The organism is Streptomyces diacarni, from assembly GCF_003323715.1.
GTDB lineage: Bacteria > Actinomycetota > Actinomycetes > Streptomycetales > Streptomycetaceae > Streptomyces > Streptomyces diacarni.
The window spans coordinates 1-45,067 of record NZ_QOIN01000060.1; the positions used below are offsets into that span (position 1 = coordinate 1).

Here is a 45,067-nt window from a genome sequence, read left to right on the forward strand (position 1 = left end):
CTGCTCCGCAGACACGACGCGCCGCCGCTGCGCGGCGGAAGACCGGCGCCCTCCGGGCGCCGACCGCCCCCATCCGGGGGCGGGGCCCCAGCCTCCGGCCGGAGCCAACCGGGTCCACTGCCCTGGGGTTTCCCTCTCTTTCCGGTCTGCGGCCCGCCTCGTGGCCGGGGTGAACGCGTGTCCCCTCCGGGGCCACACGAGGCGGGCTACGACGAGAGGGGGTGCGGTGCCCGGTCGACTCTCCCAGTATGCACTAGGGGGTAGGTTTTGGTCTACGGGCCCACTCCCCCGCACCCTCCGGCAGCATTCCCTGACGGCAACTCAAGTATGCACGATGGGGTGCGCATTGGAAGTTTCTTGCTCTCTCTCGCACAGCCGGATATGCGCCGGCCGTGCTTTTCGAGTAACGGCGGGAAGGGCAGCGCATCACCGAAACTCCGCGCCGCCACAAACCCGCCTACACACACGACACGTCATCGCCCCGGCAAACGACACCACCTGTCACGCCCGTACGACAGGCCCGGAAACAAACAACCAGCCTGCAAGGACAACCTATGACGCATCCCCACGACAACGACGTTCATCACTCGACCTCCCTGCGGCGCCTGCACTTCACGCCGTCCCGGAAGTCGTAATACGCCATTACTGCCCTACGGGCGTCGCTCAGGAGGGCGGGGATCCTCTTCAGAGTCACGGAGACGATGAAGACGACGACGCTGACGACAGTCAGGCTGGTCGTTACCCATTCCGGGATTTTCACCTGGCCTACTCCCAATCCTGTGGTGAAGCCAAGCAAAAAAGGCGCGCTCGGCCCGACCCACAATCATCTGTGGTCCGAAACCGAGATGCGCCCTCGACGGCCCGCATGAAACCGTAATCGGTTCTCAACGCGGGAGTACGAATCTCGAAGGTCAAATGGTGGCCATAGGTCGATACCCTCTGTACCCACCTCTGGGCCCGTCGTGCCGCATCGGTGGGGGATTGGTCTCCATCATCAGAGTAACGGGGCATCACCTTCTCGGCAAACTATCGGCATACGCCAGGTTTGGGAGCGATCGAGTCAACGGGAGAGGCCCACCCAGCGTCCCGAAGCGAAGTAACCAGCGCCGCCGCACAAGTCAGGCAGCCCCAACGCGGTGCAGAGCGCCTGCGGGTGCCCAGCCGGTGGCGCCTGAGCCTGACACCGACTGGTACTCGATCACGGCGCGTCGGTATCAAGCGTTGAGGGACTCGAACGGTCCGAGTTCTTCGAGGCATCGTGGCGGAGTCGCGCGGGGAGTTAGGAAAGGATTCCCGCTTCGTGTGCTTCGCGGGTCTGGTCCGGGGTGAGTTTCTGTTTCTTGTGGTGGGAGCGGGTGTTGCTGCGGAAAACCCCGAGTCGAACCGCGTGTTCGTGCCCGGCGGTGTCGGTGACCGTCTCCAGATGGTCCCGCGGAACTCGCAGGTGCCCCTCCCGAGACTTGAACTGGCGGGCGGCTGCCAGGTTGATCTCCCACCGCGACGCCCCGTCGGGCACCGACGGAGCGGCTGGGAGCGGTCCGGCCGGTGCGGGGGTGATTCCCAGCGTGATGAGGCGCTGCTGTTGGCCTTCGGTGAGGGCGTGCCAGGCGGCGGGCTGTTGGGCGAGCCAGGTGCCGATGTCGTCGCCGCCGAGGCTGACGCCGGGCTGGAGTTCGGCGAGGGTGGCGCCTTGGGCGAGGAGCCAGCGGGTTTTCGCGTAGTGGCGTTGCCAGGTCAGTGGCCAGGTGGGGTTCCAGTCGGGGTCGATGGCCTCCAGTCGCTCGCGCCGGCTCCTCGCGCGCTCGGTCTTCTTGCCCAGGCCGCCGGGCTTGCGGGTCTGGTGCAGCCGCTCCCCGACCGGCACGCCCGCGATCACGGCGTCGCGGGGTGCGGCGAGGGTGTGGTGGTCGGCGTGGTAGAGGGCGCACAGGTCGAGGAACTCGGTGAATGTCTGGTCGCGGGGGTCGAAGACGAAGCCGGTCTCGGCGAGGAGCTCGGTGCGCCAGTCGGCCAGGTCGCCGGCCCGCCAGGCGCGGCGCTGCTCGGCCGCCCACGGTCCGACCGGGTAGTCGACCGCGTGGTCGCCGAGGTCGATGGTGGCGGTGTAGGGGATGTTCGCGTGCCCGTGGGCGGTCGTGAAGGCGCGGACGGCTTCCAGGCCCGTGAGCCAGGCTGTCGACTCCGGGCGCAGGACGCGGGTCCGGACTAGGCGGGCGATCTCGTTGGCTTCGCGGGGGCGGCGGGAGAAGTGCAGCAGGGCCAGCTCGGCCCCCTCACCGCCGTTGGGTTCCTCCTGGGCGTGGTTCTCGTCGGCTGGCTCGCTCTCGGTGGATGTATCGGCCTCTCGTGGGTCTCCGGCCGGGTCGGCGGCCAGGACATCCTCTGGTGTGCCGCTGCGCCCGGCCGGACGCAGCGCCAGCTGCTCGACGACGCGCGGATCGAAGGAGCGCAGCGCCCGCAGGACGGTCACCAACGGCTCGAACGCGGCCGTTGCCGCCATGTCCCGTCCCTCGTCCTCGGGGCGGAGGAGGACGGGCACGACCAGGCGGGCCACCTTGCCCTCGTCGGGCTGTTGCCGCAGGGCGCGGCCCACGGCCTGGACAATGTCGATGGGGCTGCTGCGGATGTCGGCGAACAGGACGCCGTCCAGGCCGCAGCGGCCCGTGATGTCCGTGCCCTCCCCCAGCAGGCGGCAGGTGCACAGGATGCGGAACTCCGTCTTGCGGCCCTCCGCGTCCACGCCGTTCGCGATCTGGCCGAGGACGGCGCGCTGGTGGGCGGCCGGGTGGAGGCCGCACAGCCACTCCCCCCACACCTCGCCCGGGAACCGCCCCGTGGCGCGTAGCTCGTCGGCCGCGTCGGGCAGGCCGCGGGCGAAGGAGAGGGCCTCCTGGGTGCGGGAGTGGAAGGACAGCAGGCTCACGATGCCGGCGGTTTCCATGTGGGCGAGGGTGGCGGCGCGGATCGCGCCCAGGCGCGCACCGCGGCGCTCTTCGAGGGAGGCTTCGTCGGTGGGGGGTGCGGGGTCGCGGATCTCCAGGACGTCGATCTCGAAGCTGGCGAGGACGCCTTCCTCGATGGCCTGGCCGAGGGGGAAGGTGAAGCAGGGCTTGCCGAAGGTGGCCTGGTCGTCCATCGAGGCCACCAGTACCTCGCCATCTTGGGCGTCCGCGTCGTAAACGCGGGGTGTGGCGGTCATGTACAGGCGCCGGTCGGCGGGGATGCGCTGGTTGTCGTGGATGATCGCCCACGGCTTGGTGGCGAGGCCTGCGGTGCGGTGGGCCTCATCCACGATCGCCAGGCCGAAGCCGTTGAGTTTCTGGCCGAACGCTCCGGCCAGGGCACGTTCCAGCACCCCGGCGACCGCCCGCTCCTCGGCCGCTTCCTCTCCCTCGTCCTCGGTGGCCTCGTCGCCGGATGGGCGGCCGACGAGCGAGTCGTAGGTGGCGAACACCGTCGCCGGTCCGGTGCCGGCCCACATCGCGAGGCGGATCGGGTTGGTGGTGCAGCGCACGTCCAGCTCGTCGGCGAGGTAGGCGCGCACTTGAGGGTCGCGGTCCAGCGAGCAGACCGCCACCGCGGGGCCGCGCATGCCGTACTGGCGCCACTTGGCGACCGTCTGCGTGAGCAGATTCAGCGTGGGGACGAGGACCAGGACGCGGCCGCGGGGCTCCAGGCGCCGGGCCACCTCGTAGGCGACCAGCGTCTTGCCCGATCCCGGGGCGGCGATCACCTGCGTGCGCAGCCCGGTCGCGGGGATGCCGCCGGGCGGGGTCTCCAGAGCGAAGACAGCCGCGTCCACGGCCTCCTTCTGCCGGCGCCGCAGCTGCACCGGCTCGTTCGTGTCGGTCTTCTCCATCTGTCCTCTCCTTCCTCGGGCGGTCCGTGGCTCAGGCGGAGAAGCCGACGGAGGTGGCGTACTCGTATTGGCCCCACTGGGAGCCGAGGTCGGTGAGTTCGTCGTCCCAGGCGTCGGCGAGGGCGTCGTCGTCGGCGGCGGCCCAGGCCTCGACGATCCGGTCCCAGGAGCGGATCCGCAGCCGGCGGAAGGTGGCGGTGTCGGTGGCGATGACTCGCTTGCGGGGATCGGCGACGCCGGACTGGTCGAGGGGCTGGATTTCCACGCGGGTGCCGCCGCGGGCGTTGAGGCGTGCCAGGAGGTGGCGGGCGACGTTGCGGTGCCGGTAGGAGCGGTAGGCGGCGTCGATGCGGGCGAGGTTGGCGCGGGAGGGGGTTTGTTTGTGCTGGAGCCAGCGGCGCAGCGTGCCCCGTGCCACGGTGATGCCTGCCTCGCGCATGGTCTGGTAGCCGGCGGGTGAGTTGGTGAGGTAGTTCAGGCGGGCGGTCAGGCCGCGGCGGGTGGTGGCGGGGGAGCGGATGCCGCCTTCTATGGCCAGGCGGTCGAGGACTTGGCCGGCGAGTTGGGCGCTCTTGGTGCCGTGGGCGCCGTAGAGGCCGAAGTTGAGGGACCTGTCGGGCATCAGTGGGCCTCCCGCTCGCGGTAGCTGCCTGCGGCCGTCTTCTCCAGGCGGTAGGTGTGCTTGGGCTTGACCTCGGTGACCTCACGCCCTTCGGGGAAGAGCAGGGTCTCCTTCCCCGCCGCCCGCGCACTGCGCCAGTCGCCGGCGAGGTGGAGTTCGTCGGTGCCCATCACGCGTACGACGGTGAGGCCGGCTTGGTGGGCGGCCCAGGCTTTGCGCCACAGGTTGGCGAACGCCTGGGAGCGGATGAGGTGCATCCAATCCTGTCGGTAGAGGTCGCGGTTGTAGTTGGACTCCCCCATCGTGGAGACGAGCTTGGAGTACATGGCCTTCACGTACTCATACCCCGCCTCGCTCTCGGCGGAGTTGGTGGCCAGGGCGCGGGTGCGGACTTGTACCAGGGCGCGGCGCAGGGTTTCGAGGAGTTGCTCGGTCGATCCGGAGGTCCATGATTCGTGGATCAGGGGTCGCTCGCTCAGGCCTGCCTTGGGGCTGGCCAGGCGCAGGAGGAGGCGGAGGGTGGATTCGGTGATCCAGATGGGTCCGGGTTCTTCGCGGTCGCCGAGTGGGTTGGGCAGGTGGGGGTGGTCCCAGGCGGGTGGGGTGATCAGGTGGATGCCGGAGCGTTTGGTGTCGTGCGGGGGCCCGCCGTTGTCGGGGCCGAGGTGGTGTTCGAGCTGGCCGATGGGCAGGTGGGCCTTGAGCGCGCTGAGGTAGGCGCCGTTGATATCCAGCGCGGTGACCGTGGCCGTCTGGTCGGCGAGCGCGTCGAGAACCTCGGGCGGTGCGGTCCAGCGGGGGCGGGCTTCCCAGATGTCGTCGGCCTCCTGGCGGCCGCGTTTGTGGAGGATGTCGGGCAGGTCGGGGTAGTTGCGGAAGTCGTAGCGCCCCCCGGTCCGGCTCTCTTCCAGCAGGGCCATGACGTCGGGGATGGCGGTCTTCTTCAACGCGGCGACCGCCTCTTCGACCTGGCCGCCGGTGTCCGCGAGGACAGCGTGGACCTTGCCCTCGATGCGCTCGACCAGCTCGCCGACCTTGCCGCCGTCCTTGTGTACCGCGGTCGTGCCTGCGCTGGAGCCACCCGTAGGGCGCGCGGAACCAGCCGTCGTCACCGGACGAGGGCCCGGCACTGGGCCCGTGGCAGCGGGACGTGCGGCGCCGCGGGTCCCTGGAGAGGCTGGGGTTGTCGTGGGGGACGGTGCGGCGGGCTGCGGTGTGACAGCCGCTGTGGCACAGGCAGCGGGCTCGTCGAGCAGACGCAGGTGAGCCATGTCCAAGGGAACCTCGACAGTCGCGAGGGTGCCCAGGTCTCGCGCGGTGACGGTGATACGGGCGGTGCCGGCGTCGTGCGGGCGGGTCAGATGGAGGGTGCGGTCCGGCTCCAGCTGGGTGACCAGCTGCGGGTCGTCGGTATCCAGCAGCACCACCACTGCGGCCTGCCGCTCGGCAGCAAGACGCGCCAGGGTCTTCATCGCTGAGGGAAGGGCCCGGCCCGAGAGCGGGGCGCCATCGGTGCGGGCGTGCTGGAGCCGGTCGACCACCACCAGGCCCAGCCCCTCGATACGGGAGGCCTCCTCCGCGATGGCCTGCGCGGCCGGCTCCGGCCGGGTGAACGACAACGGCGCGGCGCGTAGTCGACTGTCCGCGTCGACCACGGCCTGACGCTGCTCGGCGGTGAGGGTGCCGGCGGCGAACTGGGCGTAGGGCACGGGGGCTTCGGCGGCGATCAGACGCCGAGCCGCCACCTGCAACGGCACCCCTGAGAGGGCGTAGAGGACCGGGGTCGGTTGCTCGGTGTTGAAGGCGGCGGCGCGTGTCGCTTGGAGGGGCAGGAGGCTGCCGCCCGCGTTCGGCGGGGCTGTCACCAGCGTGAGGCTGCCCCGCGGTAGGCCGCCGCTGGCCCGGTCCAGGGCCGTGACGCCGGTGGAGAGACCGGCTGGTGGCGCGTTGTGGAGGAGGCCGTCGAGGATGTCACCGAGGCCGGTGACACCGGAGATCGTGTCAGGTGGCGGTGACTCGGTGTGGGGGGTGGCGTGTTGGGTGACGGTTGCGGTGGGCCGGCCGCCCGTGGTGAGGACCTGCGGGGCTTCTTGTGCCGCGGCTACCAGGGCGCCGAGCTCTTGCCGTGCCCTGGTACTTGACCACACCGGCCCGGGCGGCTGCGGTCCTTCCAGGCGGCGCAGCACGGCGGCCCGCCGGGTCTTGGTGTTGATCAGGATGGTGTCCTCGCCGTGGCTGAGGCGTTCCATCACCTCGCTCCACTGCTCGCGAGCCTGCGAGAGCGTCACATCCATGCGGGCCTCCTTTGCCAGTACCCCATCCTAGTTCAGTAGGTACGTTGTAGGTGTTTGTATGAGACGGAGTGTGGGTTGAGAGGTTCCCTGATCAGGCTGCTGGGTCGTGGCTTTCGCCGTCCCGGCGGTCGCCTGGTCGGGCGTCGGAGGCGAAATCGTTGTGTCGGCCTGGGTCTCGTCGCCGAGTTCGAGGGTGACGCGTTACGGCCAGAATCAGGACGACCACCGCAACCGTCGCCTCAGGTCAGGAAGTGAGCCTGTTACCGGGCCGTCCGCCCCGATGGTGGAGAAGCCGCGCCGCACGGCAACGCGCCCTGGCCGTCCTGCCCGCCCGCCCGTCCGTCTGGCACGTCGCCGAGGACGTCCCCCTTCCTGGAGTGCGGACTCGGCCAGGGGCGGGAGTGGGCGGAGGCGGATGACGCCCCCCTTCGTCATCCAGCGCCACGCACGGCACGGCGCGGGCTCTGGTGATCAGGTGACGGAGGGCGCTGGTGGCGGCAGCGGCGAGCCGCTCGTCCCGGTGACCGTGGAGGAAGCTCTGGTCGTGCGACTGCGATGCGCAGGTGAGCGGGGAGCGGCTCGTGATCGGCGGAGAGCCGAGCGAGTTCTGCCAGCAGTGGGCTGCCCTGCCAGGAGCGGGCTGTCCGGGACGCGGTCTGCGAGGTGCACGAGAGCGCACTGGCCAAGCGCATCCACGAGAACGCGTTGGCCAAACGCATCCACGAGAACGTTGGTCAAGCGCATCAAGGACACGGCGGCCCAGTTGGGGCGACCGGAGTTGTATGTGCGGTGGCGGCTGTTCGTCACCGCGCGACGCGGTGCTGGGCCCGATGGATTCCTGGCGGCGAAGAACGCCGGGCTGGATCGCCGCAGTGGCCGGCCTGGCCGAGGGGTCGCAGGGGCCGGTGACCGTGGAGGCGGCGGCCAGCCGGCAGGTAGCCGGATGCGGCGGCGGGGCGTGCGGTGCGTGCGGTGGGGGCGCGGCGTGCGGGGCGGTGGCTCGTTGTGGTCGGCGCCCGCGCGCGCGTCGATGAGGGTCTTCAGGGCGCCAGCGGCCCCTCATCCAGCCCGGTCGCGCTGGGGTGTGTAGGGGAGCACGGGGTCGGCCCATCCGCCCAGACGCCGACAGATACCGAAGCGTGGAGCCAGCCACCAACACCGCCGGTTCTGCGCGGCCGTGGCCGCAGACCACTGCGAACCGGCAAGGTCGTCCATACCCCACCAGGTTCTGACGATCTTCTCGCCACCGTGTTTCAACAGTGGCCATCAAGGCAGGTGCAATCCGATGAAGAACATGGAGACGTCGTCCCCGCACTTGGTGGTGTAGAAGTACCGTTGCACGTCCGTGTAGCTGGCTCCCAATCCCCGTCCCAGCCCTCTGGACTCGCCGAGCCATCGCAGATCCAGCCGGCCGCCGGCAGGGATGGACGGCGCCAGTACGGGATTGAGCCACCTCTCCCCGTTCAGCCCATGGGTGAGGCTTGTCTTCTCGGTTTGTGCGACGACGACATTGGTGGCAGGCCCCGTTCCGACATTCACGAGGCTCCACGTTCCCGCGCTTGTGTGTTCTTGCCCGTTCTCCCATGTGAATTGCAGGACCGGCATCTGGGAGCGGCGAGAGGACGCGTATCCGAGAATCAACGACCCCAACGACACCAGAACCGCGAAAATCGAGATAGCAATGGTCAGCAACGCCCCTCCACCAGTGCTGCACCGTCGGCCGGTTCGCCGCGCCCAGCTTGTGAGGTCGAGCAGGGGGTTGTCCAGGGGCCGTCGACCAGCACGCAACGGGCATGCCCGGAATCCGGACCGCCCGGAGCGCGGACCGGGTGTGGTGCCGCTCGACTCCACCGTGGTCCCGGCTCCCGACCCCCGCACCGGGCCGGCCCCGGACCGCTTCACGAAGCCGGTATCGCTTGACTACTTACCGTCCTTTCTGTCCGCACGCGCCAAGCGTTCCTCGGCATAGCGCACACAGCCGGCCTCAGCTGAGGGCACCGCCTACAGGCGGCGAGCGGTGCCGGCCGGGCCCCGCACGTAGGCCGTCCCGCAGGTGCCGCGTACACCGCCGACGGACACGCTGACCTCCACGTGGCAGAACCCGCGTCCATTCGCCCGGTCCTCCCCCGCGCACACGGGCGGCGTTCGCTTCTCCCCCTTGCTTTCCCCTTCCGCTCTCGGCCCTCCCGCGCGCAGACGGGCGGCGTGACGCCATCGGCCCTACACGCGCATGCCGAACCCGGTGGCCTTCCGAGTACGAAAAGAAGCGATACCACGGTCCGCGCTCCTCACCCCGGTGTCAGGACAAGCCCTCGCCCCGACCACACCCCCCGACCCGCGCCCGCCGCCACCGGCTCCGCGGCCCCCGGCCCGCCGCCTCACGCCGAACTGCCCGGCCCGCGCCCCCCACTCAGGACGAACTGTCCGGCACACCTCCACCCGCCGCGGGTCCCGGCCGGCTGGTCGGCCCAGGCGGGTGCCACATCAGGGCCGTGGACAGCCGCAGCAGACCCGGCACCTCCCCGACGCCCTCGCCCTCGTCCGCTGGCACGTCCGTCCGACTCGCCGGCACGCGCAAGGCAGGCCTCGAGGGCCGGTTCCTGGTTCACGTCCCCCTCAGGGGTGAACGAGCCGGGGTGGCCGTGGCCCCCAGGAGGGGGATGGTGCTGCGCTTGCGCAGGACGGTGTCGACCTCGGCACACTCGCCGTCGGGCAGCAGACCGACCGGTGAGCACAGCCACCCAGGCGACGGCCTGACACCGGCAGCGGGCGAAAACCCCAGGAGACGCCACCGGGGAAGCAGACCGCGGCCGCCACCACATCCGCGCACTTGAAGCGCACTGAGATGGCACTGAGGTGAGCGGCCACACCAGGCAGCAGCCGCCTCACTGTTACCAAGCGCGGACACAAACCGGTGAACAACATCCACCTCAAAGCCATCTCACACGGTGTAGCGCACAGCAGACCCGGACGGCGCCGGTCACGACAAGGACCGGCCCCGCACATCGAGACCTTGGGGAGATTCCCGCCATGACAACCCGCCGCACCCGCCGCAGCGCCCGCTCCGCCACCCTGCTCGCGGTGGCCGCCGCCGCGGCGTTCTCTGTGACCGCCTGCCAAAGCGGTGACAACGACGCGTCCGGCCCCCACAAGGCCAGCACCAGCACCAGCACCAGCACCCAGTCCCAGGCGCAGAACGACAGCGCCTCCCTCACGTCCAAGAACGCTTCTGCGGCTCGCACCCAGACCCTGGTCGACGGGAGCAAGGCCAAGATCTCCAAGCTCGACGGCCAGCACTACCGCGCCGAGATTGTCAGTGACGGTGCTGTGGTCGCGACGCTGGACGCCGACGGACGCGATGCGGGGATGGACGGCAACGGCATGTTCGTCACCCTCACCCCGGGTGGTCAGATCTCCTCGTGGATGGACGCCGGTCAGCAGGGACCTGGCACCTTCAACCTCGAAGGCGGCTGGAAGGCCAAGATCACCAAGCAGGACGAGGACCACTACCGCGCCCAGATCATCGGGCAGGACGGCGTCATGGGCACGATCGACGCCAACGGACACGACGCAGGCCTCGACGCCAACGGCGTATCCATCGTCCTCACCACCGGCGGCCTCATCAGCTCCCACAAGTAAGACCCCGACCAAGCCCGGGCGGGCCAGAGACGGGTGCAGTGGGCGACGGTCCAGGGCCTGCCCGCCGGAGGACCGGCCAGGCGGTGGCGTCTGGCGGGCCACCGGGACCCGATGGTCGCGGTGTGCTCGGTGGAGAACGAACCGGTACCGGCGAGTTGGCGGCCGCCACCACCGACCCGATCCAGCTCGGCCTGTGGACCGGAGCCGAACCGGTCGTCGTACTCGCCACATACGCCTCTCCGACGGACCGCAAGAACCCCGCTGGCCCGTCGGGCCCGACGGGCCAGCGGAAAGTCGAGCCGCTGAAGGCTGCCCTGACGGGCGGAGACGAGCGCTACGGGCAGCAGATGGCAGGCCGCGACCTCGCCCTCGTGGATAAGGGCCCCACGGCACCGCCGGTGCTCTTGGGAACCCACGGGCGGCGAACACGAGCATGGTCGACGACCCGGAGGGGCGCCTACGGACTGGCTCGCAGAGCTGGGGCTCTCGGAGGCGATCGAGCGCGAGCTCCTCGCCGGCTGTTCGATGGTCTCGTCGAGGGTGCCGGCCGCATCGGCCCGCACGGGTGAAGGATGGCTCGGATGCGCACCCGAGCGTCCGGATGGCCGGTTGGGGGTTCAGCGGACCGTTCGGCCCGTGCACAGGCCACGTATGCGAGGCACCTCATAAGACGTCCCCAGCAGCACACACGCTGCACCAGCCGCACCACACAAAACGGTCGACCGACCCCGGAATGGTTCGCCACCGCAGTCCACTCCACCGAGGGCATGCTCCACCTGGACGTACGCCAGTCCGGCAACGGCATCCTGATCACCTCCTCACCTGCCGAGATCGACGGTGACCCGGCAACCTGGCCCTTGCGGCTGCACAACGAGGACAACGGCAAGGGGCCGAACGAGTGGAGCGCGGCCCTCGCACCCGAGGCGGCCCCAGACATCGGTGGACGCGGTGCACGGCAATGGCACAACTGATCAGCCAATCAGCCGGGAAAGCGCCACCCGAGAAGGAACTGGGACAGGCCCCACGTCAGCTCCCCGCCCTGCACAGGCCTCAGCCCCGAACGCCCGCTGTCCGCTGTCCGCTGTCCGCTACAGACCAGGCCTTCGCCACCCCTGCGCTGCAGGCCCGGGCTACCGCGTGAGACACCAGGGACAGACCAACTCCAGCAGGACGCACTACGCGCCAGGAGCCGCGGCACAGCCACCGTCGCCGACACCGCACAGCGGCATCGTTGGACAGCAACTCACCCACCTCCAGCGGCCCCTCCCCGTCACAACGCGGACACTGACACTCCGGAAGCGCCGCCCACCGCTCCATGCACTGCCCGCCGGGCCAGGAGATGGGGAACTGACAGTCATGACAGCACCCCCACCACGGCCCGCCCACCACACGACAGCCAGCACACCTCACCCACACGTTCTCACCATCGAAGCAACCGTTGAGCGCGACCACGAACAACACCCGAAACACACCCCGGCCCCCTCCAAGCCAACCTGCCGAGACCAACCTGCCGCACCCCACCGGCCACCAACAGAGGACCTCTCCTGGCCTGGACACGCCAGAGTCCGCTCCTGCCTCATCATCTCCGCTCAGAGAAGGACCCGGACTCCTCACCTCGCCGCCAGGACGATCCCCGACCACGCGCCCGGAAGCCCCCGCCCCCGCCGCCGCCGCCGACAGCGGACAACAGACAACGAGGAGACCCTGCATGCTCGAGACCGGTGGTTCCCGAGGACTGCAGCAGTCCAACTTGCATGGCAGACGGTTCAAGCTCGCTCCACGACCGGCCACCCGCAGCGCTACACCTGCCTGACATCCGCCGTCAACGGCCAGTGGCAATACCCCCGTGCCGGCCACTTGGCGAGGAGCCGTCGGCGGCCGCCGATAGTCACTCCGCGTCGATGTTCCACGCCGCTCAGCGGCTCACAGGTGAGCACAAAAGGAGACTCCGGCATGCTCGATACGGCGACGGCAACGGGTGACCCGGCGATGAAAGGACCTGGCTCCCGGTCGCACCCAAGTGCGGGTTCTTGCAACTGCCGTAGCGGCATGTGGTGCCCTCGAGACACCACCGCAAGAAAGGCTCGCTCCGCGATGTACCCTCCCGTCACACCTCCCCGCCAGGTCAAGATCGGTGATGCCGCCGCCTTCGCCGGTACCACCCCACGCGCCATCCGCCACTACCACCAGATCGGTCTGCTGCCCGAACCTGAGCGAGGCGGGGACGGTCGCCGCCGCTACGACTACGACGACATGATCCGTCTGCTGTGGATCCGCAAGATGGCGCAGGCCGGAATCAGCCTGGACGACATCCGGACCGCCTTCGACGGAGCCCAGAACATCGAGGAGACCCTGGGCCGACTGGGAGACACCCTGGCCACACAGGAAGCCGACATCAAGCAACAGCGCGCGGCAATCCAGCGCCTGCAGACCGTAGGCAGCCCGCTGGGCCTGCTCTCCTCACCGGTGACAGACCGGCTCAGCCACCTGCCCACGGGGGCACTACGCACCTCCGACCTGGACGCCCTACTGGTCACGGAACGGATCTTCGGACCGTTGGGAGCCGCCGTCCAAGCCAGCACCTTCATCGCGCTGGCCACCCACCCCGACCTGCGAGCCGAAGCAGACCAACTCGACGCGGCCGACGCCGCCCTCGACGACAGCGTCGATCCCGACGACCCACGTGTCGAAGAACTCGCCACGCAGCACCACACCCACCACAAAGCCCTGACACAGACCATCGAGGCGGACGGGCTGGACGCGGCCGAGGAAAACCTCTTCGAAAGCTACGACGCCGACCAGACCCGCGACGAAGACACCCGAACGAGCGCCTTCGAAGCAGTCACCAAAATGCCCTACACCTACTCCCCCGCCCGGATCCGCTGCCTTCAACTCACCGCACAACTCCTTACCCAAGACCACCAAAACACCCCGGACGACCGCTAACCACCAACGCCAGACACCCACCAACCGCCCAGCCCCCGTTATGTTTTCTGCGGTCCTGCAAGAGGGCCGCTGGCCTCCGGGCCCGGCATGTCTGTTGCCCCCTGTCGAACGGATGACCTGGGGGGTGGTGTCACCGGGCCCGGGAGGCGCCGTTGGAGACGCTGATGAGAGGTCCGACTACCGCCTGGCCTGGCGCAATGCCCGGCCGCTTGCGGGCGGCAGGTCTGCATAACGTGGATGCGCGCATACGACGCCAACGCCCTGGCCAGCACCACACGAACCCCGCTCGGGAGGATGGATTGGACGACATCGACGACGTGGGCGTCTTCCTCGGCCTGGACGTCGGCAAGAGCACCCACCACGGGCACGGGCTCACCCCGGCCGGCAAGAAGGTCTTCGACAAGCAGCTGCCCAACAGCGAGCCGAAGCTGCGGGCCCTCTTCGATAAGCTGGCCACGAAGTTCGGCACCGTGCTGGTTATCGTGGACCAGCCCGCCTCCATCGGAGCTCTGCCCCTGACCGTCGCCCGGGAGGCCGGCTGCAAGGTCGCCTACCTGCCCGGCCTGTCCATGCGGCGGATCGCCGACCTCTACCCAGGCGAGGCCAAGACCGACGCCAAGGACGCCGCAGTGATCGCGGACGCCGCCCGGACCATGCCGCACACCCTGCGCTCGCTTCAGCTGACCGACGAGATCACCGCTGAGCTGACCGTCCTGGTCGGCTTCGACCAGGACCTGGCAGCCGAGGCCACCCGCACCTCCAACCGCATCCGGGGCCTGCTCACCCAGTTCCACCCCAGCCTGGAACGCGTCCTTGGCCCACGCCTGGACCACCCCGCCGTGACCTGGATGCTGGAACGCTACGGGTCCCCAGCCAGCTTGCGGAAGGCTGGTCGCCGCAGGCTCGTCGAAGTGATCCGGCCCAAGGCCCCACGCCTGGCCGCCCGACTGATCGACGAGGTCTTCGACGCGCTCGACGAACAGACCGTCGTCGTCCCGGGCACGGAGGCGGCGGCGCTGATCGTCCCCAGCCTGGCCCAGTCCCTGACCGCCGTGCTTGACCAGCGGCGCCTGCTGGAGAAACGACTCGACGAGCTGCTGGAGGCACACCCTCTTTCCGCCGTCCTGACGTCGATGCCCGGCATCGGCGTCAGGACCGCGGCCCGCCTCCTCATCGACGTCGGGGACGGCACCAAGTTCCCCTCCGCTGCCCACCTCACCGCCTATGCGGGCCTCGCCCCGACGACCCGCAGTTCAGGCTCTTCGATCCGCGGCGAACAGCCCTCTCACAGAGGAAACAAACAGCTCAAGCGCGCCTTCTTCCTCTCCGCGTTCGCAGCCCTCCACGACCCCGACTCCCGCGCCTACTACGACATGAAGATCAAGGAGGGCAAGCACCACACTCAGGCCCTGCTCGGCCTCGCCCGACGCCGAGCCGACGTGCTGTTCGCGATGCTCCGCGACGGCACCCTCTACGAACCCAGAACCCCACGCCTCGCTTGACGAAAGACATAGAGGCACCCCCCGTTATGTTTTCTGCGGTCCTGCAAGAGGATCGCTGGCCTCCGGGCCCGGCATGACTTTTGCCCCCTGTCGTTCGTATGACCTGGAGGGTGGTGTCACCGGGCCCGAGGGGTGCCGTCGGAGACGCTGATAAGAGGACCGGCCATCGCCTGACCTGGTGCAACACCGGGTCACCTGCGAGGCAGGCATGCCATCGACGAGATGCGAGGGCACCATGACCGACACCAGCGAAGTGGGCGTCTTCCTCAGCCTGGACGTGGGCAAGACTGCCCATCACGGCCACGGGCTAACACCGGGCGGCAAGAAGATCTTCGACAAGCAGCTGCCCAACAGCGAACCGAAACTGCGGGCCGTCTTCGACAAGCTCACCGCCAAGTTCGGCACCGTCCTGATCGTCGTGGACCAGCCCGCCTCCATCGGCGCCCTTCCCCTCACGGTCGCTCGGGACGCCGGGATGCCAGGTCGCCTACCTGCCCGGACTGGCGATGCGGCGGATCGCCGACCTGTACCCCCGGCGAAGCCAAAACCGACGCCAAGGACGCCGCCGCCATCGCCGACGCCGCCCGCACCATGCCCCACACCCTGCGCACGCTGGACGCGGGCGAGGGGACCACAGCCGAGCTGACCTGCCTGGTCGGCTTCGACCAGGACCTGGCAGCGTCCGCCATGCTCGGCGCCCGCTGTTGTCGGCGAAGTACGTCAGGTGAACGATGCCCTGAGCGAGTACGACCCCGGACATCTCGCTGACCTCGACCGGAGAATCCGGGTCCACTGAACCGGCACTCGTCACGGTGAGAATCGACGTCGCATCCCAACGCCTGCCAGACGCTCCGAACTCGGCGAACTCCGGGTCCAGAAGCTCCGAGACCAGGACCGGGGAAGTGCGCACGTCAGGGTCGAGAAGCCGCATCTCCGCCGCGATGGCTGCCTGAACGGCCCGTTCACTCTCGTCTGCCATGCATGGATCCTACGGACGGACCCCGCCCCGCCCCGCCCAAACGAAAATGACCAACTCCGCGAGCAGCCGCTCACCATGCCCGCTTTGCACTAGAACAGCCAGTGCGTCATCGTCACCGCCCCACGCCGCTTCCAGCACAGCAACCGCGCGCATGACCTGGTCCGCGGTCAGCTGTGTTGGCATGGGCTACACCGTAGCCACCCCAGCACGACCCCGGGCGGGACTCCAAGCAGACGCCCTCTGGACGAGTCAAGATCCTCGGGCGGGCAGCCGCGGCGTTCGTCCTCCCCGTCACATCCGGACCTGAAGATGCGGTGCTGATCTGCTTCGCCGACGTCACTGTCCTCGACGGTCTCTGCGACCACTGCAACCAGGCCGTATCTCCGCGCCAGCCGGGCCATTTCCTCGGCAGATCAGTGCCCCAGTCCAGGCCACCCTGCTGCTGGTCACCGAGATCCCCAGGAAACCTGGCGAGCAGTAGGTTCTCAGCGGCCCAGCCTATGCCGGACGTAATCCGGGTAGGCCGCACCAACCTCGACGCGGTTCTCGTCAAGACCGTTGACTATCCGCAGACAGCCGTTGGGGAAGGTGAACTCCACCGCCACGGTTCCAGCCGCCAGGTCACGATCAACTGGCCGCCATTCGAGGAGCGTGACCTCGCACAATGCCTGACCGACGAACGGTTCGAGGCGTTCATCGCGATGAGACCACTTGGGCGTGAGCTCGACGCATTCCCAGCCCGTGATGGTTGCTGCGGTGTCGATCGTGTCCCAGCCGATCGAGAGTTCGTCGAACTTCCAGTGGCAGACCTCCACCTGGACACCGTCGAGGTCCAGTACCACCGGACAGTCGGCGTACCAGTCCCCGTCCTCGGCGAACCGCACCAGCGCGAACCGCGTCAACCGCCTGCCGATGAGCGCCGCCAGGCGTGATCCGTGCACCTGCCGAATCGCGTCGACCCCGCTCAGGAAGGACGGCTCGAAACCAGAGATCCCCATGCTCACAGCACCCGAGTCTCCCGGCCCTCGACCCAACTGATCAACTGCTGCCGGGGATCAGAAACACGCACCGAGGAAGGCGGCGACCCCGATGCGCCCTCTCGTCCAGATCTCCGGGCATGGGGGAGATCACCGGAGAGCGGTGAGGACGATGAGGACGTACCAGACCACGCTCACAGCGATGACTCCGGCCGCGATCTTCTTGCCTCGGTCCCACCTGCGACGTGGTGGCAACGGGGGCGGGTAGGCCGGTCCGTACGGTCCCGGTGGGCGGGGCAGGAAGTATCCGGCCGGCGGGTAGGGGCCTCCGGCAGGCGGAGCGGGGCGCTGCGGGCTCACCGGCCGGGCCGCCATGGTGGGCGCGGCGGCCAGCGGCGGAGCCGGGGACGGGGGCTGCTGCCCGGCCGACTGGGACGGCGGTACCCGGGCCATCTGCGGGAGGGCTCCAGAGCTGCCGACAGAGCCGGGAGCCGGGGCGGCGTGGGGCGGGATCCGGGGGTGTCAGCATATGTGGGCGGTGGGGGCATGTGGTGGGGCGGGTACTGCTGCGCGGTGGGTGATGTCCGCGGCCACGGCGGGCGACAGCCAGTCCCCGGGGCGCCACAGTTGGGTGTCGCCGGACGCCGTCTGGCACATTCGGAGAATCTCGTCGAGGCCGGGTCGGTCGGTGGGCTCCTTGGCCAGACAGCGGGTGGCCAGTTTCCCCAGTTCGTCCGGGACCGTCTCCAGTGCCGGCTCGGCGTGGACGATGCGGTAGAGCACACCGTGGGAGGTGTCCTCGCCGAAGGCCGGGGCACCCGCTTCCCGCTGGGCACCTGGGTCGCGGAGCAGCGGCGGGCGTTCGGGGCCGGGCAGATGGCCGGCCGGCGCGCGGCGCGGCTGGATAAGCTGGGCATGGTCTGGTCAGCGGCCGATGTGCGGTTCCAGGAGAATCTGGCGGCGGCCCGCGCGTACTACGAGCGGCGCTGGACGCTGTGCGCGCCCCGGTCGGCGGCGGCGCTGGACAAGCTGGCCCCACGGGCGCGAGACCTCGATGCAGGAACCGCACTGGGGCCGCAACAGCGAGGGCCGACCGATCGCTTGGGTGGGTAGCGCACCCGACGACTGGTGCGGTGCCGCCGGCGGCCTTGGCGCCGGATTCCTCCCAGCCGCGGGAGTCGTGCCGGTTGCCCGGCAGCGGCCGGCCGATCACTACGACGAGGCGGGTGTCCGCGTCGATGACGATCTGGTGGGCGGTGGAGTAGCGATAGTTCTTCGACTGCTCGGTCACGCTGTGGTCGCGGGTGGGGACCAGGGTGCCGTCCACGATGAGCACGGCGTCTTTGGCGAACCGCTTGCGGGGCTGGAGCGCGAGCATCGGGCCGAGGTCGTCGATGATGCGGTCCGCCGCCGACTTCGAGACCCCGAACAGCGGAGCGAGCTGTCGCATCGTCAGGTTCGTGCGCCAGTACGCCGCGCCAGCCGTGCCCGGTCTTTCAGAGGCAGGCTCCACGGCCGGCCCTTGCGGACCGCATCCGCACCCTCACGCCGCAGAACCGTCACCAGCTTCACGAAACTGCGCGGGCTCAGCCCGGTGAACGAGGCTATCCAGGACGGCTCCAACGCCGTGATCACACCAGCCAAACCAAAATCATCCCACCTGTGACCAGCAGTTACGGGACGGCCCTTAGCTGCCAGGCACGGTGGCCGCGCACGCGAGAAAGAGGAAAGAGGGCCGACTCCGTCCGGGAGTGGCGGGCGGCCCTCTTTCCTCGCCGAAGAGACAGGGCTCTACTGCTGGTAGTAACCGGGTCGCGAGGCGTCGTGGCGGTACGGGCCGGGCTGCTGGAGTCCACCCTGCTGCCGGGGCCCCTGGTGGTAGGGCTGCTGGTAACCGCCCTGCTGCGGAGCCCGCTGCGCGGCCGACTGCCCGTGCTGCTGCTCGGCGGCGAACCGCGCGTGCTGGGGCTGCTCCTCGGCGGGGTGGCCGCTGGGCTCGGCCTGGTCCGGGAGGGAGGTCGATCCGCCCGGGTCGCCGGAGATCTTGCCGGGCCACCAGTTCCACGTGCCCAGAGCTGTCATCAGGGCCGGCAGCACGTAGGTCCGGATGATCACGGCGTCCAGCAGGATGGCAGCCGCGAGACCGACGCCCAATTGCTTGAACTCGACCATGCTCAGAGTGCCGAAGATCGCGAAGACTCCGACCATGACGATCGCGGCGCTGGTGACCACGCCCGCGTAGCGGGTGATGCCCTCACGGACGGCGGTCTTGGTCGTGACACCCCCGCGGGCTGCTTCGCGGATCCGGCTGACCACGAAGACGTGGTAGTCCATCGACAGTCCGAACAGGAGCACGAACAAGAATAGCGGTAGCCAGGAGACGACGGCGCCCGAGCTGTGGAAGTCGAGCAAACTCTCGGCCCAGGTGTTCTGGAAGACGGCGACCAGCACACCGAAGGCGGCCGCGGCGGAGAGCAGGTTGAGCAGGATCGCGGAGAGCGCCACGGCGATCGACCGGAAGATCATCACCATGGTGACGAAGGTCAGCAGCAGGACGAAGCCCACCACCCAGGGCATGCGCTCCTCGAGGTGACCCGTGAAGTCGACGCCCTGTGCCACCTTGCCTCCGACCGCACTCTCGGCGTCGGGTACGCCCGCCATCGCCTGCGGCACCCACTCGCGCAGCACACTCAGGGACTCGCGGGCCCCGTCGCTCTTCGGCTGGTAGGGGGTGCCGACGTCGACGGTGTGGACCCTGCGGTCCTCGGACACCTCGATGGTGGGGGTTGCGTCGTGGGTGAAGAGTTCGTCCTTCGCGGTGCGCTCCAGGAGGCCGTTCAGCGCTGTCTTCACGTCGTCGGCCCGGTCGGCGGGCGCCCGGACGGCGACCTGGTGCACGGTGCCCTTGCTGGGGAAGTGTTCGGTGAGCCGGTCCATCGCCTGCATCACGGGGATGTCCCTGGATAGGTCGTCGGATCCCGGCTGCTTGAGCTCCATGTCGAGGGCCGGCACCGCCAGCAGCAGCAGCGCGCCCACGGACACCACCAGCGTGATGAACGGCTTGGACAGCGCCGGACGCAGCAGCGCCGGCCACACCCGCGACTCGCCGGAGCGCATGGTGAGCCGCCACAGGAACGGCACCTTGGGTTTGTCGACCCAGCGTCCCAGCTTGGCGAGGAGGGCGGGCAGCACGGTCAGCGAGGCCAGTACGGCCACCGCCACCACGATGATCGAGCCGGTGGCCAGGGAGGCGAAGGTCGCCTCGTTCGCCAGGTAGAGGCCGGCCATGGCCACGATGACGGTGGTTCCGGACACCACGACGGTGTGCCCGGAGGTCTCCGCCGCGACCTCGATGGCGTCGACGTGGGACTTCCCCGCACGGCGTTCCTCGCGCTCCCGCTTCAGGTAGAAGAGCGAGTAGTCCACGCCCACGGCCATGCCCATCAGCAGGATGACGCTGCTGACCGCGCTGGTCTCGGGCAGTACGTGGGAGGCGAGCGTGGACAGTCCGGTGGCGGCGCCCACGCCCGAGAGGGCCAGGACCACCGGCACGCCCGCCGCGATGATCGCGCCGAAGACCACGAGCAGGATCAGCAGGGTGAGCGGCAGGCTGATCAGCTCGGCCTTCTTGAAGTCCTCGCCGAGCGTCTCCGACAGACCCTTGGCGGTCGAACCGGTGCCCACCTCGTCGACCCGCAGGCCCTTGTGGGCGCTCTGGAGCGACGCACTGGCGTCGAGCAGCGGTTGCACACGCTCGTCGGCGTGCTCAGTGTCGCCTTTCATGGTCACGGCAACCAGCAGGGCCTTGCCGTCGGGTGCGGGGACCGGGTCGCCGACGCTCTCCACCTCGTCGAGGGCTTTCATCCGCTCGACGATGTCCGCGGCGGCCACGCGGCCGGCCGCGCGGTCCAGCTTCCCGCCGTCCTCGGCGGTGATCAGCACATTCTCCTCGGCCTTGTCGGGGAAGTCACCGAAGTGAACGATCTTGCCAGCCCGGCCCGACTCGCGGACCCCCGACTCCTCGTCGCTGATCGCGTTCGTACCTGCCGCTCCGCCCAGAACGAGGCACGCGGCGACGAAGATGACCCACAGGCCGATGGCGGTCCACGGGTGCGTGGCGCTCCATCGCGCAATCCCTACCGTTGCCGGCTTCTTTCGCACCTTGCTTCCTTCCGTTGCTGCAGGTCCGGCTCTGGAAGCCGGTCAGCTCTCGACAAGCAGAACGCTAGATTCACCGGCAGTCGGATGGATACGAGGTAAACCATCGGTCTCACCGTTGCTTTCCGCAGGTTCACCGTACGGAAAACCGCAGGTGCCACCCTGCGGGAAACCGCAGGCAGAAACCTGGGGAAAACCGTGAAACCGTTTGGGAATTGTCGATCACCAAAAGCCGCACGATTACGCTTGGAGCGCGGACCGACCAGCACCCCCAAAGGGTACGAAATAGCCTCCTGCTTGAAGTGCCGGCCGAGCGCGGATCGCAGCTAATTAGATGGCAGACATAAATTCCTTGGTAATGAGTCGCCGAGGCACTCCGATATTCGAGAGGAGAAAATGGAGACCGCGGTCCTCACCCGGCAGCATGGTGCCGAACTCGTCAAGGGGAGCGGCAACGACCGCTTCATGGACCGGATGCTCCTCCAACTCCAGGAGGCCTTCGCCGCTCCGGACAAAGGCGTGAGCCCCACCCGGGACGGTTTTCTGCGCGGCCCGGGGTACACGGCCATCCTCAACACGGATCCCACACCATGATCCGGGGCGAGCCATGACGATCAGAACGATGGTCTGCACGCCATCGAATCCGGCACGTTCCCGTGACTGGGCCCGAGGGACCGGTGAGCTGTCGGGCCAGTGACGACGACGTGCCGGGCGACGGGGACGACCCTACGCCCGGCTCGTCGCGCGTCAGGACTCCAGGTACCGCAGTACGGCCAGGATTCGGCGGTTGTAGCCGGTGGCGTGGACGAGTTCGAGCTTGTCGAAGATCATGTTGAGGTTTTTCTCGACGGTGCTCATGGAGATGTTCAGTTTCTCCGCAATCGCCGCATTGGTGTGCCTCTGCGCTAGCGTCTCCAGGACACTGCGCTCCCGTGGGATCAGCCGGGTCAGCGGGTCGCTGTGTACCGTTCGGAACACCAGTTGCCGTACGACCTCAGGTTCGATGGCGGCGCCGCCCGCCGCGATCCGTTCCACCTCGGTAAACCCCAACCTCACCGCAACGCACATCGACCGGTCAGTAGCGGTCTGGGCGCAAAGCACCACCGATTCACCGCCAGGCTGCTGACCCCGTTGCGCTCCCGCTTCTCGGACGTCCTCGCCGGTGGGACTCAGAACTGTTCCTCCACCGACCTGGCGATCCACCAGCTACTGCACGAGGCCGGCCTGCCAACGGTTCTCGTTGGCAATCCGGACCAGACCATCAACGCCTGTCGCGGCGCCGAACCGCAGGCGGCTGGGGGCCTTCGCGGCCCGCCTGTCCCCACCCCTCACCGTCTGACGAGCAACTGGAGGAGGGCCCCTGTCATCTGCCGCCTGGCGGCCACACCGCGGCGGTCAGGCGGGTGCGCAGCCGCTCGTACTCGCGCCGGTCGGCGGCGGAGAACGGTTTGGGCAGCCGGTTGAACGCGACGGTGTCCACGACGCCGCCCTCGTCGGCCCAGACCGCGGACATGGGGGCGCAGCTTCCCACGGCGCGGCTCGGCGGCAGGCCGAGGCCCAGCGCGTTGTCCACAGCCCGCGCCGTGGCCGCCAGGTCGGCCGACGAACTGGCGAATCCCTGGCCCTCCGGGAGGGGTGGTCCAGGACGAGCACTCCTCCGGTGGGCCCCGTGCCGTCCGCGAGGATCATCGACACCAGGCGTCTGGCCTTGCTCTTGTGCGCGGGTGCGACGCGCAGCGAGTGTGCGATGGGATCGCTGCGGGAGGTCGCCACGCTCCAGCGGGCGATGGGCAGTGTCACGAGGAAGTATCGCCGCTCCGGCGGCACGCCCGGAGCAGTTCGCCGAAGGTGCCGAAGGTGGTGTTGACGCCGGTCATGCCCCGGTAGGGCAGCCGGGCATCGTCCAGTCCGCTCAGCAAGACACCCTCGTCCCGGCCAGGTGGGCGAGGGTCTCGTCCAGCTCGCGCGCCCCCGGCGCATCCGCTCGCGGGCCAGGCGGCGCCGCGTGAAGCGGCCCGGCACGACCGTGTGCGCCGCGTAGACACGGCGGACCTCCGCTGGGGCGGTGGAGCCGGTGCTCCGCTTGGCACCTGTGGCGCCGGGCACGTCGAACGCGGTGCGCAGCAGGTCGTCAGCGTCGGCGGCGGTGTGGCCCGCCTCCTCGGCCAATCCCCGCAGGAGTACGCGGTCGGGCTCGGCGGGGCTCAGCCCCGCCGCGGTGGCGGCGACAACGTAGCGGTCGACGAAGACCTGGGCGGTCCGCCAGGGGATGTGGGCACGCAGCGTCAGCAGGTTGGCCAGTGTGAGACCGTCGAAGTGCTCTGCCCGGCACGCCTCCAGGGGGCGGTCGGCCTCGAAAGTGAGCCGGTCCATCACAGCGGTGAAGAGCCGCATCACGGACGGGGCGGTGTCGAACGCCGCGGGCACCTGGGCCGAGGCCTCCTTGGTAATCGCCTGCCCGTGGAAACACTCCGGGTGGGGTCGGCCGGCACCCTCGCCGTCCTGAAGCCGCCCCGGAACACGAATACCCGGATCGTCTACGCCTCCTCCAGCGAGATGCACGGCGACCCCCTCGCCCACCCCCAGGACGAGAAGTACTGAGGCAACGTGAACCCGATCGGGCCACGTTCGGTGTACGACGAGAGCAAGCGCTTCGGCGAGGCCGCGGTGGCGGCCTACCGCCTGGAGCACGGAGCCCACACCTGCATCGACCGGCTGTTCAACACCCACGGTCCGCGCATGCAGCCGGACGACGGGCGAATGGTACCCAACTTCGTCCTCCTGGCACTGGCGGGCAAGCCCCTCACCATCTTCGGCTCCGGCCGTCAGACCAGATCCCTGTGCTACGTCTCCGACATCGTCGCGGCTCTCCTGCGCGCCCTCCGAAGCGACCACCCGGGCCCCCTCAGCCTCCTCAACCTCGGCAACCCTACGGAGCTGACCGTCCTCCGCGTCGCCGAGCTGATACGCGCCCTCGCCGGGTCGTCTTCCGAACTGGCCTTCCTGCCCGCCATGGAGGACGACCCGCGTCTTCGCCGCCCGGACATCTCGCTGGTCCGCGAAGTGCTCGGCTGGGAACCGGAGGTCGGGCTGCGGGAGGGGCCTGACCGAGGTCACGCGTCTTCCAGGGACCCGCGGGCGGCATGGATCGACACCCCCCGCGTGACGGAAGCCTGACGTCCCGGCACCCAGGGCCGCCCCGGCGACGGGCTCGTCGCCCGCCTCACCACAGTCCTCACCGCCCCTGCCCCCTCGGCCGGCGGTCAGCACGGCCCCGCCCCGCCCCGCACACAGGCCGTCCAGGACGTCGCCAGTGCCTGCGCTGCCATCCACCAGCGGCTTCGCCCCGGTCGGCGAGTGGGCGCTCAGCCCCGAGGTGATGGCGCAGGTCGAGCATAGCCCGGTGTGGTAGCCGTCGTTGCCGGCCCTCTGCCGCAAGGAATTGAGGCGAAGTTGGGCCTCGATACGGCCGTCAAGGTCGTACGGTGCCGCGTATGTGCCGACCGTGGCGGTGTCGGGAGTCGACGGCCTTACGCGATACCCGCCTGACAAAATGGCCGGCGAAGCGGCACTCTGTATTACTGAACGTGCTGTTCGGACAGACCTGAGCGCTTCTGTGCTGCCCCTGCTTCCCGGGAGCTCCAAGAAGCAGGCTTGGTGACGGCTGTGGCCGCATCCGCGGTGGGACAGTGGTTGCGTGGGTCAGGGGGACGGGGAAGAGACTGAGATGGGGGCGGTGCAGTCGTGAGTGGTTCGGAACCCAAAGGTGACAGCGAGCTGCCGGAGCCGACGTTCGGGCCACCGGTCCCGCCGGGTGAGCAGGGCATGCTCGAACCGCCGCGTGAGGAAGGCGGTCCTCTGCCTCTGCATCCGGGCGAGGGCTCGCTCCTCAGGCCGCAGTTGAAGGTTTCCCACAGCGTGCTGACCAAGGGCGCCACCAGCGCTGGGGAGATCCACACGGCCTTCTACGAGGCCGCGGCCTCGTTGGAGACGTCGACGCGCACGGCGGCGACGGAGTTCAAGGGGTGGACGGCCGCCCAGGGGCTGCGGAAGTCACAGGAACAGTGGGAGATCCAGGCCGGGAATGTGGCCGCGTGGCTGGCGAAAATCGAGCAGAGCCTGCGGGACGCCAAGAAGGCGTACAAGACTCAGGACCACGGCACCGAGACCGACCTGGACAGACTGGTGAAGCAGCAGGGGCAGCAAGACGGCCCCCGGCTTGGGCCTACCAGCCCAGCCCTCCCACCTGTGGCCCCGCGTCGTTCGGCGCTTGACGGGTACGACCGATGAAGAGCGGCAACTTCTACCACGAGTTGATGACCACTGACTTCTCGGTTCTCACGGACCTGGCCAAGAAGTGGAAAGCGGTCATCACCGCCATCGACGGCCTGTCCGGCCGGATCCACAAGGAGCTGATGAAGCCCTTGCGTGACGAGGGCTACTGGGAGGGCGCGGCCGCGCCCTACGCGTGGCAGATGATCGACGACATGGCACGCCAGGTCAGTCGGGCGACCGAGGTGGCCCGCAAGATGAAACAGGTCCTGGAGGACGGCGAGTCGGACCTGACCACGCTGCGCGGTGAGGTGAAGGGGATCGTCCGCCGGATCGAGGAGGGCAGCAAGGGGGCGGTGGAGGTGACCTCCCACGGGAAGGTGCGCGCCACCGCGAGCGGCGAGGTGGACAAGGAGACCGCCCAGATGGTCCGGGACGGGCAGCGTGACCTGAACACCGCCTTGCGTGGCGGTTTGTTCATCGACAGCAGCCTCGCCTACGCCCTCATGGCCGATGTCGGCCTCGGCCAGTGGTTCAACGCCAAGCCGCAGCACACCAACCTGGACAGCACAGGCGGCATCAGCCCCGACGACTTCGACGCTTACACCCGTGTCCTGGACGGCAAGAGTCCGCACGCGGACCCGAACAACGCGACGCCGCGCAGCACAGGTTGGGGCTGGCTCTTCGGCAAGGGGACATTCGAACCGAACCGGCAGTTCCACCAGGGGGACCCGTTCGTCAAGCAGCTCCAAAAGAGCGACAGTATGGCGTCGATCCGCGACCAGACGTTGCAGAAATGGCGCGAGGGAGAGCTGTCCGGACGGGTGAAACACAAGATTTCCGGGGAGGGACGCGGCGACCAGGTCAAGATGTTCGCCAAGGACATGGCGGGGCTGAGCGGCCTCGACAACCTCTGGGGCGGAGACACCAACGAGGCCCAGTCCCTCCTCGGCTCCTACGACGTCGACTACACGGTCAAGTCCGAGGAGCCGGACGGCTCTATCGTGGTGCAGTACACGCTCAACAACGACACCGACGTCGAATCCTTCCTCCCCGGCTACCCGAAGTGGCAGGAGAAGCTCAATCCCCCTGCAGGGCCCGGCACCGGCATCCACGAGAAGATGACCTGGACGGAGCGCATCCACCCGCCCCGTTTCGAGGCTCCGGATGAGCAGTGAAACGATGGCTTCCATGACGACTCACGGCTCGGCCGTCCCCACGCGCAGGCCGAGCGGCACGGTGTCACGCAAGGCGGCAGTGGTGGCCGCCTGCGCTCTGGCCACCCTCACCTCGTGCACCGTCCTGGACGACGCTTCGGGCTCGTGCCCGAAGTCGAGCACCACGGTGCGCGCCGGCGACCTGCACGGCGACTACCAGGGCCCGCACGGCATGCGCTTCACTCTCGGGCACGCCTCCACCCAGTACCCCGAAGGACGTACCGCACAGGTCGGCACGGTGCGGGTGAAGAATTGGGCGACCTCGCTGGAGGAACTGGGCGAGAACGGCCCTGCCGGCAAGGGGTTCCGGGGAGAAGGAACCTGGGAGTACCGCAAGGAGGAAACCACCGGTGGAGAGGGGTTCCGCCAGATCAAACTCGACTTCCTCCGCGGCACACCCGAGCAGCGGATTCCTACCGAAGCGCAGTATCTGGAAATCGGCGGCACCCGGACCGAGCCCGAACTGTTCGTCGAATCCGACCCGGACACCTGTCCCGGTATCGTCTTCCACCGGTAGCTGCCCCTCCCGCACAGCGGCCGGTGGCGCGACGCGGTGAGACTGCCGAGTTGTTCGTCGAGTGCGCAGAGCGGACGGGCAGGCCCCTGAACGCCGAGGCCGATGCCGTACTCGTGCATGCCGTACTCGTGCAGGTGGCGGCGGGCCTGCTGTCAGCGGTGCCGACAGTGGGAAGGCCGTGCGATGCCCGCAGGCCATGCCCATACCGTGGCCCCTGTCCGATGGCGGGCGATGTTCGACCAGGTCGCGGCCCGGATCGCGGGCGGGTTCGGGCGGGTTCGGGCGCGTTGAGCCCCGGCGGCGGCCCGTTCCTCCCTGCTCGGGCTGCTGACGGGCGTCGAGCGGAAGAACTGCCGACAGCTGGCCGAACGAGCGGGGAGAGAAACGGCCCGGGCCCGTGCAGCGTCTGCTGAATTACGCGCGAGGGGAGGCCGATGCGGTCGGCCACTCCCCATGAGCGGCGCCGTCCGGGCAGCGTGGCGCTGACACGCCGCGGCGCGCATCAGGTCTCGCGTCGGGTACCGCCGCCACGGGACGACGGCAACGCACGGGGCGCACGCGGGGTTGTGTTCGCATCCGAGATCCCTGATCTTTATAAGTGTGATAACGGAGAACGCGCGGTGGACGTCCTTGGCAGATGAAGGTCATCAAGAGGCGGAAGATCGGGCTCCGATTTTCCTCTGATCGCCTTCAGGGTGCCGTCATGCCTGGTAAGCGGGGCATCGGACGGTATCCGCCATGCGGGAACGCACGTCATCTGCCGTTCGGACAATTGTCAAAACATCAACGAACAGCGTTTGGAGGGCCGGGATACACTTCGCGAAACATGTTCGTAAGTATCGATGGGCAGTGCACGGGGGCACGTGATTCGTTGATGCCACTGACCCCGTAGCTGCCCTGCCGGCATACGGGGGTAGCCGCAAGTGGTGATAGCTGAGCGAACACGCGAGTTCGAACTCCTCGATGAGGATCTTGTCGAGAGTTCCTCGGGCCGGGGCAGGGTCGTCCTGCTCAGCGGCACGGTGGCAAGCGGGAAGACCACGCTGCTACGGGCCTTCTGCGACCGGCACGCCGACGGTGTGTGGCCGCTCTTCGCCACCGCGCCACCTGCGGCGCACGGCGAACCCTTCGGTGTGCTGCGCCAGTTGTTCGAGGAGACACCGTGGCCCCGCGACCGGCTGCAGGGCCTGCTCGGCACCGGACAGATGGCGGACTGCGCCCATTGCGCCGCGGCGGCACTGCTCGAACTCGCCGAGGACACCCCGCTGGTCGTGGTGGTCGACGACGTCCACTACGCAGACAAGCCCTCCATCCGCTGCCTGCTGAAGGTGGCGCACCGCAACAGGTCGAGCCGGCTCATGCTCGTGCTCGCCGAGTCCACGTGCGACTGGTCGGTGCGCTCCGTGTACCGGATGGAGCTGGTACGGCAGAGCCACTTCCGGCGCGTGCCGCTCGCACACCTGTCGGTCGCCGGCGTACGCGAGGTGCTGGCCGAGCACCTCGGCACGTCGATTGCGCAGCAGGTCGCCGAGGAGGTACACGACACTACGGGCGGCAACCAGTTGCTGGTCCGTGCGCTGGCGGAGGACTACGTCGACTCGCTGGAGTACGCCGACCGCGACGGATGGGCGGTCGGCGAGAGCTACCGGCAGGCGGTGCTGACGTGCCTGTACCGCAGCGGCCACGAGGTGCTCGAGGTGGCCCGCGCCCTGGCCGTCCTGGACATCGCAGGTTCCGCCCAGCAGATCGCGCACATGCTGGAGAAGCAGCCGCGCCCGGTGAGGCGCGCACTCCAGCGGATCGAACGACTCGGCCTGACCACTGGCGGCCGCTTCCGGCACCCGGCGGCCCGTGCCGCCGTGTACGACGATGTGGACCCGGGCGTCCTCGCCGACCTGCACTTCCGCGCCGCGCTGCTGCTGTACCGCGGCCGTCCGTGCGGCCGGGCCGCCGACCACCTGGTCGCCTCCCGCAGCGCCGACAAGAGCTGGGCCGTCGCCGAGCTGCGGCGGGCGGCGGAAGAGGCGCTGGCGAAGGACGACGACGAAACCGCGATCCGCTACCTGGAGTTCGCGCTGCACGGGCGTGCCGAACCCCGGGAGCGGGCGGGGCTTTCGATGCTGCTCGTCGTGGCCAAGCGGCGCAGCGATCCGGCAGCAGCGGTCCACCACTGGGCGGCGCTGATGCGGGCACACCGCCAGGGACTGCTGTCGGTGCCTCAGGTGGCCGACCTGCTGCGCTTCGCACTGTGGCACGGCTTCACCCAGGACGCCGAGGAACTCGTCGACTGGCTGGGGCGCGCGTATCACGCCTCCGACGGACCGCCCGACGGTGTGCTCCTCACCACCGGACGCCTGCTCAGACACACGTACCCCTCCTTCCTGCCCCCCGGCCGCCAGGAAGGGTCGTACTGCCCCAAGGACTGCGTCCCGCTGCCGTCGGGTTTCCCGGTCCAGGCCGCCGAGATGCTCAGCACTCTGCTCAGGGAAGGCGTGGACACCGACGGCTCCTGTAGCCGCATGGCTGAGCAGATCCTGCACAACATCCCGCTGTCGGACGAGTTCTTCGAGGCCGTCATGTCGGTGCTCCAGACCCTCGTCTTCTCGGGGCAGCTCCCGCAGGCGGCACGCTGGTGTGACGACCTGCTCGCCGAGGCCGCGCGGCGCGGCGTGCCGCGCTGGCAGGCTCAGCTCATGGCCTGCCGCGCCGAGATCGACCTTCGCAAGGGCGCTCTTCCCGACGCCACGCGGAATGCCGAGGGCGCCCTGACGCTGCTCGGACCGGACGGCTGGGGGGTGGGTATCGGCGCGCCGATCGGCATCCTCGTGAGCGCGGCCACGGCGCGTGGCGACGTGACGGCCGCTCGCGGCCACCTCAGGAGGCGGGTGCCGGAGGCGATGTTCCAGACCCGCTTCGGGCTCCAGTACCTCCAGGCCCGCGGCCAGTACTACCTGGCCGTCGGGCAGCCGCACGCCGCGCTCGCCGACTTCCGCTACTGCGGCAGGCTCATGGCGTCGTGGGACATCGACGCACCCGCGTTCCTCCCCTGGCGCAGCCAGCTGGCAGAGGTGCTCCTCCAGTTGGGCGACACCGAGGCGGCGCGCTCGTACGCCAAGCAACAGATCGCCCGTGCCAGGTCGCATACCACTCCCGCCTACGGCATGGCGCTGCGGCTGCTGGCCCAGACCGCCGACCGCCGGGAGCGTCCACGGCTGCTGAAGGAGGCCGCTGAGGTGCTGCACGCCTGCGGGGCACGGCTGCCTCTCGTCCAGACCCTGACCGACCTCGGCTACGCCTACGAGGCCGGCGGCAATCCCCAGAAGGCCCGGATGCTGCTGCGCAGGGCCGGCCGGCTGGCGGAAGTGATCGGCCTGCCGGACGTGCCGACACAGGCCGCCGCATCGAAGCAGGACCAGCAGACCCGGGGTTCCCAGGGACACTCCGGCGGAAGAGCGGAGCGGTCTCCCGCCGAGAGCCCGCCGCGCACCCTCACGGTCGCCGAGCGTAAGGTCGCCGCGCTCGCGGGCCTCGGCTACAGCAACCGCGAGATAGCCCAGAAGCTCTACGTCACGGTGAGCACGGTCGAGCAGCACCTCACCAAGGCCTTCCGCAAACTGAACGTGAAGAGCCGCGACGCATTACCACTCGATCTCGAGCTCGACATCGAGCTGCCCTCGCCTTCCGCGTCCGCACACGTTGACCCGTAGCAGACCTGCTCACGGAAGGCGCTCGCCGTGCAGGTGCCCACCTGCGGAAGAGTTGTCCTCGAAGAGCCATGGCCTGGCAGCCGGCCCGCCCGCGGCTGTGCATCGGCGACCGGTGCTCCGCCGGGCCGGCCGCTGTCGACCGCTCCACGCTCGCCTCCTGCCCCGACCGGCCCCGTTCACCTCACGCAGCAGGCTGCTTGCGCGGGGCCTGCCCGCACTGCCGGTTCTCCCTCGGCGGAGGGGCGGCCCGAGGGGGGCCCGTACCGGCCGCGCGCCACAGCACAACTAGGGCATCTTCTACGACTGGTTCGCAACCGTGGCAGCCGGGCAGGACCCTGCCTACGCTGTGGCCGGATCAGCATTTCACCGGCTACCCCGACGGCCTGACGTCCTCCGGCCCCCTCCGTCCGGCCGTCGTCGAGCACTGTCCTGTGCGCACCCGACCTCCGGAACATCCCTCATCCGTTCCAGCCGTACGTCAGCCGGCCGACCGAGCCGCGTCGCCGCGTTTCCACCGAGAGACCGAGAGGAGGTCCGCCGTTGATGACGAGCGTCCGACCGGTGCAGGCAGGTCTGCGTCGGCTTGGAGCGATGGCCGAGTCCGACGACGACAACGTCCGCACGGTCTCCGGCCGGCCGGGCCTCCTGGCGGAGGACCGGCCGTGGATGAGTGAGGACCATGTCGCTCTCGCCGACGCGGAGCGCAGGGGCGAGCCGACCCGGGGGCGCCAACCCGCCCTGCGCAACGCCATCATCGAGCGGCTGTACCCGCCGTCCTGGACGGCGACATGGGTAGCGTCGGAGGACGTCGAACTCGGCGGCCGGGCCATCCCGGCGCGGGGCGAGGGACCTGTACAGCGCCTACTCCCTGCACCGCAACCCGGATCCGGTCCGGTGCCCCGAAACGTTCGATCCCGAGCGCTGGGAGAAGGCGCGGGCCGGCAAGGGGCCGCCGCGCGGTGCGCTGCCGCCCTCCGGGGCGGGCAGCCACAGGTGCACCGGCGACGTGCTGCCCCTCACCGGTACGGCGCAGAGGGCCGCGGCCGGGTGGCCACCGCGTCCGGTCCCAGGCGTATGCCCGGAACCGGAGCCGAGGACCGCCCTCGAACCGGGCCCGCTGGCGACGCGCTGCGGAACACGTTGATGCCGCGCGCTGGAAAGTCGTGCGCCCCGACAGGTCCGCGATCCCCACCCGCCACCGCTGAGTGTGTCGGCGTACCAGGCAAGAGCCCGTAGCAGATGTGGAGGATCCAATCATGGACGAGCTGGTAGAGCGCCTGTCCGTAGAAGGTCAGAACGTCATAGTCGGCGGCCCGTCCCCCTCCGTGGGGGAGCTCCAGCGGCGCATCACCAAGATGGGCTATGTGTTCATCAAGTTCGTCACCACCAACGGCGGTACGGATCTCGGCGTGCGTATCGACGACACCCGTACCGACCTCAGCAAGGCGGACTTCGCGAACGGCACGGGCATCGCGCACATCGAAGGGACCCTCACGCTCAACTACGTGAAGGTGCGCTGTGTCGCCGATGTCGACATGGCCACGCTGAGCGGCACCGGTCACCTGGTGGCGCTCGAAGCGGCGCACATCTAGGCCGATCCGGCGGACCGCCGGCCGCCCAGAGACGGCCGGCACGGTCCGGGTGGACCTCGGGGTGGCTGCTCCCTGCGCGCCGGGAGCAGCCACCCCGATCTGTCATCAACCCCTGAGCTCACCAGGAGGAACTGTGCAGGCATCATCGCCGGCTGTCCGCTACACCCGCGCCCTCACCGTACTGGCGATCGGCGCTCTGCTCAGCACGAGCATTGCCGCCGCCGCGCCCGAGCCCGCCCACGCCGCCGTCGGGCACGTCGTCAACGCCGCCAGCGACCGGGCGGTGAGCAACAGCTACCTGGTGGTGCTCGACGAGGGTGCCCGGCCTGACGTGGCCGCGAAGTACGGTGCGCGGGTACAACAACGGTACGACAGCGCGCTCAACGGGATGCTGGTCCACGCCAGCGAGGAGCAGGCGCGCCGCCTGTCCGCCGACCCGTCCGTGCGCCTGGTGGAGCAGAACACCCGAGTGCACCGGCCGAAGCGGCACAAGACCGTGTCGCAGTCCGAGCCGACCTGCGGTCTCGACCGTATCGACCAGCGCAGGCTGCCCCTGGACGGCTCCTACACCTACCCGTCCGAGGCCGGTTCCCGTGTGGACGTCTACCTGATCGACTCGGGCATCGACTACGACCACCCCGACTACGCGCCCCGTGCCAAACCCGGTTTCGACGCCTTCGGCGGGGATGGCGGCGACGAGTTGGGCAACGGCACCTCCATGGCCGGCATCATCGGCGGCACCACGTACGGGGTGGCCAAGAAGACGAACCTGATCTCGGTCAAGGTGCTCGACGCGTCCGGCGGCGGCACCATCGCCGGGGTGCTGGCCGGGATCGACTGGGTCACCGAGCACGCCTCGGGCCCGTCGGTGGCGAACTTCGTCATCGGCCTCCCCCCGGACGACGTGCTCGACGACGCGGTGCGCAAGTCCATCGCGTCCGGGGTGACGTACGTACTGGAGGCGGGAGCGGACACCGACGATGTCGACAACGCCTCCCCGGCCCGGGTACGCGAGGGCATCACCGTAGGCTCCTCGGACTGCCAGGACACGGTGGCAACCTTCAGCAACCACGGCACGGGCCTCGACCTGTACGCGCCCGGAGTGGACATCACGTCCGACCGGCCGGGTGGCGGGACGACCACGGACTCGGGCACCACCGTCTCCGCCGCCCACGTCTCCGGCGCCGCCGCGATCTACCTGAGTCGGCACCCGAAGGCCACGCCGGACGAGGTGGCCGGTGCGCTGGACGCTGCGGCCGTGGACGGCGTCCTGACCGGTGTGCCCACCGACGGCACACCCAACAAGCTGCTCCAGATCGCCCGGTAGTCCGGGCTCGCCGACCGCGCACCGACCTCGTCTGAGGCCGGGCCCAGCCCCCGGGCCCTGTCTCAGGCGAGCGGCTCCACCACAGCGCCCTCACCCGGCACACCGTGCTCCCGGATCCAGGCCTGGCCCGTCCCCCGGGGCCATTCGCGATAGCGCCGGAACTCCACGGGCACGCCGCGGGCGGTGACCGGGTCGCGCGTGTCCATGACCTGAAGGTGTACATGCGGCTGGGTCGAGTTGCCCGAGTTGCCGCAGTCCGCGATGTGTTGTCCCTCGGTCACCCGCTGGCCCGGGGACACCCGCACGGAGTCGGCCTTGCAGTGCGCCAGGACGACATACGCGGCGACCTCGGACAGCGCGATGACCACGTGGTTGCCGGCGATGGCGCCGACGCCGCGCCGCGCCCGGCCCGCCTGGCCGAACGCGTAGGGCACCAGTGTCAGCTGGGAACGCCGCGCTTCGTGGTCGGGCTCGGAGTCGTGCACCGCGACGACGGTGCCGCCGCCGGGCGCGAGCAACGGCCGGCCGAAGGCGACGAAGCGCTCCGGCGGCTCGGTGGCGAAGAGGGTCCGCCAGTCGCTGACGCCGGAGGTACGGTGACGCTCGTCCACGCCGACGAAGTCGATGGCGTAGCGCCCACCGAACAGGTCCGTGCCATGACTCGGGACCCGCCGGGCCGGACTGTTCTCGATCAGCCAGCGCCCCGTGAACGGCAAGGAGAGCTCGACGGCCCGGGTATTTCGACCTGGCAACGGCGATTCCTCGGCAGCCATGGCGTCAGCATAGGTGAGCGGGTCGGCGCGCGCGGCCTGTTCTCTCCATCGCTCCGGGTGTGTGGCCGGCTCTCTCGGAGCGTGGCCGGCGCTCTGGAAGGCGTGGCTGGCTCTCTGGGAGGCGTGGCCGGCCGAGCCGACGCCACCGCCGATCCACCGCGGAGGTCACTGTGCGTCATCCGGCCGGAATAGCTCCTCGCCGGAGATCGCGGTTCCCTTTCGGTCGGAAGCGATTCTGTCGCTGTGTGGCAGCCGGCTGACCGTACCTGAGCTGCGCTGTTGCCCCCGCGATCACCAGGGCTCTCAACTCTTCGACGAACGAAGACGGCAATACTGATCGAGAAATTCTGGGGTTTCTTACAGTGCTGGGGAGCAGCACTGGCAACTCTCCGGAGCCACCAGGAGCATGGTCGGCGAATCCGTACGCGACTCCGCAGGAACGGGCCGGCAGCGAGTCGGGCAGCCGCACCTACAGTCGCGGATTCTTGAATCTCCTCCGGGCGACGGGCAGGAAATTGCTGATTATCGAAGATCTCGTGAAGTGCTATCGCGGCAGCACACGTGCCAACGACGGCATCAGCTTGCACGTCGAGGCAGGCGAGGTGGTCGGCCTCCTGGGGCACAACGGCGCGGGAAAGACCACCCTGATCAACCAGGTCGCGGGCCTGGCGATGCCGACGTCCGGCACCATCCGGGTGAGCGGGATCGACCCGGTCGCAGAGCCCGCCAAGGTGCGCAGAATGGTCTCGATCATGCCGCAGGCCCACGCGCCGCTCGCCGGCGTGACACCGCGCCAGGCCACCAGGACTCTGGCCCGCATCCGTGGCCTGGACAAGCAGGCCGCGCGGGCCAGGACCGACGAGCTGATCGCCGCCCTGGACATCGAGGCGTGGGCCGACACCACAGGGGAGAAACTCTCCGGGGGCGTCCGCCGGCTGACCGCCTTCGCGATGGCCGCGGCGGCGGGGCCCGGCCGGGTCGTGATGCTCGACGAGCCGACCAACGACGTCGACCCCGTGCGGCGCAGGCTCCTGTGGGAGCAGATCCGGGAACTCGCCAACCGCGGCTGTGCCGTACTGCTCGTCACGCACAACGTGATCGAGGCGGAGCGCAGCGTGGACCGCATCGTCGTGATGGCCTCCGGCAAGGTCGTGGCGGAGGGCACGCCCGCGCAGCTGCGCTCCCGGGCGGTCGGCGAGTTCCGGCTGGAACTGACGGCGGCCACCGACGGAGACCTGCCGAAGCTGCCGGACCACATCACCGCCGCGGGTCCGACGATGAACAGCACCCGGCGGCTGGTGGTGCCCCTGGACTCCGACGCGGCGTCGCCTGCCTTGGCCTGGGCCCAGCAGTTGCGCGACAAGGGGGACATCGACGAGTTCGCGCTCGTGCCGGTCGGCCTGGAAGACGTGTACGTGCAGTTGTCCGGCGACGAGGCCGCTCTCGAAGCCGAGAAAGGGGCGCAAGGTGAACCACTGGCTGCGTAGTTACGGCCTGCTACTCGGGTGGACGGCGCTGCGAAGCCGGGCGAACCTGGTCCTCAACCTCGTCATCCAGACCTGTCTCGCGGTGGGCATCATCATCGGCTTCGCCTACCTGGTGCCGCAGGTGGACGACGCCACCGCGCTCTACTTCGCGACCGGCGCCCCGGTGCTGGGCCTCATCACCGTCGGCATGGTGATCGGCCCGCAGGAGGTCGCCTCCGCGAAGCAGGAGGGCATCTTCGACTTCAACCGGTCGCTGCCGGTGCCGAGGACCGCCCTCATCGCGTCGGACGCCACGGTGGCGCTGTTCACCGCGCTGCCTGGCATCGTGGCCGCGCTCGTGGTGGCCGCGCTCCGCTTCGACCTGACGCTCGACATCAGTCCGCTGGTCATCCCGGCGGCGCTGCTGACCGCCTTCACCGCCATCGGCCTCGGCTACGGCATCGGTTACGGTATGGCGCCGCCGGTCGCCCGGCTGGTGTCCCAGCTGGTGGTGTTCATCGCGCTGATGTTCTCGCCCATCACCTTCCCGGCGTCCCGGCTGCCCGACTGGTTCGAGACAGTGCACAAGGTGCTCCCCTTCCAGTACATGGCCGACGCCGTGCGGGACACGCTGAACACACCGGCGGGCGGGGTCGGTCTCCTCTCCTTCGCCGTCCTCGCCATCTGGGCCGTGATCGGTTTCCTGGTCACGTACCGGATGACGGCCAGGAGGCCGTGAGGCTTCCCCACGGGAACCCCTCCCGCCGCGCCCTGGCGCGGCGGGAGGGGTTCGTTCGTTTTCCGGCCCGCCGGACCGCTATGACCGCAGCGGCTCCACGACCACTTCCTCCCCCGGCATGGCGCGCTCGCGGACGCGGCCTGCGCCCGTCCCCGACGGCCACTCCCGAAAGCGCCGGAACACCATGGGCACGCCACGAGCCACAGAGAGGTCGTCGCTGTCCATGGCCTGAATGTGGATGTGTGGCTGGGTTGAGTTGCCGGAGTTGCCGCAGTCCGCGATGTGTTCTCCCTCGGCCACCTTCTGGCCGGTGGTCACCCGCACGGACCCCGTCCTGAAGTGCGCCAGTGCGACGAACGGGCCGTGCTCGGACACCGCGATGATCACATGGTTGCCGGCGACACCGTTCACTCCGCGGCGCAGCCGTCCCCCCTCGCCCATCATGTAGGGCAGCAGCGCCAGTTGCGAACGCCGCGCGGCGTGATCGGTCTCTCCGTCGTGGACCGCGACGACCGTGCCGGTGACCGGTGCGGTGATCGGCCGGCCGAAGGCGTGGAAGATCTCCGGCCGCTCGGTACCGAGGAAGGTGCGCCAACTGCGGTCGGCGGCCGTGCGGGACCGGTCGTCCACGGCGACGAAGTCGATGGCGTAGCGACCGCCCAACGAGTCGGTGCCATGACTCGGCACCTGCCGCGCCGGGCTGTTCTGGGTCAGCCACCGACCGGTGAAGGGCATCGCGATCTCGAGGCCACGGACGTCGCGCCCCTGCGACGGTCCCCCTCCAGTCCGGCTCGCGACCGCGCCTCCGGCGGCGAGGACCGCGGCACCGAGCGCGACGGTGCGCGCGACGAAAAGCCGCCGGGAAGCGTCGGGGTCCACCGCGCTTGGAGCCCCGTGCGGCGCCCCGGCTGCGCCGGGCGGCGGCTGCGGCGCGCCGGGCGCGTCGGGTACCGACCGGGGCGCGCCGGCCGAGTCGGCTGCCGACCGGGGCGCGCCGGGCGCGTCGGGTACCGGTCGGGACGCCTCAGCCGGCCGGGCGGCCCGCCGGGCCAGGGCGCGGCGGAGCAGGGGGCGGGCCGCCTCCCCCAGGAGCAGTACGAGGGTGAGCCAGAGCAACACGGGAAGCCAGAAGGACGCTGTGGCATCCGCGAGGCGGCGCAGGGCGATGCTGGGCTCCGCCGGCCCGATCGTCAGCAGCACCGCGGTGAGCGTCGGGGCCAGCACGGCGAGTACGGTGCCGGCCCGCCGCCATCCGCTGCCGGCGCGGGTGGTGTCCCTGACGAGGCGTAGGTAGTGGTACCAGTGCGCCGCTGCCAGCACGGCGAGGATCAGGACACCGCTGACGAGTGCGACGGCCATATGAGTGAACTCCCGTCAAGGGTCACGGGGAGACGATGCCTCCGGTGGATACAAAAGCCGCCGCCCGAAGGCATGACGGCGCACACGGACTTCCCTTCTCTGCGGTGGGTTGGACCAGGTGGCCGCCGACCGGCGTCGCCGCTGGAACCGCTGACAGGACAGAGCCTTCCGCAAGCGGCCCCCCGTACGGCAGAATGAGGACGTTTCACAGAAGTTCTGGTTGGTTCCCCAGACTTTCCGGACAGCTTCTTGCGATCACCCGCCGCATTACCCACCGCGTTCCGGGGCTCCCGTCGAGCCGCCGCTCAAGGTCTCTCACGAGCCGACATAGGGGAGGAGGCACCGGGGATAGGGGGCCCCAGACGTTGACCCCTGTGGTGGCCCCTGCCTAGCCTGCCGAGGCGAATCCCGATCCCGAGCGAAATATTCCGATCCAAACATGGGGGACTAGCGTGCAGGCAGCCAACTCACTTACGCAAGCGCCTTTTCCCGTCGAGCCGCAGGTACTGCCTTCTGAGCCGGCTCATTGTGCGGAGAGAACCGGCATGGGCGCATACATTCCCCCACCGCCGCTGACGGACGCGGTAATCAGCGGTGAAGAATACGGGGACGTGCTGCTTTCTCTTTTCGAAAAGACGGGCATCGGTCTGGCCGTCCTCGACCCTGCTCTTCGGGTGCGCGCGGTGAACGACGTCTTCAGTGAGCAGTGCGGCCGCCCGCGCGCGGTCATAAGGAACCACAGCTTTGCCGAGTTGCTCCACCTGAGTGTCAGACAGCACCTGCTCCGTCAGTTCGAACTGCTCGTTCAGGGCGACCACACCCGGGTCGCATGCCAACCCCTCGCCACGCGTTTCGAGAACACCGGCATCGTCGGGCAGCTGGCCGCGTTCCCGGTCGACGACAGCGCGGGCAAGATGCAGTCGATCGTGGTGCAGTTCGCACCGGAACGCACGGATGAAGCGCTCCCGCTGGCCCGGGGGCAGGTGAAGCTGACGGGCCTCACCTCACGGGTTCTGGAAGGCGTGGCCGCGGGTGATCCGACCGTGCGACTGGCGGCGAAGCTGTTCCTCAGCCGCCAGGGCATCGAGTACCACGTCAGCCTTCTCCTGAGGCAGTTCAAGGTGCCCAACCGCACCGCGCTGGCCGCGAAAGCGTACTCGATGGGGATCTTCAGCATCGGCTGCTGGCCGCCCAAGGTGCTCCCCGAGTGCATACGCAACTGACACCGCCACGCCGTGGGCATCACCCGGGGCCGGGCCGCTCCCCCACCGTGCGCAGGGACCGAGTTGCGCACCGGCGGGGGGACGGCGATCAGCACATCCCCGCTGCCGGTGACCCGGTGGAGCGTCGCGGCCAAGGCGCTGAGCAGCAGACCGGTGGTCTCCACGTCATCGGCTCGGCGGCGAGCAGGTGCGCGGCCGGTCGCCAAGTGTGAGCACTACGTGCTCGGCGTGCCGGTCGCGTTACGGACGCCGCACGCGGTCGGCGGGGAAGGCGGGATCTCGCTCTGCCCGGAGGCTGAGAACTCCCCTCAGGTGACCTACCGAAGATGGCTGATGCCGTCCCACCCGTGCATCAACAACGGTTGACGCACCCATCGTGTCAATGTAGGTTGACGCGATGGGTGATCAACCGCTGCTTGCCTGCGGGATGGCCGCCGGCCCGCTCTTCACTGCCACCTACCTGCTGGAAGGCGCCGGCCGTGTGCACTACAAATCCTCCCGCCATCCCGTCAGTTCGCTCGCGCTCGGCCCCGCCGGGTGGGCGCAGACCGCCAACTTCCTCGTCGCGGGTTTACTGTCGCTGCTCTTCGCAGTAGGCCTGTGGCGTACCGGACCCTCCCACTGGGGTGCACTCCTGATCGGCGTATGGGCGGTCGGACTGCTGGGCGCAGGCGCCTTCCGCACGGATCCGGTGAGCGGTTACCCAGTCGGCACCCCCGATCAGCTTCAGCACCCCACCCGCGTCGGGGCTCTGCACGACCTGTTCTCTCTCATCGGATTCCTCGCCCTCGCCGTAGCCTGTTTCGTCTTCGCCCTGTCCAACTCGCCAGGCTGGGCCCTCTACTCGACCGCCAGCGGTGCGCTCTTCGCAACCACGATGACGCTGGCCAGTGCCGCGTTCAGCCAGCATGAACGCTGGGTCGATCTGGGCGGACTGCTCCAACGGGTCGCACTCACGATCGGCTGGACCTGGCAGACGCTGCTCGGCGCACGCGTTCTGCACACCTGACGGTCACCTCCTGTCGCCGCTCACAGCAGAGATGATCTTCCCGTGGCTGGTGCGCCGACCGTGGATCCCACACTCTCGCCCTCGCCGGATAGGCGGGCAAGCCGCGCCGGGGAGAACCGCGTGCACCCCGAGTCCAAGATCAAGTGCGGGACAGTCCTTAGAGCTCGTAACACGACCACGATCCGGACTTCTTCGGGCGCGTCCACGCACACGCGGGTCGTTGGCGGTGTGCACCCCGAAGACGCGATGCCCTTCGGGGCGCGCGGCAGGGGTTCGGGGTCAGGCGTTGTAGCCGCCGTGGGCGTCCAGCACCGCGCCCGTGATGTACGACGCGGCGGGGCTCGCCAGGAAGGCGATCGCCTCGGCGATTTCGTCGGGGTGCCCCATGCGTTGCAGGGACAGCGAGCTGAGCAGGGCCTTGAGGGTGTCCGGGTCCGGCGGTTGCATGTCGCTGTCCATCAGCCCGGCTTCCACGACGTTGGCCGTGATGTCGCGGGGCCCGAGGTCACGTGCGACCCCCATGGTGTACCTCTCGATGCCTGACTTGGTCGCCGAGTAGTCGGCAACGCCCGGGACGCCGACCCGGGAGCCCAGTCCGGAACTCACCGTGACGATGCGGCCGCCCGTGCGCAGAACTCGGGAGGCGGCCCGGATGACGGCGATCACGCCGAGGTAGTTGGTGGCGTGCATCCGGTCCAGTGCGGCGGTGTTGGCATCCGGGTCGTCCACCGTGCGGCCCTGCTCCACCGAGATCGCCGCGTTGTTGACGAGGATGTCCAGGCCGCCGAAGTGCGCGACCACGTCGTCGATCAGCGCCGGCGCCCGGCTCGTGTCCGCCTGGTCGGACTTGAAGGCGACCGCCTTGGCTCCCTTGCCGTGCACCTCGTCGACGACGGCCCGCGCCTGCTTCTCGGAGCTGACGTAGGTGAAGGCGACGTCGGCGCCCTGCTCGGCCAGCAGTCGTACAGTCGCGGCTCCCAGTCCGCGCGATCCCCCGGTGACCAGGGCGACCTTGCCCGTGAGTGGCTTGCTCATCGTTCTCACCTCGTTGATTGACCCGCTTTCCGACGGTCGCAACGTTAATTGTTACGACAGCCTGTTGCAACCTTCACTATTACGACTGCCGTAACATGAAGCGTTGTGACCGAGAGGAGGAGCCCATGAGCGCCAACAGCAGGCTGACCATCGCCGCCCACGCGCTGGCCTGGATCGGCCTCTACCAGCGCCAGGGCCATGAGGTCGCCACCTCCGAGCAGATCGCGACCAGCGCGAACACCAACCCCGTGGTGATCAGACGGCTCCTCGGCGAGCTGCGCAGAGCCGGGCTCGTGGAGTCCCGGCGGGGCGTGGGCGCGGGCTGGTCGCTGGCACGCGAGCTGGAGTCGATGACCCTGTTCGACGTGTACGAGGCAGTGGAACCCGGCCCGCTGTTCGCCATGCACCGCACCACCCCGGACCAGGGATGCGTGGTGGGTCACGGCATCCAGCCGGCAATGCAAAACATCTACGAGGGCATCGAGGAGACCGTGAGACACGAGCTGGCCCGCGTCACGCTCGCGCACGTACTCCGGGACGTACTCGCGACACCTCGCTAGCCTCCGTCACGCCCTGACATCACCAAGATCCTCATCTGATGCTCCAGCTGTAGATCGGGGTCTTCAGACATCGGGCAGCGCGGCCGGGGCGCGCGCCTCACCCTTCGAGTCGACGCCCCCTTGACCGGAGTGAGTACTCACTCCGATACTTGTGGCCATGACGACAACACCAAGTCGGCGAAGAGCACCGGCGATGGACCCCGACAGTCGCCGGGAGGTGATCGTTCGTGCTGCGCTTCCCCTCATGATCGAGCACCGCAGCGCGGTGACGACACGCCAGATCGCTCAGGCCGCAGGCATCGGGGAGGGCGCCATCTTCCGTGACTTCGCGGACAAGGAGGAACCCCTGGAGGCATGCGTGCTGGAGGCGCTCAGCCCGGCCCACCCCCTCGACGAACTCGCCCTGGTGTCCATGGGCCAGCCGCTCGCTGCCCGGCTGACCGAGGCCGCCTCAGCATTGCACGCCCACTTGGACCGTGTCGGCGCGGTGGTCAGTGCGCTTCATGCGACAGGCGGGCGGGGGCGAGGTGTCCGTCCCGGCAGCTCAGAGGCCCCGCCCGATCGTGCGGCCGGTTCCCTGCCCGTGCGAGAGGCGCTGCGGTTGCCTCCCGAGCAGGCAGCACTGATCTTCCTGGGGCTGCTGTTCGTCGGGGCTGGCAGTCCGCCGGCAGGAGGCGAGCCAGCGGATCCGTCGTCGCACTTGGGAGTGCGCGACCTCGTCGACGTCTTCCTGCACGGCGTCCTGTCCCAGCCGGTCGAGAACTGAGAGGCGGAGCATGCCCATTACGCTGAACCACACCATCGTCCCAGCCGTCGACAACGAGGCGGCAGCACGCTTCTTCGCCTCCGTCATGGGACTGGACTATCGAGGTGCACATCGGCATTTCGCGCCGGTGAAGGTCAACGATTCTCTGACGCTGGACTTCATGTCCGTCGAGAATCCGGTCGGCCATCACCTGGCCTTCGACGTGGACTCATCGTCCTTCGATGCGATCCTCGCCCGGCTCCACGCCGCCGGGGTGCCCTATGGCAACGATCCCAGCGAGCCCGACAACGGCCGGATCGATCACCCGTTGTGCCCTCGGGGCCTGTACTTCACCGACGACGCCGGGAACCTTTACGAGGTCATGTCCCCCAGGTAGCGGCCAGCCGGAACTGCGATCGCACATCCCGCGCAACGGTGACAGCCGTGCTCAGCCCACACTCATGCCGACGGAAATGGCCGGCCCGGGACCGGGCTTGATGGCGGCGGCGCCATCCGGACCAATCGAGCCGGTGAGTCGCATGGTGGACGGGCCGGATGAGGAGAGCGATGAACAGGCGCTAAATTTCGTTGCAAGACTGGGGCAGCAGCCCACCGGGGGCGGGCCGGCGGGCGTGTCCCTCAGCACGGACAGCGGCGAGGAAGGCACGAGGAAGGCAGGGGCGAGCATCGCAAGGGTGACCCAGCGGGCCCAGGAGGGATAGCGGAGGACCTGGTGCTCCCTTCTTCACATCTCCGGTCTCGTCGACCACCAGCACCGCATCCTCGTCGTGCAGATGTTCCACCACGTAGTCGCGGACATCGTCAGTCACGTACCGCGTCGGCATCCCGGGAGGCTCGGCACAACAGGCGCTGCATCCCGTGCGGGGTCTTCTCCCCGGCCCACTCGGCGATCGTCCAGCAGTTTTCGCGCGGCAGCTCCGCCAGCAGTCCCAGGACCAACCGCTCGGCCCTGCACCGAGGCTCATCCCTCGCGAAGCGACCCGCTATCCGTCCCATCAGGCTCTCGGAAGCCTCCCGCCAGCGAACGGGATCTCTGCTGTGACTTGCGGCCATCGTCTCATCGTCAGTCCACACAACTCACGATGATCAGCGGTGGCCGCGCCCGTCCCCGCACCGGCTCCCGCCAGCAAGGTCACGGTCTACAGCTGGGTATGAGTCCGACGAACCCGAAACGTTGCGTCGTGGCAACCGAAGTCCTGGGTATTCACCGACAAGTCCGGCGCACGCTTCTAGGGTATTCCCCAGAATGTGTGCGGAGATGGTTTTGAACGATGCCCGCGCCTTTACCGCATCCGGCGCCCCGGGGACGCAATACTAGGACAACACCTACCCAAGGTCCGGAGCCGTGGCGGATTCCGCACCGCCCTTCTACGTTTCCTTCACGAGCGAAGGCGCGGAAGGGGACGAGATGCTGGCGCATGGCTGCGTGGTCGAGCGGGTCGGCGATTGGATACCGTCGGCACGAATCTCCAACGCTCAGCTGCCGGCCCACTGGGGCGTGACGGACGTCTGGGTGCGCTCCCGTGCCGGGATCGCCACACGGCACCGGGCGCGCCCGGGCGCCCGGCTGAACGTCACGTCCGCCCGGGGCGACCGCGCCTCCGCGCGCCGTGGCGCGCGGACCCGGGCTCTGCTCGCCGAACGCGGGGCGAGCACCGACGCCGGCCATGCCACGGCGCCGCGCCCGCAGGGGCGGAGCGCGGAGGTCGCGGTCCGGGCGACCGCCGACGTCTGTCGCGTGCCGGGCGACACCGCGCACGTCAACGCGCGCGCCACCGCGACGCCGACGAACCACGCGAACCACGCGAACCACGCGAACCACGCGGGCGACGCGGTCGAGACAGCCGGGGCAGCCCAGGCAGCGATGATCGGCCGGCTGCTGCCGCACCGGTCGAGCGTGACAGTGCCGCGGGGCGTCCTGGGGCGCAGTCCTCAGGGCCGCCGGTGCGATCGAGGGCGCGCTGACCGTGCTCACCTTCGAGCGCGGGCTGGCCCCCGCCCGTCGCCGACCTGGCGGAACGCTCAGCGGAGGCGGGTGCCGGAGGGGACCTGGACGGCGTCACGCAACAGCGCCGGGCCCAGCGGTGCAGCGCAGCGGTGAGCCATTCCTTCGGATTCGGCGGGCGCAATGCCGCGTTGGCGCTGTCCTCGGCAGGAACGTCTGACGGAGGCGGCAGACGCCGTACACAGGCCCCGGGCCCCTGGCAACCCCCGAGTCGGGGGCCCGGACTCATACCCATGCGGTGCACCGGCATTCGGTCCAGGGGGATTCCGGCGGCAGCCACGCCCGCACCGGGCCGTCGCACCCCGTCCTCCAGCGAGCGGCCCAGACGTCGGATCGACTGGGAAAACCTCTGAACAGCACGCTGCTAGGAGTTGTCTTCAAATGTCACGCCCACATCAGGAGCGAGGCGAGGGTGACGGCTGCTTGGTAGGACTCGGCGGTCTTGTCGTAGCGGGTCGCGATGCCACGCCACTGCTTGAGTCGGTTGAAGCACCGTTCCACGACGTTGCGCCGCTTGTAGAGCT

37 protein-coding genes and 5 pseudogenes are annotated in these 45,067 nt (G+C 69.3%); 23 read left to right on the forward strand and 19 right to left on the reverse strand.

From position 1 onward, the window contains the following. Positions 1 to 583: 583 nt before the first annotated feature. From DTL70_RS33745 to DTL70_RS28475, 5 genes are all read right to left on the reverse strand, one after another. The gene (locus DTL70_RS33745) at positions 584 to 760 is read right to left on the reverse strand and encodes a hypothetical protein (protein ID WP_181861123.1); all 177 of its coding nucleotides are present in this window, start codon (positions 758 to 760) and stop codon (positions 584 to 586) included. A gap of 519 nt (positions 761 to 1,279) precedes the next feature. Then, on the reverse strand, positions 1,280 to 3,859 hold the full coding sequence (locus DTL70_RS28460; protein WP_114024893.1) for a DEAD/DEAH box helicase: 2,580 nt from the start codon (positions 3,857 to 3,859) through the stop codon (positions 1,280 to 1,282). Positions 3,860 to 3,890: 31 nt separating this feature from the next. Beyond that, positions 3,891 to 4,481 carry a transcriptional regulator gene (locus DTL70_RS28465; protein WP_114024894.1) on the reverse strand — a complete coding sequence of 197 codons (591 nt, stop codon included), beginning with the start codon at positions 4,479 to 4,481 and terminating at the stop codon, positions 3,891 to 3,893. Beyond that, positions 4,481 to 6,775 carry a DnaB-like helicase C-terminal domain-containing protein gene (locus DTL70_RS35190; RefSeq protein ID WP_114024895.1) on the reverse strand — a complete coding sequence of 765 codons (2,295 nt, stop codon included), beginning with the start codon at positions 6,773 to 6,775 and terminating at the stop codon, positions 4,481 to 4,483. Before DTL70_RS35190 ends, DTL70_RS28465 begins: the two co-directional genes overlap by 1 nt. A 1,266-nt stretch (positions 6,776 to 8,041) precedes the next feature. Continuing rightward, a complete protein-coding gene (locus DTL70_RS28475; RefSeq protein WP_245979917.1) occupies positions 8,042 to 8,467 on the reverse strand; it encodes a hypothetical protein in 426 nt (141 codons plus the stop codon). A 1,338-nt stretch (positions 8,468 to 9,805) separates the two neighbouring features. Here DTL70_RS28475 and DTL70_RS28480 point away from each other — a divergent pair. From DTL70_RS28480 to DTL70_RS28500, 5 genes and pseudogenes are all read left to right on the forward strand, one after another. Further along, positions 9,806 to 10,414 (forward strand): hypothetical protein, encoded by a 609-nt coding sequence (locus DTL70_RS28480; RefSeq protein WP_114024896.1) that lies wholly within the window; start codon positions 9,806 to 9,808, stop codon positions 10,412 to 10,414. 767 nt (positions 10,415 to 11,181) lie between these two features. Further along, on the forward strand, positions 11,182 to 11,385 hold the full coding sequence (locus DTL70_RS34535; protein ID WP_245979918.1) for a hypothetical protein: 204 nt from the start codon (positions 11,182 to 11,184) through the stop codon (positions 11,383 to 11,385). A gap of 1,123 nt (positions 11,386 to 12,508) precedes the next feature. Continuing rightward, positions 12,509 to 13,360 carry a MerR family transcriptional regulator gene (locus tag DTL70_RS28490; RefSeq protein ID WP_114024897.1) on the forward strand — a complete coding sequence of 284 codons (852 nt, stop codon included), beginning with the start codon at positions 12,509 to 12,511 and terminating at the stop codon, positions 13,358 to 13,360. A gap of 299 nt (positions 13,361 to 13,659) precedes the next feature. Next, positions 13,660 to 14,862: an IS110 family RNA-guided transposase gene (locus DTL70_RS28495; protein WP_114024898.1), complete on the forward strand. Its 1,203-nt coding sequence runs from the start codon at positions 13,660 to 13,662 to the stop codon at positions 14,860 to 14,862. Positions 14,863 to 15,097: 235 nt separating this feature from the next. After that, a pseudogene (locus DTL70_RS28500) lies at positions 15,098 to 15,549 on the forward strand (IS110 family transposase); the annotation flags it as partial. A 777-nt stretch (positions 15,550 to 16,326) separates the two neighbouring features. Here DTL70_RS28500 and DTL70_RS28510 read toward each other — a convergent pair. The 3 genes from DTL70_RS28510 to DTL70_RS28515 all read right to left on the reverse strand — a co-directional run bounded on the left by DTL70_RS28510 (position 16,327) and on the right by DTL70_RS28515 (position 17,601). Then, positions 16,327 to 16,839 carry a hypothetical protein gene (locus DTL70_RS28510; protein WP_245979927.1) on the reverse strand — a complete coding sequence of 171 codons (513 nt, stop codon included), beginning with the start codon at positions 16,837 to 16,839 and terminating at the stop codon, positions 16,327 to 16,329. Between the two features lie 129 nt (positions 16,840 to 16,968). Continuing rightward, positions 16,969 to 17,271 (reverse strand): hypothetical protein, encoded by a 303-nt coding sequence (locus DTL70_RS33315; protein ID WP_147266830.1) that lies wholly within the window; start codon positions 17,269 to 17,271, stop codon positions 16,969 to 16,971. 69 nt (positions 17,272 to 17,340) lie between these two features. Further along, entirely contained in the window at positions 17,341 to 17,601 is a 261-nt protein-coding gene (locus tag DTL70_RS28515; RefSeq protein WP_114024900.1) for a hypothetical protein, read from the reverse strand. 3 nt (positions 17,602 to 17,604) lie between these two features. Here DTL70_RS28515 and DTL70_RS35010 point away from each other — a divergent pair, with 3 nt between their 5' ends. Beyond that, the gene (locus DTL70_RS35010; protein WP_342776520.1) at positions 17,605 to 17,931 is read left to right on the forward strand and encodes a helicase associated domain-containing protein; all 327 of its coding nucleotides are present in this window, start codon (positions 17,605 to 17,607) and stop codon (positions 17,929 to 17,931) included. Here the strand turns inward: DTL70_RS35010 and DTL70_RS28525 are convergent. Continuing rightward, positions 17,921 to 18,462 (reverse strand): annotated as a pseudogene (locus DTL70_RS28525) (transposase family protein); the annotation flags it as partial. The gene DTL70_RS35010 and the pseudogene DTL70_RS28525 overlap by 11 nt on opposite strands. Positions 18,463 to 18,609: 147 nt before the next feature. Further along, the gene (locus tag DTL70_RS28530; RefSeq protein ID WP_114024901.1) at positions 18,610 to 20,979 is read right to left on the reverse strand and encodes an MMPL family transporter; all 2,370 of its coding nucleotides are present in this window, start codon (positions 20,977 to 20,979) and stop codon (positions 18,610 to 18,612) included. Positions 20,980 to 21,372: 393 nt separating this feature from the next. Here DTL70_RS28530 and DTL70_RS28535 point away from each other — a divergent pair, with 393 nt between their 5' ends. After that, entirely contained in the window at positions 21,373 to 21,570 is a 198-nt protein-coding gene (locus DTL70_RS28535; RefSeq protein WP_114024902.1) for a hypothetical protein, read from the forward strand. A 153-nt stretch (positions 21,571 to 21,723) separates the two neighbouring features. Here the strand turns inward: DTL70_RS28535 and DTL70_RS28540 are convergent. The 4 genes and pseudogenes from DTL70_RS28540 to DTL70_RS34850 all read right to left on the reverse strand — a co-directional run. Further along, positions 21,724 to 22,011, reverse strand: a pseudogene (locus DTL70_RS28540) (LuxR C-terminal-related transcriptional regulator); the annotation flags it as partial. Positions 22,012 to 22,339: 328 nt separating this feature from the next. Further along, positions 22,340 to 22,489, reverse strand: a complete 150-nt coding sequence (locus DTL70_RS33750; protein ID WP_181861124.1) for a hypothetical protein — start codon at positions 22,487 to 22,489, stop codon at positions 22,340 to 22,342. A gap of 9 nt (positions 22,490 to 22,498) precedes the next feature. Beyond that, positions 22,499 to 22,549, reverse strand: a pseudogene (locus tag DTL70_RS35195) (hypothetical protein); the annotation flags it as partial. Positions 22,550 to 22,772: 223 nt separating this feature from the next. Further along, positions 22,773 to 22,895 carry a hypothetical protein gene (locus tag DTL70_RS34850; protein WP_281278734.1) on the reverse strand — a complete coding sequence of 41 codons (123 nt, stop codon included), beginning with the start codon at positions 22,893 to 22,895 and terminating at the stop codon, positions 22,773 to 22,775. 541 nt (positions 22,896 to 23,436) lie between these two features. On the opposite strand from DTL70_RS34850, the gene DTL70_RS33920 reads away from it, so the two are divergent. From DTL70_RS33920 to DTL70_RS28585, 9 genes are all read left to right on the forward strand, one after another. After that, positions 23,437 to 23,577: a hypothetical protein gene (locus tag DTL70_RS33920; protein ID WP_220183662.1), complete on the forward strand. Its 141-nt coding sequence runs from the start codon at positions 23,437 to 23,439 to the stop codon at positions 23,575 to 23,577. Between the two features lie 6 nt (positions 23,578 to 23,583). Next, positions 23,584 to 24,153, forward strand: a complete 570-nt coding sequence (locus DTL70_RS33925) for an NAD-dependent epimerase/dehydratase family protein (protein WP_220183663.1) — start codon at positions 23,584 to 23,586, stop codon at positions 24,151 to 24,153. Between the two features lie 567 nt (positions 24,154 to 24,720). After that, positions 24,721 to 25,266, forward strand: a complete 546-nt coding sequence (locus DTL70_RS33755; protein ID WP_181861125.1) for a hypothetical protein — start codon at positions 24,721 to 24,723, stop codon at positions 25,264 to 25,266. Continuing rightward, a complete protein-coding gene (locus DTL70_RS28560) occupies positions 25,263 to 26,426 on the forward strand; it encodes a hypothetical protein (protein WP_114024905.1) in 1,164 nt (387 codons plus the stop codon). The genes DTL70_RS33755 and DTL70_RS28560 overlap by 4 nt, the downstream gene beginning before the upstream one ends. 13 nt (positions 26,427 to 26,439) lie before the next feature. Then, a complete protein-coding gene (locus DTL70_RS28565) occupies positions 26,440 to 26,982 on the forward strand; it encodes a hypothetical protein (RefSeq protein ID WP_147266831.1) in 543 nt (180 codons plus the stop codon). Between the two features lie 926 nt (positions 26,983 to 27,908). After that, positions 27,909 to 30,689: a helix-turn-helix transcriptional regulator gene (locus DTL70_RS28570; RefSeq protein WP_181861126.1), complete on the forward strand. Its 2,781-nt coding sequence runs from the start codon at positions 27,909 to 27,911 to the stop codon at positions 30,687 to 30,689. Positions 30,690 to 31,539: 850 nt separating this feature from the next. After that, complete coding sequence (locus tag DTL70_RS35200) at positions 31,540 to 31,833, forward strand: cytochrome P450 (RefSeq protein WP_114024919.1); 294 nt, start codon at positions 31,540 to 31,542, stop codon at positions 31,831 to 31,833. Between the two features lie 112 nt (positions 31,834 to 31,945). After that, on the forward strand, positions 31,946 to 32,281 hold the full coding sequence (locus tag DTL70_RS28580; RefSeq protein ID WP_114024908.1) for an MbtH domain protein: 336 nt from the start codon (positions 31,946 to 31,948) through the stop codon (positions 32,279 to 32,281). 133 nt (positions 32,282 to 32,414) lie between these two features. Continuing rightward, positions 32,415 to 33,608 carry a S8 family peptidase gene (locus DTL70_RS28585; RefSeq protein ID WP_114024909.1) on the forward strand — a complete coding sequence of 398 codons (1,194 nt, stop codon included), beginning with the start codon at positions 32,415 to 32,417 and terminating at the stop codon, positions 33,606 to 33,608. A gap of 62 nt (positions 33,609 to 33,670) precedes the next feature. On the opposite strand, the gene DTL70_RS28590 is transcribed toward DTL70_RS28585, so the two are convergent. Beyond that, positions 33,671 to 34,381: a M23 family metallopeptidase gene (locus tag DTL70_RS28590; RefSeq protein ID WP_114024910.1), complete on the reverse strand. Its 711-nt coding sequence runs from the start codon at positions 34,379 to 34,381 to the stop codon at positions 33,671 to 33,673. A gap of 536 nt (positions 34,382 to 34,917) precedes the next feature. Here DTL70_RS28590 and DTL70_RS28595 point away from each other — a divergent pair. Then, entirely contained in the window at positions 34,918 to 35,868 is a 951-nt protein-coding gene (locus DTL70_RS28595) for an ABC transporter ATP-binding protein (RefSeq protein ID WP_245979921.1), read from the forward strand. Continuing rightward, positions 35,849 to 36,586 carry an ABC transporter permease gene (locus DTL70_RS28600; RefSeq protein ID WP_114024912.1) on the forward strand — a complete coding sequence of 246 codons (738 nt, stop codon included), beginning with the start codon at positions 35,849 to 35,851 and terminating at the stop codon, positions 36,584 to 36,586. Before DTL70_RS28595 ends, DTL70_RS28600 begins: the two co-directional genes overlap by 20 nt. Positions 36,587 to 36,664: 78 nt before the next feature. Here the strand turns inward: DTL70_RS28600 and DTL70_RS34855 are convergent, their stop codons facing one another. Continuing rightward, positions 36,665 to 37,945, reverse strand: a complete 1,281-nt coding sequence (locus DTL70_RS34855; RefSeq protein WP_281278735.1) for a M23 family metallopeptidase — start codon at positions 37,943 to 37,945, stop codon at positions 36,665 to 36,667. 545 nt (positions 37,946 to 38,490) lie between these two features. Between DTL70_RS34855 and DTL70_RS28610 the strand changes: the two genes are divergently transcribed. Next, a complete protein-coding gene (locus tag DTL70_RS28610) occupies positions 38,491 to 39,168 on the forward strand; it encodes a PAS domain-containing protein (RefSeq protein ID WP_114024913.1) in 678 nt (225 codons plus the stop codon). 397 nt (positions 39,169 to 39,565) lie between these two features. Beyond that, positions 39,566 to 40,177, forward strand: coding sequence for a DUF998 domain-containing protein (locus DTL70_RS28615; RefSeq protein WP_114024914.1), 612 nt, complete (start codon positions 39,566 to 39,568; stop codon positions 40,175 to 40,177). Positions 40,178 to 40,456: 279 nt separating this feature from the next. Here DTL70_RS28615 and DTL70_RS28620 read toward each other — a convergent pair whose 3' ends face one another. After that, entirely contained in the window at positions 40,457 to 41,212 is a 756-nt protein-coding gene (locus DTL70_RS28620; RefSeq protein ID WP_114024915.1) for an SDR family NAD(P)-dependent oxidoreductase, read from the reverse strand. A 125-nt stretch (positions 41,213 to 41,337) separates the two neighbouring features. On the opposite strand from DTL70_RS28620, the gene DTL70_RS28625 reads away from it, so the two are divergent. The 3 genes from DTL70_RS28625 (at position 41,338) to DTL70_RS28635 (ending at position 42,914) form a co-directional block, all read left to right on the forward strand. Beyond that, positions 41,338 to 41,772, forward strand: coding sequence for an Rrf2 family transcriptional regulator (locus tag DTL70_RS28625; protein ID WP_114024916.1), 435 nt, complete (start codon positions 41,338 to 41,340; stop codon positions 41,770 to 41,772). A 244-nt stretch (positions 41,773 to 42,016) separates the two neighbouring features. Then, positions 42,017 to 42,538 (forward strand): TetR/AcrR family transcriptional regulator, encoded by a 522-nt coding sequence (locus tag DTL70_RS28630; RefSeq protein ID WP_245979924.1) that lies wholly within the window; start codon positions 42,017 to 42,019, stop codon positions 42,536 to 42,538. 10 nt (positions 42,539 to 42,548) lie between these two features. After that, positions 42,549 to 42,914 carry a VOC family protein gene (locus DTL70_RS28635; protein WP_114024917.1) on the forward strand — a complete coding sequence of 122 codons (366 nt, stop codon included), beginning with the start codon at positions 42,549 to 42,551 and terminating at the stop codon, positions 42,912 to 42,914. 340 nt (positions 42,915 to 43,254) lie between these two features. Here DTL70_RS28635 and DTL70_RS34545 read toward each other — a convergent pair. Both DTL70_RS34545 and DTL70_RS28650 read right to left on the reverse strand, forming a co-directional pair. Beyond that, positions 43,255 to 43,534 (reverse strand): annotated as a pseudogene (locus DTL70_RS34545) (transposase); the annotation flags it as partial. 1,393 nt (positions 43,535 to 44,927) lie between these two features. Then, positions 44,928 to 45,067, reverse strand: a 140-nt coding sequence (locus tag DTL70_RS28650; RefSeq protein ID WP_147266794.1) for a transposase, incomplete at its 5' end; no start/stop codon positions are given.

What these genes read in the sequence shown, in the direction of transcription:
- DTL70_RS28460 (WP_114024893.1), bottom strand. Translation starts at nt 3,859, where the DNA reads ATGGAGAAGACCGACACGAACGAGCCGGTGCAGCTGCGGCGCCGGCAG.
- DTL70_RS28465 (WP_114024894.1), bottom strand. Translation starts at nt 4,481, where the DNA reads ATGCCCGACAGGTCCCTCAACTTCGGCCTCTACGGCGCCCACGGCACC.
- DTL70_RS35190 (WP_114024895.1), bottom strand. Translation starts at nt 6,775, where the DNA reads ATGGATGTGACGCTCTCGCAGGCTCGCGAGCAGTGGAGCGAGGTGATG.
- DTL70_RS28480 (WP_114024896.1), top strand. Translation starts at nt 9,806, where the DNA reads ATGACAACCCGCCGCACCCGCCGCAGCGCCCGCTCCGCCACCCTGCTC.
- DTL70_RS34535 (WP_245979918.1), top strand. Translation starts at nt 11,182, where the DNA reads ATGCTCCACCTGGACGTACGCCAGTCCGGCAACGGCATCCTGATCACC.
- DTL70_RS28490 (WP_114024897.1), top strand. Translation starts at nt 12,509, where the DNA reads ATGTACCCTCCCGTCACACCTCCCCGCCAGGTCAAGATCGGTGATGCC.
- DTL70_RS28510 (WP_245979927.1), bottom strand. Translation starts at nt 16,839, where the DNA reads ATGGGGATCTCTGGTTTCGAGCCGTCCTTCCTGAGCGGGGTCGACGCG.
- DTL70_RS33315 (WP_147266830.1), bottom strand. Translation starts at nt 17,271, where the DNA reads ATGGCCCGGGTACCGCCGTCCCAGTCGGCCGGGCAGCAGCCCCCGTCC.
- DTL70_RS28535 (WP_114024902.1), top strand. Translation starts at nt 21,373, where the DNA reads ATGGAGACCGCGGTCCTCACCCGGCAGCATGGTGCCGAACTCGTCAAG.
- DTL70_RS33750 (WP_181861124.1), bottom strand. Translation starts at nt 22,489, where the DNA reads ATGTCCGCGGTCTGGGCCGACGAGGGCGGCGTCGTGGACACCGTCGCG.
- DTL70_RS28560 (WP_114024905.1), top strand. Translation starts at nt 25,263, where the DNA reads ATGAAGAGCGGCAACTTCTACCACGAGTTGATGACCACTGACTTCTCG.
- DTL70_RS28565 (WP_147266831.1), top strand. Translation starts at nt 26,440, where the DNA reads ATGACGACTCACGGCTCGGCCGTCCCCACGCGCAGGCCGAGCGGCACG.
- DTL70_RS28580 (WP_114024908.1), top strand. Translation starts at nt 31,946, where the DNA reads ATGGACGAGCTGGTAGAGCGCCTGTCCGTAGAAGGTCAGAACGTCATA.
- DTL70_RS28590 (WP_114024910.1), bottom strand. Translation starts at nt 34,381, where the DNA reads ATGGCTGCCGAGGAATCGCCGTTGCCAGGTCGAAATACCCGGGCCGTC.
- DTL70_RS34855 (WP_281278735.1), bottom strand. Translation starts at nt 37,945, where the DNA reads ATGGCCGTCGCACTCGTCAGCGGTGTCCTGATCCTCGCCGTGCTGGCA.
- DTL70_RS28610 (WP_114024913.1), top strand. Translation starts at nt 38,491, where the DNA reads ATGGGCGCATACATTCCCCCACCGCCGCTGACGGACGCGGTAATCAGC.
- DTL70_RS28615 (WP_114024914.1), top strand. Translation starts at nt 39,566, where the DNA reads ATGGGTGATCAACCGCTGCTTGCCTGCGGGATGGCCGCCGGCCCGCTC.
- DTL70_RS28620 (WP_114024915.1), bottom strand. Translation starts at nt 41,212, where the DNA reads ATGAGCAAGCCACTCACGGGCAAGGTCGCCCTGGTCACCGGGGGATCG.
- DTL70_RS28625 (WP_114024916.1), top strand. Translation starts at nt 41,338, where the DNA reads ATGAGCGCCAACAGCAGGCTGACCATCGCCGCCCACGCGCTGGCCTGG.
- DTL70_RS28630 (WP_245979924.1), top strand. Translation starts at nt 42,017, where the DNA reads ATGATCGAGCACCGCAGCGCGGTGACGACACGCCAGATCGCTCAGGCC.
- DTL70_RS28635 (WP_114024917.1), top strand. Translation starts at nt 42,549, where the DNA reads ATGCCCATTACGCTGAACCACACCATCGTCCCAGCCGTCGACAACGAG.